Annotated in this window: 45 protein-coding genes, 1 other RNA gene and 2 riboswitches; of the genes, 7 read left to right on the top strand and 39 right to left on the bottom strand. The window is 29.5% G+C overall.

The window, feature by feature from the left end; translation table 11 throughout:
* Window positions 1-249 precede the first annotated feature (249 nt).
* Window positions 250-2,478 (bottom strand): RNA polymerase recycling motor HelD, encoded by a 2,229-nt coding sequence (gene helD, locus AYC61_RS13835; protein ID WP_066503574.1) that lies wholly within the window; start codon window positions 2,476-2,478, stop codon window positions 250-252.
* Between the two features lie 412 nt (window positions 2,479-2,890).
* Window positions 2,891-3,019, top strand: a riboswitch (FMN riboswitch).
* Window positions 3,020-3,137: 118 nt separating this feature from the next.
* Here helD and AYC61_RS13840 point away from each other — a divergent pair.
* From AYC61_RS13840 to AYC61_RS13850, 3 genes are all read left to right on the top strand, one after another.
* Window positions 3,138-3,707, top strand: coding sequence for an ECF transporter S component (locus tag AYC61_RS13840; protein WP_066503580.1), 570 nt, complete (start codon window positions 3,138-3,140; stop codon window positions 3,705-3,707).
* Between the two features lie 303 nt (window positions 3,708-4,010).
* Window positions 4,011-4,781, top strand: a complete 771-nt coding sequence (locus tag AYC61_RS13845) for an ABC transporter ATP-binding protein (protein ID WP_066503582.1) — start codon at window positions 4,011-4,013, stop codon at window positions 4,779-4,781.
* 12 nt (window positions 4,782-4,793) lie between these two features.
* The gene (locus tag AYC61_RS13850) at window positions 4,794-6,002 is read left to right on the top strand and encodes an ABC transporter permease (protein ID WP_066503586.1); all 1,209 of its coding nucleotides are present in this window, start codon (window positions 4,794-4,796) and stop codon (window positions 6,000-6,002) included.
* A 77-nt stretch (window positions 6,003-6,079) separates the two neighbouring features.
* On the opposite strand, the gene AYC61_RS13855 is transcribed toward AYC61_RS13850, so the two are convergent.
* The 3 genes from AYC61_RS13855 to rsgA form a co-directional block, all read right to left on the bottom strand.
* Entirely contained in the window at window positions 6,080-8,248 is a 2,169-nt protein-coding gene (locus tag AYC61_RS13855) for a sensor histidine kinase (RefSeq protein ID WP_066503588.1), read from the bottom strand.
* Window positions 8,226-8,924, bottom strand: a complete 699-nt coding sequence (locus tag AYC61_RS13860; protein ID WP_066503590.1) for a response regulator transcription factor — start codon at window positions 8,922-8,924, stop codon at window positions 8,226-8,228. The genes AYC61_RS13855 and AYC61_RS13860 overlap by 23 nt, the downstream gene beginning before the upstream one ends.
* 167 nt (window positions 8,925-9,091) lie before the next feature.
* A complete protein-coding gene (gene rsgA / locus AYC61_RS20755; RefSeq protein WP_082759971.1) occupies window positions 9,092-11,125 on the bottom strand; it encodes a ribosome small subunit-dependent GTPase A in 2,034 nt (677 codons plus the stop codon).
* A gap of 423 nt (window positions 11,126-11,548) precedes the next feature.
* Between rsgA and AYC61_RS13875 the strand changes: the two genes are divergently transcribed.
* On the top strand, window positions 11,549-12,136 hold the full coding sequence (locus tag AYC61_RS13875) for a flavin reductase family protein (RefSeq protein ID WP_066503593.1): 588 nt from the start codon (window positions 11,549-11,551) through the stop codon (window positions 12,134-12,136).
* A 407-nt stretch (window positions 12,137-12,543) separates the two neighbouring features.
* A complete protein-coding gene (locus AYC61_RS13880) occupies window positions 12,544-13,077 on the top strand; it encodes a phosphoglycerate mutase family protein (protein ID WP_066503595.1) in 534 nt (177 codons plus the stop codon).
* A 212-nt stretch (window positions 13,078-13,289) separates the two neighbouring features.
* Here the strand turns inward: AYC61_RS13880 and ssrA are convergent.
* From ssrA to AYC61_RS14035, 29 genes are all read right to left on the bottom strand, one after another.
* Window positions 13,290-13,647, bottom strand: a transfer-messenger RNA (tmRNA) gene (gene ssrA, locus AYC61_RS13885).
* A 17-nt stretch (window positions 13,648-13,664) separates the two neighbouring features.
* Window positions 13,665-14,126 carry an SsrA-binding protein SmpB gene (gene smpB / locus AYC61_RS13890; protein ID WP_066503596.1) on the bottom strand — a complete coding sequence of 154 codons (462 nt, stop codon included), beginning with the start codon at window positions 14,124-14,126 and terminating at the stop codon, window positions 13,665-13,667.
* A gap of 181 nt (window positions 14,127-14,307) precedes the next feature.
* Window positions 14,308-16,428: a ribonuclease R gene (gene rnr, locus AYC61_RS13895; RefSeq protein ID WP_066503597.1), complete on the bottom strand. Its 2,121-nt coding sequence runs from the start codon at window positions 16,426-16,428 to the stop codon at window positions 14,308-14,310.
* Window positions 16,429-16,880: 452 nt separating this feature from the next.
* Window positions 16,881-17,588: a FadR/GntR family transcriptional regulator gene (locus tag AYC61_RS13900; RefSeq protein ID WP_066503599.1), complete on the bottom strand. Its 708-nt coding sequence runs from the start codon at window positions 17,586-17,588 to the stop codon at window positions 16,881-16,883.
* Between the two features lie 107 nt (window positions 17,589-17,695).
* Window positions 17,696-18,103 (bottom strand): hypothetical protein, encoded by a 408-nt coding sequence (locus AYC61_RS13905; protein WP_242866802.1) that lies wholly within the window; start codon window positions 18,101-18,103, stop codon window positions 17,696-17,698.
* Between the two features lie 136 nt (window positions 18,104-18,239).
* Complete coding sequence (locus AYC61_RS13910; protein ID WP_066503601.1) at window positions 18,240-19,415, bottom strand: D-alanine--D-alanine ligase family protein; 1,176 nt, start codon at window positions 19,413-19,415, stop codon at window positions 18,240-18,242.
* Between the two features lie 14 nt (window positions 19,416-19,429).
* On the bottom strand, window positions 19,430-21,058 hold the full coding sequence (locus tag AYC61_RS13915; protein WP_066503604.1) for a UDP-N-acetylmuramoyl-tripeptide--D-alanyl-D-alanine ligase: 1,629 nt from the start codon (window positions 21,056-21,058) through the stop codon (window positions 19,430-19,432).
* On the bottom strand, window positions 21,048-21,827 hold the full coding sequence (locus AYC61_RS13920; RefSeq protein ID WP_066503606.1) for an alpha/beta fold hydrolase: 780 nt from the start codon (window positions 21,825-21,827) through the stop codon (window positions 21,048-21,050). The genes AYC61_RS13915 and AYC61_RS13920 overlap by 11 nt, the downstream gene beginning before the upstream one ends.
* A gap of 758 nt (window positions 21,828-22,585) precedes the next feature.
* Window positions 22,586-24,556: a sodium-translocating pyrophosphatase gene (locus AYC61_RS13925; protein WP_242866803.1), complete on the bottom strand. Its 1,971-nt coding sequence runs from the start codon at window positions 24,554-24,556 to the stop codon at window positions 22,586-22,588.
* 529 nt (window positions 24,557-25,085) lie between these two features.
* Window positions 25,086-25,316, bottom strand: a complete 231-nt coding sequence (gene secG, locus AYC61_RS13930) for a preprotein translocase subunit SecG (RefSeq protein ID WP_066503608.1) — start codon at window positions 25,314-25,316, stop codon at window positions 25,086-25,088.
* A 526-nt stretch (window positions 25,317-25,842) separates the two neighbouring features.
* Window positions 25,843-27,132, bottom strand: coding sequence for a phosphopyruvate hydratase (gene eno / locus AYC61_RS13935; protein ID WP_066503609.1), 1,290 nt, complete (start codon window positions 27,130-27,132; stop codon window positions 25,843-25,845).
* A 28-nt stretch (window positions 27,133-27,160) separates the two neighbouring features.
* The gene (gene gpmI, locus AYC61_RS13940; RefSeq protein ID WP_066503610.1) at window positions 27,161-28,693 is read right to left on the bottom strand and encodes a 2,3-bisphosphoglycerate-independent phosphoglycerate mutase; all 1,533 of its coding nucleotides are present in this window, start codon (window positions 28,691-28,693) and stop codon (window positions 27,161-27,163) included.
* A gap of 31 nt (window positions 28,694-28,724) precedes the next feature.
* Window positions 28,725-29,471 (bottom strand): triose-phosphate isomerase, encoded by a 747-nt coding sequence (gene tpiA, locus AYC61_RS13945; protein WP_066503611.1) that lies wholly within the window; start codon window positions 29,469-29,471, stop codon window positions 28,725-28,727.
* A gap of 12 nt (window positions 29,472-29,483) precedes the next feature.
* Window positions 29,484-30,683 carry a phosphoglycerate kinase gene (locus tag AYC61_RS13950; RefSeq protein WP_066503614.1) on the bottom strand — a complete coding sequence of 400 codons (1,200 nt, stop codon included), beginning with the start codon at window positions 30,681-30,683 and terminating at the stop codon, window positions 29,484-29,486.
* Window positions 30,684-30,839: 156 nt separating this feature from the next.
* Complete coding sequence (gap, locus tag AYC61_RS13955; RefSeq protein WP_420806814.1) at window positions 30,840-31,847, bottom strand: type I glyceraldehyde-3-phosphate dehydrogenase; 1,008 nt, start codon at window positions 31,845-31,847, stop codon at window positions 30,840-30,842.
* Window positions 31,848-31,907: 60 nt separating this feature from the next.
* Window positions 31,908-32,948, bottom strand: coding sequence for a sugar-binding transcriptional regulator (locus AYC61_RS13960; RefSeq protein ID WP_066503618.1), 1,041 nt, complete (start codon window positions 32,946-32,948; stop codon window positions 31,908-31,910).
* Window positions 32,949-33,496: 548 nt separating this feature from the next.
* Complete coding sequence (gene rpoN / locus AYC61_RS13965) at window positions 33,497-34,855, bottom strand: RNA polymerase factor sigma-54 (protein WP_066503620.1); 1,359 nt, start codon at window positions 34,853-34,855, stop codon at window positions 33,497-33,499.
* Between the two features lie 299 nt (window positions 34,856-35,154).
* Window positions 35,155-36,084: an ABC transporter permease gene (locus AYC61_RS13970; protein ID WP_066503622.1), complete on the bottom strand. Its 930-nt coding sequence runs from the start codon at window positions 36,082-36,084 to the stop codon at window positions 35,155-35,157.
* The gene (locus tag AYC61_RS13975) at window positions 36,085-37,188 is read right to left on the bottom strand and encodes an ABC transporter permease (RefSeq protein WP_066503624.1); all 1,104 of its coding nucleotides are present in this window, start codon (window positions 37,186-37,188) and stop codon (window positions 36,085-36,087) included.
* 15 nt (window positions 37,189-37,203) lie between these two features.
* Entirely contained in the window at window positions 37,204-38,721 is a 1,518-nt protein-coding gene (locus AYC61_RS13980) for an ABC transporter ATP-binding protein (protein ID WP_066503626.1), read from the bottom strand.
* Between the two features lie 231 nt (window positions 38,722-38,952).
* The gene (locus tag AYC61_RS13985; RefSeq protein ID WP_066503628.1) at window positions 38,953-39,972 is read right to left on the bottom strand and encodes a BMP family lipoprotein; all 1,020 of its coding nucleotides are present in this window, start codon (window positions 39,970-39,972) and stop codon (window positions 38,953-38,955) included.
* A gap of 316 nt (window positions 39,973-40,288) precedes the next feature.
* A complete protein-coding gene (gene grdD, locus AYC61_RS13990; protein WP_066503633.1) occupies window positions 40,289-41,458 on the bottom strand; it encodes a glycine/sarcosine/betaine reductase complex component C subunit alpha in 1,170 nt (389 codons plus the stop codon).
* Between the two features lie 11 nt (window positions 41,459-41,469).
* Window positions 41,470-43,008, bottom strand: coding sequence for a glycine/sarcosine/betaine reductase complex component C subunit beta (grdC, locus tag AYC61_RS13995; protein ID WP_066503636.1), 1,539 nt, complete (start codon window positions 43,006-43,008; stop codon window positions 41,470-41,472).
* 80 nt (window positions 43,009-43,088) lie between these two features.
* Window positions 43,089-44,399: a glycine reductase complex selenoprotein B gene (gene grdB, locus AYC61_RS14005; protein ID WP_082759973.1), complete on the bottom strand. Its 1,311-nt coding sequence runs from the start codon at window positions 44,397-44,399 to the stop codon at window positions 43,089-43,091.
* A 52-nt stretch (window positions 44,400-44,451) separates the two neighbouring features.
* On the bottom strand, window positions 44,452-44,922 hold the full coding sequence (gene grdA, locus AYC61_RS14010; RefSeq protein WP_082759974.1) for a glycine/sarcosine/betaine reductase complex selenoprotein A: 471 nt from the start codon (window positions 44,920-44,922) through the stop codon (window positions 44,452-44,454).
* A gap of 65 nt (window positions 44,923-44,987) precedes the next feature.
* Window positions 44,988-46,274 (bottom strand): glycine/sarcosine/betaine reductase component B subunit, encoded by a 1,287-nt coding sequence (locus AYC61_RS14020; protein ID WP_066503644.1) that lies wholly within the window; start codon window positions 46,272-46,274, stop codon window positions 44,988-44,990.
* Window positions 46,275-46,339: 65 nt separating this feature from the next.
* Window positions 46,340-46,657, bottom strand: coding sequence for a thioredoxin TrxA (trxA, locus tag AYC61_RS14025; protein ID WP_066503646.1), 318 nt, complete (start codon window positions 46,655-46,657; stop codon window positions 46,340-46,342).
* Window positions 46,658-46,679: 22 nt separating this feature from the next.
* A complete protein-coding gene (trxB, locus tag AYC61_RS14030) occupies window positions 46,680-47,621 on the bottom strand; it encodes a thioredoxin-disulfide reductase (RefSeq protein ID WP_066503654.1) in 942 nt (313 codons plus the stop codon).
* Between the two features lie 33 nt (window positions 47,622-47,654).
* On the bottom strand, window positions 47,655-48,032 hold the full coding sequence (locus AYC61_RS14035; RefSeq protein WP_066503874.1) for a GrdX family protein: 378 nt from the start codon (window positions 48,030-48,032) through the stop codon (window positions 47,655-47,657).
* A 213-nt stretch (window positions 48,033-48,245) separates the two neighbouring features.
* A riboswitch (glycine riboswitch) is annotated at window positions 48,246-48,344 on the bottom strand.
* A gap of 287 nt (window positions 48,345-48,631) precedes the next feature.
* On the opposite strand from AYC61_RS14035, the gene AYC61_RS14040 reads away from it, so the two are divergent.
* Complete coding sequence (locus tag AYC61_RS14040) at window positions 48,632-48,904, top strand: cysteine-rich small domain-containing protein (protein WP_066503660.1); 273 nt, start codon at window positions 48,632-48,634, stop codon at window positions 48,902-48,904.
* 189 nt (window positions 48,905-49,093) lie between these two features.
* On the opposite strand, the gene AYC61_RS14045 is transcribed toward AYC61_RS14040, so the two are convergent.
* The 6 genes from AYC61_RS14045 to AYC61_RS14070 form a co-directional block, all read right to left on the bottom strand.
* Window positions 49,094-50,719 (bottom strand): Na/Pi cotransporter family protein, encoded by a 1,626-nt coding sequence (locus AYC61_RS14045; protein ID WP_242866805.1) that lies wholly within the window; start codon window positions 50,717-50,719, stop codon window positions 49,094-49,096.
* Between the two features lie 364 nt (window positions 50,720-51,083).
* The gene (gene trmL / locus AYC61_RS14050) at window positions 51,084-51,554 is read right to left on the bottom strand and encodes a tRNA (uridine(34)/cytosine(34)/5-carboxymethylaminomethyluridine(34)-2'-O)-methyltransferase TrmL (protein ID WP_066503664.1); all 471 of its coding nucleotides are present in this window, start codon (window positions 51,552-51,554) and stop codon (window positions 51,084-51,086) included.
* A 23-nt stretch (window positions 51,555-51,577) separates the two neighbouring features.
* Complete coding sequence (locus AYC61_RS14055; RefSeq protein WP_066503665.1) at window positions 51,578-52,399, bottom strand: Cof-type HAD-IIB family hydrolase; 822 nt, start codon at window positions 52,397-52,399, stop codon at window positions 51,578-51,580.
* Between the two features lie 149 nt (window positions 52,400-52,548).
* Window positions 52,549-54,798 (bottom strand): transglutaminase-like domain-containing protein, encoded by a 2,250-nt coding sequence (locus AYC61_RS14060; protein WP_066503667.1) that lies wholly within the window; start codon window positions 54,796-54,798, stop codon window positions 52,549-52,551.
* Between the two features lie 4 nt (window positions 54,799-54,802).
* On the bottom strand, window positions 54,803-55,984 hold the full coding sequence (locus tag AYC61_RS14065) for a DUF58 domain-containing protein (RefSeq protein ID WP_066503668.1): 1,182 nt from the start codon (window positions 55,982-55,984) through the stop codon (window positions 54,803-54,805).
* Complete coding sequence (locus AYC61_RS14070; RefSeq protein WP_066503669.1) at window positions 55,981-56,922, bottom strand: AAA family ATPase; 942 nt, start codon at window positions 56,920-56,922, stop codon at window positions 55,981-55,983. Before AYC61_RS14070 ends, AYC61_RS14065 begins: the two co-directional genes overlap by 4 nt.
* A 275-nt stretch (window positions 56,923-57,197) precedes the next feature.
* On the opposite strand from AYC61_RS14070, the gene AYC61_RS14075 reads away from it, so the two are divergent.
* Complete coding sequence (locus AYC61_RS14075) at window positions 57,198-57,542, top strand: PadR family transcriptional regulator (protein ID WP_066503670.1); 345 nt, start codon at window positions 57,198-57,200, stop codon at window positions 57,540-57,542.
* Window positions 57,543-57,671 lie beyond the last annotated feature (129 nt).

Here is a 57,671-nt window from a genome sequence, read left to right on the forward strand (position 1 = left end):
TACATCAGGTCCATGATTTAAATAGCTATAATACCATCGTCTAACAGATTCTTTATTAACTCCATAAGCTTTAGCTATGCTAATAAAACTACCTTGATTATTCTTATAATCTTCACATGCTTTTACTTTTATTTCTTTACTTAATTTTGGTTTTCTTCCCATAATAAAAATACCTCCAAGTAAACAATCTAATTTTAATTAATTAAACTGTCTACTTTGGAAGTATCATATCAAAATGGCTAGCTTTTTTTATCTTATTAATTCTGAAATTTCATCTGTATAATAAACATACACATTATGCAATGCTCTTGTTATTGCTACATACAGTAATTTAATACATATGTTATCTTTAGGATAATTTTTATTAGAGCAGTTATATATTAGTACAGAATCAAATTCTAAACCTTTTGCTAAATGAACTGGCATTACTAAAATACCACCACTATATTCGGTATCTTTGTCTGTCAAAAGGCTGACTTTCACGCCTCTATTTATTAACTCATTATATACAAACTTGCTTTCTTTTGATGATTTACATATTATAGCTATTGATTTATTACCTTTTTTAGTTAATGCTTTTATTGTGTTTTCTATACTGTCTATCATGTTGTTTATATTTTTATAACCACTTATTTCAGGTTTATCTCCATGTCTTAATACTGGTTCTGATAGCACTATATCTCTAGTCGGGTATTTATCTAAAACACTATTGGCAAAATCCATTATTTCTATTGTTGAACGATAGCATTTTTTTAAACTTAAATAATTCAAATATTTTTCTTCAAAAACATCTTTCATTAGCTCGGACCAATTATTTATACCTCTATATGAATGTATACCTTGAGATATGTCACCAACTATGGTAAATGAGTTGGAAATATTGAGTTTTTTAATTACATACATCTGAAATGGACTGTAATCCTGAGCTTCATCTATTACTATATGTCTGTATTGTCTTATTGTAGAACTTATAAGTTCAAAATATAGATACATTAGAGGGGTCAAATCTTCTATTTCATATTTATCAGTAGTAAATAAGTTCTTGCAATATGAAGCTATTTCTTTATAGTCACTAGTATATTTTTTTAATAAGTCTTCATCTGTAATTAATGATTTGTATACTTTTTCAATATCAATTTTTTGCCATTTATCAAAATATTCTTTGATACATTTTTTTGACTTAATTTTTACATCTTCTATTTTACTATCTCTCTCGTTGTATATTTCAATAAGAGTTTTTTCCCTATCTTCTACTTCTGTAACATTTCTTTTAATCTCTTTAACTTTTTTACTATATATAAGGTCAATTTTACTTGATATGTTTTGTATTCTTTCTTTTAAACTAGCTTTCATATAGCTGTTTATACGATCTATTCTTGGAAGCAATGGTAAGTAGCTAAACTCTTTATAAAACATGCTTTTAATTTCTCTTGAGCTAAACACTATATATTCATCTATTTTCAAATCTTCATCTGGTACAAAGCTTGGTAAGATACTTTTGATATAATCATCTATTATTTGTTTCATTGTAAGTGATCCTCTAAATTTAGAAGCCAGCTCAATTGTCTCTCTATCTTCTTTTGTTAAATTTGTATAATCAAGCATTTTTAATAGTTTTTGTTCGTTTGGAATTATTGTATATTTCTTTCCCATCTGCGTTTCTATCAGCTTTTGATAAGTTGTTTGATTTATATCCGTAACGCCAAGGTCTGGTAACACATCTGATATATAATTTAGAAATAATGTATTTGGTACTATTACAAGTATGTTATTAGCTGTTAGTATATCTTGATATGTGTATAAAAGATAAGCTATTCTATGAAGGACTATTGTTGTTTTACCACTTCCTGCTGAGCCTTGTACTATTAATGTACTATCTTTTTCTGCCCTTATAATGTCATTTTGTTCTCCTTGAATTGTTGTAACAATATCTTTTAATCTGTTATCTTTTTTCTCCGATAATGCCGAAAAGAGATATTCATCCATAGGAGTAATTCCCTTGTCGAAAACATTTATAAGTTTACTATCATTTATTTCGTACTGCCGTTTTAGTGTTAGATCTCCTATAAATGCTCCTCCAGGTGCTTGGTACATAACTTCGCCAATTTCACCGCTATAATACAATCCTGATATTGGAGCTCTCCAGTCTAGTACCATCATTTTATCATTTTTTTCTACACTGGTCTTTCCAATATAAAAAACTTCTGGTTCTTCTTTCATTAATTCCTGAAAATCAATTCTACCAAAGTAGGGCTTTGTTATTGCCTTTTCTAACATATATAGCTTTTTTAACTTTGCCTGTAATAGTTCTAAGTTAATCACCATGTCATTGCTAAATACACCTTTTGCTTCTTTTTTTAGTTCGTCAACTTTTGTTTGAAGTTTTGTTGTTTCATTTCTTAAATGTTCAATAATATCTTTCATACATGAACAAGTATTTTGAAGATGTTTTTCTTCATTTTTAAAATCTTTGTGCATTTTATTTCCTCCTCTCAAATAAGGGAAATTATATTTATCCTTAGTTTAGGGGATATAATTTCCTATAGATTATAAAATACACTACACAGAATCAGTCAAGTATAGATATTGTACACTAAAACTATTCTTTTTAAAAGTCAATTTTATGGCTAAGTATTACTTTGAAAAAATAAATTTGAATTTTATCTTTAATAACCTGTTTTTTTCTCAAAAATGCTTGCCTAAATGCTGTTTGTATTGTATACTATATTTAGAAAATATAAAAAAGCTATGTTGAAGAAAAATGCTTTTTTATATTATTTTTTTACATTTTTTCAAATTTATGTAACTTTGCAGTTCGTTAAAATACTATCAAGTTTTACTTGTTTTTATGTGAAATACATGCTACAATAAACTTGTAAATAAAAGATAATATAATCTTCAGGGCAGGGTGTAATTCCCTACCGGCGGTAATGCGGATATACTCCGTTAGCCCGCGAGCCTATGCTGATCTGGTGAGATTCCAGAGCCGACAGTAAAGTCTGGATGAAAGAAGATAAAATTTTTGATTTTTAAACCCCTGAAGTTATTTAGGGGTTTTTATTATTATCATAGACATGATAAATAGAGCTTTTAAATCTCAGATAGAAGATTATATTAAATATCAGGAGGTTTTTAATATGAAAAATAATGTAAACAGAATGGTTAAATTAGCTATGTTAGCAGCTATAGGGTTTCTATTAATGTTTTTTATTAGATTTCCTATAATACCCGCAGCACCGTTTTTAGAGTATGAACCGGGTGATGTACCTGCTCTAATGGGAGCTTTTATATATGGACCGGGTGCTGGACTAATAATAACTATTATTATATCTGCTATTCAAGCTCTAACTGTAAGTGCTGGCAGTGGAATAATCGGTGCTACTATGCACGTTATAGCTACTGGAACTATGGTTATTGTAGCAGGGACTATATATAAAAAATTACATTCTTTCAAGGGCGGCGTACTTGCTTTAGTTGTTGGTTCTTTATGCATGACTCTTATGATGATTCCTTTAAACTTTTTCTTTACTACTAAGTTTTTGAATGTTCCTGTATCTGCTGTTAAAGCAATGCTTTTACCAGCTATTATACCTTTTAATTTGATCAAAGCATCTATTAACTCAGTATTAACAGCAGTTCTTTATAAAAGCGTTAGTAGAATTTTCAAAACTGAAATTGTGCAAAATCAGTGTCAAACAACAAAGTAATACATTCAATTTTTACACTAACAAAAATCTATGTTTTATATAAGTCTCTAAAGAAGCTGTCTAAAAAACAGCTTCTTTTTAATATATAGTTTTATGTAAAGTAAAATTGACTAACGCCTTAATGGTGAAAAAAGATGCGTATAATCTTATTGAACTGCGATTAAAACTACACTTTTATAGTTGAAATAAATAAAGATAAATATTTGTAATTACACTTAATATTGATTGTAATGATAAACCTACTATGGTATATTGTTAAACATAAAGCTAAATCTATTAATAAAGTGAGGAGATAATTAAATTATGATTGATGTTAAAAGCTTTACTAAAATATATAAGTTAAATAAAAAACAAATGTCTAAACTAAAGACAAAGGAAAGCATAAAAAAAGCTGTAGACAACATTTCTTTTTACGCTGAAGAAGGTAAGATTTTTGGTTTACTGGGTCCTAATGGTGCAGGTAAAACAACCACACTGAGAAGTATAGCAACTTTGCTCAAACCAACTGATGGACATATTCTAATTGATGGATATGATGTTGTTAAAGATTCAATAGAAGTTAGAAAAAGAATTGGTTTTCTTACTAATGAACTTAAACTTGACCCGCATTTTACCCCTGCATATACTATGGAATTTTTCGGGAGTTTGCATAGCCTAGATAAAGAAACTATTGCAAACAGAACTAAAGAGCTATTTGATTATTTTGAAATTAGTTCTTTTGCTGATAAGAAAATACAAGATTTATCAACAGGAATGAAGCAAAAACTATCTATTGCAGTTAGTTTAATTCATGATCCTCAAGTAGTTATATTTGATGAACCAACTATTGGACTTGATATAATAACAGCTAGAGCTGTACTAGACTATTTACGAGTACTTAAAGAAAAGGGTAAAACTATAATAGTGTCAACGCATATTATGACACTTGCAAGTAAATTATGTGATAAAGTTGGAATTATTATTAATGGTAAAATAGTAGCTAATGGCACTATTGATGAAATATTACAAGATACAAATTCAAAGGATTTGGAAGATGCATTTTTTAAATTATATAAACAAAATATTAATAAATAAGGTGGTGCATTAATGTTACTTGCAATATTAAAAAAAGAATTAAAAAGAGTTTTTTCTGATAAAAGATTGATTTTTTCATTGTTCATTCTACCAGCATTAAGTATATTTATTATTTATTCAATAATGGGAAAATTATCTTCTAGTATGGTAGATGATATAGAACAGCATACTCCTATTGTGTATGTGCAAAACAGTTCTGAAAGCTTCAAAGATTTTTATAATAATGTAACTTTGGAAAATGAGATAAATTTAGACTTCGTTCAAAAAAATGATACTGATAGTATTAAAAATTCTATACTTAATGGTGATGTAGATTTATTAATTGTATTTAATGATGAGTTTGACACAGATGTAGTAAATTATAAGACTAGAGATACTCTTCCTGAGATTAAAACGTATTATAATCCATCAGAGGAATACTCAAGAAGTGCAAGAGACTTGTTTATCAATGATGTGTTAAATCAATATGAAAAAAGTATACTAACTAAAAGATACACAAATATAAATTATGTCAAAGCATTCGCTGTAGATTCAACTAACAAGGATAGTAAAGTTGTTAATAAAAACAAGGAAAAAGGAAAATTATTAAGCAGGATACTACCTATGTTAATTGGTCTAATATTGTTTTCTTCTACTATAGGAGTAGGTACAGACTCAATAGCAGGTGAAAAAGAAAGAGGAACAATGGCTAATCTTTTATTAACACCAGTCAAAAGAAAAACTATAGCTTATGGTAAAATGGCCGGACTTGCTATTATAGCTGTTATAAGTGCGTTTTGTTCTTTTGTTGGCATTGCTTTATCCGTACCATTTTCATCTAGTTTTATGCCTGTAGGAGGAGGTTTACCTCAGTTTACTATCATGCAATATATTCAACTTTTATTAATCATGATTACTATGGTAGGAATTAATGTTGGCATGATATGTCTAATATCTGTAAAATCTAAATCTGTAAAAGAAGCGACTACATATATAACACCAGTATATATGCTTGTTATGCTAGCTTCCTTCTCATCTATGTTTGGCAATGGTACACTACAGACATATAAGTATGCTATTCCAATCTACGGAGGTATAGCTTCTATTAAAGCGATATTAAACTTTGAGCTAAGTATGCAGGGTTTTATATTTACTATATTATCTTCTGTCATAACAACTCTAATCCTTACTAAAGCTATTACTAGTTCTTTCAATAATGAAAAAATTATGTTTGATGCTTAACATTTAAAAAGGCAGACCCGAAATATTTTCAGGGTCTGCTTTTTTGTTGGTTCAAAGTGAAATATGTTAATTTCAATTTAGGCTAAGTTCTTTGGAAAAGTAACTATAAGTTTGAAAAGATCTCCATCTATAATTATTTCTAAATTTCCCTTTTGAATTTCTACAAAACTTTTGGTTATTGCAAGCCCTAGTCCTGAACCTTCTGTATTTCTAGATTTATCTCCTCTTGTAAAACGGTCTATTATTTCCTCTGAATTAAAATTCATTTCATATGCCGAAATATTTCTAAATATAAAACTTATTTGTTTATCATTTTCTTCAACGTCTATATATACTCTTGAATTATTCATAGAATATTTAAAAATATTACTCATAATATTTTCAAATATTCTAAATGTCTTTCTGCCGTCTAATTCACAAATTGCTTTATCTATGGGTAAATTTATTTTAAAATCAAGAGAACTTTCATTCATTTTTTCTTCTAATTCCCCTAAAGTCTGTCTAAATAATGCTATTACATCTACATTTTCTAAGCACAACTCGATATTACCACTGTTTGCCTTGCTCGCTTCGAATAAATCTTCTATAAGAACTTTTAATCTTTTAGACTTTTTGTCAAGTATCTCAATATATTTCTTTTGAGTCTTATCATCAATTTCATCATTTTTTAACAAATCGACATAAGTTATAATTGATGTAAGAGGTGTTTTAAGATCATGAGATACATTTGAAATCAGCTCTGTTTTCATCTGCTGACTTTTTGTTGCTTCATCTATAGCTACTATAAAGCCTTTATTAATATTATTAAAGTTTTCAAATACAGGTTTAAAAATACCCATGTCTTCATTATATTCAAGATCAAATTTACCACTAGCTAATTGATTGCTTGCTTCGTTTAGTTTTTTTATTTTCATTAAAAACCTTAATAGAAACATGAATAAAAGTATTGAATACAATACAGCTATCGTTATTCCATACATATAGTTGAAAGGTATAGCAATAGCACATAATACTACAAAATTTATAGCAAGAATTATTATAAGTTTTATATGCATATTTTTCTCTAAATTAAAGAAATTTTTGACTGTTTTTAATATCTTAATTACTAAAATAGCACTTATTTTTCCTATTATGCTGTTTTTAATAAAACCATTTAAAATTCCTTTATGATATATGCTTTTTAAATATACAATATTTATATATACGAATAAATATACCATAAACGTAACTAGTATTCCTATTATATGAAAGTTAAAATCTACGTTACAAACCATATCTACAACATTAAAATTATAAAAATCAGAATATGATAAACAATCAACAGCTATAGCAATACCACCAAATATAAATGCTTTAAACTCTAATGGTAGAACATTATATAGCCTACACATTTTTTTCTTGCTTTGCGAAGAATAACTCATCATTAAAGCAATAATGCTTAGAATTATAACGCCTACTACACCTATTATTAAAATTAGTATTATATATTTTTCAAAATTATAATTTTTAAAATCATATATAAATTTATCTTCATATCCAGTTAAATCCTTAGGAATTATATATTCTATACTAAAATTTGCATACTTATCATCTTCATTGTTTAAATTCAAATCGTTTAAAAATCTATTTTTATCAAATTTTTCATTAGTTATAGTTTCTATTGAAAACAAACCTTGATCATCACTTTTTAGAAATAAATAAAACTGGCTATCTTTTATTTTATTTTGTTTTATCTCTTTAGTCATAGTTTCATTATTACTAATACATAATTGATTGTTATTGTTAGTGGCATAATAAATTATACTTTTTGCATCCTCATATCTATTATAATAATCTTTATCATCAGAATTTAATGAATATAATATACTTTTCGTATATCTTAACAAATTATAGCTGAAATCTTCACTTTCTAAATATTCTTCAGTAACATCATGATTTTTAAACACTTCATTCCTAATCGGTACATAACTATATACAGAAATCATTGAAAATATTAGTAAAAATAGAAATGTAACTATTGAATAATTCATAACCTTACTATGCTTTTTTTCTGTTTTGGGAATTACCTTTTGTGTCCCTTCTTCTTCATTTATTAAATTTTCTTTGTAATCAAGTATTTCCGTGTTTTCTTTTTCATCCATTTCTACATTACTATTATTCTGAATAACTTGTTGCTCATCTTTTTCTTTTTGAGCATCACTACTATTTTCGTTTTCCTCTATATCATTTTTTGAATTTGTATCCAATGCCCCACACCACCTTTAAATATTTTGGCACTTTAGGATTGATTTCTATTTTATTTCTAATTCTACCTATATGCACTGTAACTGTATCAGGATTATACGCTGGCTCTTGCCATACTTTTTCATAAATCTCTTCTATAGAAAACACTCTATTAGGATTATTCATAAGAAGATAAAGAATCTTGTATTCAATTGGAGTAACCTTCACTTTTTCTCCATCTACTATTACTTCTTTGCTATTATCATCAAGCTCAATACCACCAATTTTAATAGTAGTGTTATTCTTTTGAGTTATTTCATTGTTTGAATAGTTGGTATATCTTCTTATATTTGAATTTACTCTTGCCAGTAATTCTAGTGGATTAAACGGTTTTGTAACATAATCATCCGCACCAATGTTTAATCCTAGTATTTTATCCATATCTTCTGATTTTGCAGATAAAATAATAATAGGAACTGTACTTTTTTTTCTTATCTCTATTGTAGCACTAGTGCCATCTAATTTAGGCATCATAACGTCCATTAGTACTAAATGTATCTCTTCCCTATCAAATATTTTTAATGCTTCTTCTCCATTATAAGCCTTAAATACATTATAATTCTGGTTTTTTAAATAAACCTCTATAGCATCAGTTATTTCTTTTTCATCATCAACAACAAGTATATTATACATATGCATATTTTCACTCCTAAACCTTTTGAGATATCTCTATTATTATAATAGCATACACTTTCTAAAAATTAACCACTATAATTCTAACAAATTTCTAAAGATTTATATAAAATTAGAGAAAGTAAAATCTGCTATGCGTCTAATAGCAGATTTTTATAACTTACCCAATTTAATTATTTCCTACGATTTTTTCTACGAACATATTCTTTTTTCTTTTCTTGTAATCTTTTCAATTCTCTTAATTGTGTTAAATACCTATCATATCGTTTTACATCTAAAGTACCATTATCTATAGCTTCTTTGATTGCACAACCCGGTTCTGATTTGTGTGTACAGTTAGAAAACTTGCATTGTTTTTCTAATTCTATTATATCATTGAACACATTGTTTATATCATCATCCTCAGCCCACAATTGCAATTCCTTAATTCCAGGAGTATCAACAATCATACACCCTGATGGATGAAAGAATAGTTTTCTAGATGTAGTAGTATGAACTCCTTTGCTAGAATAAGTGCTTGTTTCACTAGTTTTTTGTATATCTGATTTAAACAATGCATTTAATAGAGTTGATTTTCCAACACCTGAAGATCCTACAAATACTAATGTTTTACCTTTTTTAATGTATTTATATACTTCTTCCAAACCAGTTTTTTCTTTAGCACTTAAAGCAATAACAGCTACTTTATTTGAAATACTCTTAATTTGTTCAATATATTTTTGGGTATTACTGCATAAATCACTTTTATTCAATAGTATTACAGCTGACAATTTATTATGTTCTATAATGGTAAGATAACGTTCAATTCTTGCAATATTAAGATTTGAATCTAATCCACAAACAATCATAACAGTATCTATATTTGACACTAACACTTGTTCTTCAGTTAATCCACCATCAATCATCCCATTTTTAATTTTCCTACCACCTGATATAGGCATCTTACGTGAAAAATAATTTTTTCTAGTAAGAATATCATTTATAATTACTTGTTTAGAGTTACTTCTTTTTTTAACTAAAACCCAATCACCAACAACAGGATAATCTTTAATTTGCTTTGTAGTATATCTAAATTTGCCACTAATTTTTGCATTATAGTCTATATTATCTATTCTTACAGTATACATTCCAGAATATTGTGCTATTACTTTTGCAGGATAAAGAGATTGATCTTTTTTAATAAACTGCTTTTGAAAAAATTCCTCCCATCCCAAATCATTTAAGTAATCTCTATACAAAAAATTTTTATCACTATTCTTAATATACGAAAGTGCATCTTTTAAGTTTTCTACAAAGTTTTCAGGATAAGCATGTTCTAAATTTTTTATAAGTTTATATTTATAAGAGATGTTTTCTTCATCTAGTAATTTAATAAATTTTTGTGTGCATTCAAAACAATCTCCATCTTTATCTCCACAAACAACATATACTTTTATATCTTTTTGTTTCAATTTATTTATCTTACTCTTCCATTCGTCAATTTTAGAAAGCCATGGTGCAACAAGTATAAGTCCCTTTACAAGTATTTTGTCATTTAGAACTGCATCCAAAACTACTCCTGCACCAGCTGAAAATCCTCCAACGATTATATTATTTATACCTACATTATGTTCTTTTAATAAATCCTCATAATGTTTCATCAACTCATTAGAACCTTTTTGCACATCATACCAAACATAACCATCTGAAACCTGTATTTGAGAAGACTGTGGTAGTGCTAATATATTATTATTAGTAGTAACAACCACCCTCCAATATTCCTCTGTTATTTCAATATTCTCTTGATTGCCATGTAGTGCTACAATTAGTGTTTTATCATCAGTATCTTTAACACTATTATCTATTATTTTAATTTCTGACTTTGCTAATTTCTTGGCTTGTTGTTCTCTGTCTTTACATATATTTATCATATTTTGAAAATCATCATATTTATGAAGTGATTTTATATCATCATCTTCAATTAAATAGTCATAAGAATACCAATAACCCTTATCTAATATAGCTTCTTTCATGATTTGTAATGCTTCTTTTTCGAGACCTGCTGCTCCAGCCAAAGCATATCTATAGTTATAAATTTGAGCTTCATTACTGTAACCTATTACTAAGCCTTTATTTTCTGTGATATATTTGTAAGCTTCTAAACTACCCTTTTCTTCATATAATTTCAATGTATTATTTAATAAATTTGTATACTTTATTTTATTCATATTTACCCTCCAACTAATAATTTTGGACATAAAAATAGCCCTGAAACAATATAAGTGTTTTTTCTGCCCCAAGGATTGTATAGTAAATATGAATTTTCATAATAATTGATACATAATCATGTATCTTAAAAATCAATATCCTTATTCTTGGAGCAATGTTTTAAATAATTATATTTTGCAAATAATAAACTTGTATTTTTCATAACATCATCACTCCCCTTCATTGATTTTTATAGTTGTAACATTTTTATTATAACAATATTTGCTTAATCTTTCAACTATATTTTAACATAAATAAGAATCTAAGCTAAAATTAAGATTACGTACTTTAGAATTCCATATTATTTCATACGCATCATCTTGTATGATTAAATTTTATATGTTAATATTTCATTAGACATTATAAGAAAGGTTTTGATACTAATGACGAAAATTAGTTGGAAAGCTGGTAATATGATTTATCCTTTACCTGCTGTAATGGTTTCCTGTGGTAACTGTAAAGATAATTATAATATAATAACTATTGCTTGGACTGGTACTATATGTACTAATCCTCCAATGACCTATATATCTGTAAAGCCTAGTAGACACTCATATGATATTATTAAAGAAACTGGTGAATTTGTTATAAACCTAACTTGTGAATCTTTGGTTAAAGCTACAGATTATTGTGGTGTTAAATCTGGTAGAGATTTTGATAAATTTAAGGAAATGAATTTAACTATAGAAAAAGCAACTAAAGTAGATGCTCCTATGATTAAAGAGAGTCCTGTTAATATTGAATGTAAAGTTAAAGATATTATTCCGCTTGGTTCTCACGATATGTTCACAGCTGAAGTTGTAGCTGTCAACATAGATGATGAATACCTTGATGAAAATAATTCCTTCCACCTTAATAAAGCGAAACCTATTTGTTATTCACATGGTGGATATTTTGGACTTGGCAAAAAACTTGGTCATTTTGGCTTTTCAGTTGCTAAAAAGAAAAAATCTAAGAGAAAGCGTAAATAACTTTTGTATTTTATTTTCTATTAAAAAAATAAATGCTTAAAAATAAAATTCATTTTTAAGCATCTTTCATATTCTATTCACATACAGTCCGTGTATTCTTTTTTCTAGCTTAAAAACACATATTAATATGCTCTTCTATTATCTATCATTGAACTCTTATGAATAATAGTCTTTAATTATTACTATTATTCAAGGTTATATAAATAATAATCTTTAAAAACTTTCATATATTATTTATATAGCATGTAACATAAATATACTACAAACAAGAATAAATAAACAATTTTTGTATAAAATATATGAGTAAAAAATATTCTTGATTTTTTTTGTATATAATATATAATTCACTATATAACGCAAAAGGAAAAACAAATATATTTTACCGTTATTATGAAAGGGTGAAATTAATGAAAATAGGTTTGATAAGACATTTTAAAGTTGATTGCACTTATCCAAAATTAATGAATTCAGATGAATATAATAAATGGGTTAATAATTATGATATAGCTGATGTTATAGAAAATAATGTTAATTTAGGGAAAATAACATGGGAAAAGTGCTTTGCAAGTGATTTATATCGTGCTATTAAAACCGCCGAAAGTGTTTTTAAAGGAGAAATAATAAAAACCGATATTTTAAGGGAAGTTCCTATGTCAGCTTTTACAAGTAAAAATCTCAGGTTACCTTGTCTAATATGGTCCTTTGTATCCAGGATAGCTTGGTTATATTCTCATGAGTCTCAAAAAGAAACAAAAAAAGAAACTATTGATAGAATAAATAATTTTGTTCAAAAAATCATTAAACTCAATGAATCTAATATTTTAGTAGTAAGTCACGGTTTTTTTATGTATTTTCTGCAAAAAGAACTAATCAAAAATGGTTTTACTGGTAAAAGGTTCACTAAAGTTAGAAATGGTACTCTTTTTATTTTTGAAAAATAAAAATATAATACCATTAATTTTTATTATTGATACTTACACACTAACGGTTAAAACCGTTAGTGGAAGTATCGTAACAAATATATTTTATGCCACTTTATAAGTTCCATTGTATCATAATAAAATTATTTCTTATATTATCTAATACACAAAAAATAAAAAAACTATTTTTGCAAATTACTACAAAGATAGTTTTTCATTATTTTCAATAAATTTGGTGGAAGCGGTGGGAGTCGAACCCACGTCCGAAAGCACTTTATATAAAGCTTCTCCTAGAACAGTCGCTGTTTTAAATTTAGTCTCATAGAACGTCCACCGACAAACTTTCTAGTCAACGATCTCCAATTTATCTACTATCAGGTCGGAGAGCCCCTGTAGTAGTTCCCCACATACTATGACATCTAACATCTAATGGGTGGGACCATTAGAGTAGATGAGCTGCGCTTATTAGGCAGCTAATGCGAAATTATCGTCTGCGTTTATATTTAGTGTTCATTTGTTTTACGTGGATCCAAACAAACCACGTCTAGCTACTCTATACTCTATACCCCCGTCGAAACCAATTTCGCCCCCGAGATATTTTATTAAGTTTAATATTTTGGACTCATATGCTTTTGCATCCGTCTTTCTGCATCTCTTTTTGCTATGCTATCTCTTTTATCATAAAGTTTCTTACCTTTAGCAACAGATAGCTCCATCTTGACTTTTCCATTTTTGAGGTAAAGAGTTAAAGGAATCAGTGAATATCCTTTCTGTGTAGTATATCCAGTTAATTTATTAATCTCTTTTTTATGAAGCAATAGCTTCCTCTTTCTCAATGGATCTGTATTATATATATTGCCTTGCTCATAAGGGCTTACGTGCATATTGATAACAAATATTTCACCATCTTCGATTTGAGCATAGCTATCCTTTATATTTACTTTACCTTGTCTCATAGATTTAACTTCAGTTCCCTTTAGAACTAAACCTACTTCTATGGTTTCTTCAATGAAATAGTTGTGTCTTGCTTTTTTATTTCTAGCAAGTGTTTTATCATTGTTTTTCTTCATAATACTACACCTCAAAATATTGTCTAGATTTTATTATACATCTATCAATGAATTTTGTCAACCTCAATGAATTCACTTATATTCCTTCAAATGTTTTATATTGGTTTTTTAACTTTAATATTTATGTTCTTTAACTATTTTTCGCTTATACTATTTAAAGAAATTTCAACCTATGATAATACTATTCTTCACTTACTAATTCAAAATCAATCTCTCTCTTAGTCAAATTAGTATTAACAACCTTTACTCTAACTACATCTCCAATTTTGTGTATTCTTCTTGTTCTTTCCCCTACTAGACAATAATTCAATTCATCATAAATGTAATAATCATCCATAAGTGTACTTATCCTTACTAGTCCTTCAATTGTATTATCTAGCTCTACAAACATTCCAAATGAAGTAACACTAGAAACTATACCTTCAAATTCTTGGCCTAATTTATCACTCATGTATTCTACCATTTTATAATCTTCTGTTTCTCTTTCTGCTTCTTCAGCTATTCGTTCCCTCTTTGATGCTTGCTCAGCTATCTTTGGTAATATCTTTTTAAGATGTTTTATCTTCTTATTGTCCAATTTATTCGATATAAACAATTTTATTATCCTGTGTATTTGTAAATCAGGATATCTTCTTATTGGTGATGTAAAATGACTATAATATTTTGCTGCTAATCCAAAATGAGTACCATGAACTTCACTATATTTTGCCTTTTTTAGAGATCTAAGCATTAATGTATTAATGACTGTTTCTTCTTTCTTGCCCTCAACTTTTTTTAACAAAAGTTGCAATTCTTTTGGATGTATCTCATTTGTTCCTCTTATAATATAACCAAAACTTCTAATGAATTTATTGAATTCTGTGATTTTTTCTTCGTCTGGATCTTCATGAACTCTATATACAAATGGCATTTGTGCCCAATACATATATTCAGAAATTGTTTCATTACATACCAGCATAAATTCTTCTATGATTTTATTAGCTATTCTTCTTTCAGCCTTTTTGACTTCTATTGGCTTTCCTTCATCATCTAATATCACTTTTGCTTCATCAAAATCAAAATCTATAGCACCTCTATTTTCTCTTTGTTTCCTTAGAATTTTGCATAGTTCTTCCATATTTTTTAGAACATCGTAAATATGAGCATATTTTTGTTTCAATTCTTTATCTTCGTGCTCTAATAAATTTGATACATCTGTATAGGTTAATCTTTCTTTGCTGTTAATAACTGTTTCAACAATCTCATGATTAACAACTTTACCCTTTTTATTAATTTCCATTATACAACTCAATGTTAGGCGAGTTACATTAGGATGTAAGCTACATATACCATTTGACAGCTTCTTAGGTAACATTGGTATAACTCTGTCAACTAAATATACACTTGTTCCTCTTTTTATTGCTTCTTTGTCTAGTGCTGAGCTTTCTTTAACATAATGTGTAACATCAGCAATATGAACACCAAGTTTATAGTTACCGTTTGGAAGTATCTCTAAAGATACAGCATCATCTAAATCTTTTGCATCCGCTCCATCTATAGTAAATATTATCTTATCTCTCAAATCTACTCTTTTATCAATTTCGCTATCTAAAACTTCCTCTTCGATTCTATCTGCTGCATCTAGTACTTTGTGAGGGAACTCTTCTGGTAAGTCAAATTTTCTAATAATAGATAAGATATCTACACCTTTGTCTTCTATAAAACCTAAGATTTCTATAACTTCACCTTCTGGACTTCTTCTTTTACTTGGCCATTCATTTATTTTTGCTACTACTTTTTGACCCGTTTTGGCATTACTTGTTAAACCCTTTGGTATAAATATATCTTGTCTAATTCTCTCATCATCTGGAACTACAAAACCAAAGCTCTTACTTTTTTCAAAAGTACCAACAATAATTTCGTTAGTCCTTTCTATAATTCTTATTATTTCTCCTTCTGCTTTTCTGCTTTTATTAGATCTACTTAATAATCTTACTATAACTTTATCACCATGAAGTGCACCATTCATATTGTTAGAAGTTATAAAAATATCCTTGATTTCTTTATCATCTGGTATTAAAAATCCAAAACCCTTAGCATGCCCTTGTAATGTACCAACTATAAGATTCATCTTAGATGGAATACCATATGTATCCTCCCTAGTCCTAATAACATACCCTTCCTTTTCCATCTCTTTTAATAGCTTAGAAAAATCCTTCATGTCATTTTTATGTATGTCAAATATCTTAGCAAGTTCTTTACTCTTTAAAGGTTTATATGCTTGTTCTTTCATAAATTCAACAAGCTTTTCTTTAGTATTCATATCATCACTCCATGATTTATTTTTTATAAAATCCACGTAATCTATAATATTATATCATTTAATTTATATGTATAGTCTACTTAATTATTATTTTTACCCATATTTATAATCAGTATTCTCTGTTTTATTTATTAACAATTTAGTTTAAGTAAAATTTCACAAATTGATAAACTTATATTCTTAAATCATTGATTAAACTACTATTACATTATAACATATATATAATTCAATATTTATCTGAAGCTATGTGATTGCTTTTAATCATAATAAAAGAAGGCTATTCACCTTCTAATTTTGTTTGAAAACTCTAAGTAATATAGTTTAAATAAAATATTTTATCCGAAACTCTTTATTCTAACATTTATTTCTTTCTAAAACAGTTAAAATATTTGATGGTTCTATAGTATGACCATGAATTTTTATATTAACCACAGATTTATATTTAGTTATGTTTAATCTTCATTCTTTATATTTATCATTGATCTATTTATTGTATTTAAATGCTCCCTCATTGCTTCTGCTGCTTTTATTGCATTTTTTTCTATTAATGCATCACATATTGTTTGATGTTGATCTATAAGCAAATTTCTAGTTTCTGAACGCTCCATAATAATCTCTCTTGCATTTTCTATAAATAGTTCCATGAGTGAAGATATTGCATTTAGTAAATTCATTGCAAGTGAATTGTCTGCAATTTGAGCTATTTTATAATGCAATTCCTTATCTATCCTTGCACTATCCTTTTCATCTGTTGCATTTTCTAATCTTTTCATTAAATCTTTTAATTCTTCTATATCATTATTAGTTATTTTAGTTGCAGCACTAGCAGCTGTTTCAACTTCAATCATCTTTCTTAATTCTAAAATTTCTTCTTTTTTTCCTTTATTTAATAAAAACATTACTGAAAGAGGTTCAAAAAAACTATTTCCTATGTTATCACGAATAAAATTACCCTCACCTTGTTTACTTTCTAACAATCCTATTATTTCTAAGGCTCTTAAAGCTTCTCTTATTGATGCTCTGCTAACACCTAATTGCTCAGACAAGTCTCTCTCAGCAGGAAGCTTATCTCCTTTTTTAAGTTGTCCTGAAATAATCATATTTTGTATTTGTTCAATTACATGTTGATAAACTTTTTTTTGTTTTATTGGCTTAAACAATCTTTACCTCTCCTTAACAGTTAAAAAATCTATATTTTTCATTATATCAATGTTACATCATTTTGTAAAATTATTAATTGCATAAAGAAACTCCTTCAAAGAAGGAGTTAAATAAACTTAGCATTATTGTTTATTTTTTTTAATTTAGCAATATCAGCCCAATTATTTGCTGTTGCTTCTTCTACTCTGTATAAATCTTTTTTAATTGCAGTTACATCACATTTTACTTCTGCAATATCATGCATCATAATATCCCTTTCTGCCTTAGCTATCTCAGCAGAATGTTCTAAAGCTCTGAGTATTTGTGAATGTTCATCTAGCTTTTGTGAATGTTCATCAAGTTTTTGTGAGTGTTCATTAAGAATAATAGTATGTTGGTTTAGTATCTCAGTATGTTCATTTAATATCTCAGTATGCTCATTTAATATCACTGTATGTTCATCAAGTTGTGTTCTAATTGGTTTTAACTCTTCTCTCATTATTTCTCTAATAGCGGATAATAATTCCTTTTCCATATATTCACCACCTTGATAATATTATAGCATAATATCTTGAATAAAAATATTAAATTTTTCTTTTCATAACTGACAACAATATATAAAAATCGACCTCTAATATTCTTAAAAACAACATTAAAGGTCGAGCTTTATATTAAAGTTTACTTGCTTTACTTATCTGTTCTCTTCTTTTAAATAAATCAATATCATATGAATACATATTGTTTGACTTCTCTTCATGTACTTTAAGTGCTATATCTATCATCTCACTTATCATACTCTTAAAGCTTATTCCTGTTGCTTCCCATAAGTAAAATGCCCATGAACCTGGTGCTGTGTTTATTTCGTTTACATATACTTTATCATTTTCATCTAATAAGAAATCTATTCTAGCATTTCCTCTTGCATCTATGACACTAAAAGCTTCTTTTGCCATTCTTTCAATTTCTTTTGTAGTCTTTTCTTTTAAATCTGCTGGTATCTTTCTCTTATCACTTCCACCTTTTGATCCACTTCCACCTTTTGAACTATTTATGTATTTATCTTCATAAGTCAATAAATCCTTCCAGCCTAAAGGTTCTTCACACAATGAAACCTTTAATTTATCATCATAACCCATGACAGCACAATTTATCTCTCTAGGGTTTTTTACTGCTTTTTCAATCAAAATCTTTCTATCGTATCTTATTGCAACTTCTATGGCGTTAACTAATTCACCTTCATTATTTGCTTTATTTATACCAACACTTGATCCTAAATTTGCTGGCTTAACAAAAACAGGATATTCTACTTCTTTTTGAACCTTCTCAATAACACTATCCTTATTTTTTAACCATGTGCTTCTATAAAACCAAGTATAATCTACTACCTGCAAATCATGTGATTTGTAAACATCCTTCATCAGTATTTTATCCATGCCTACTGCTGCCGAAGTCACATTGCATCCAGTATAAGGTATATTCATTAACTCGAATAATCCTTGAATGGTTCCATCCTCACCATTTGTACCATGAACTGATGGGAAAATAACATCTATTTCTTCAAAGACTTTTTTTGCAAATAAGCCTTTTTTTTCAGGGTGAGAATACATTTTGCGATCACCATGAACAGGTGTGAAAATAATTTCCTTTGCATCACTAAATGACTTATTCTTAAATGTATCATATTTTTTTAAGCAATCTCCTGTAAACCACTTGCCTTCTTTGTTAATGTATATCGCGACTGGCTCATACTTGCTCTTATCTATATTTTCAATAACTTGAAGTCCTGTTATAACAGAAACTTCATGTTCAACACTTCTACCACCAAAAATAACACCAACTTTAATCATACTAAACCTCCATATTAATTTTCATTAAATGTATCTGGTAAATCATTTTCAAACAATACTACATCTTTTGGTCTAACTATACTTTGAAGTCTTACTGTTGCTTCATTTAGTGAATTCACAACAAATACTTTTGACATATCAAAGCTTTTTTCTTTTAAGCCTTCATATATAGGCTGGGTTTTCTTTCTTCCTACCAAAATTATATAATCACAAACCTCTGCCATATTATGACCAAATTCTTTGTTTGCTTCATCTTCTTCTAGTCCAAGCTCTACCATACCAGGCGTTACAACTATTTTATTTCCCTCTTTAAAATTACTTATTACATCTAAGGCTGCTTTACATCCAACTGGATTGGAATTGAAAGCATCATCGATTACTATAACCCCTGTACCTGGGTCTATAAGCTGTAGTCTGTGAGGAACAGGCTCTACTGTTTCTATACCTCTCCTTATTTCTTCAAAAGTAAGACCCAATGCTCTTGCTACTGCAGCTCCTGCTAAAAGGTTAGATATATTATGCTTTCCTAATAATTTTGATTTGCAAACAATAGAGTTGCCTTCTTTATCTTTCAAAGTAAATATAGAACCTTTATCAAATACTTTAATGTCTTGTGCAAATAAATCAAGATTTTCTACATCATCTAAGCCATATAATATTTTTTCTTTAAATGTCTTATCTGCTAATTTTTTTATATAATTATTATCATAGTTAAATATAGCTATTCCATCTGTAGGTAATTCCTCTATTAGCTCATATTTAGTTTTTGATATGTTTTCCAAATTCTTAAAAGTTTCAAGATGCGTAGGTCCTATTGAGGTTAGAACTCCTATTTTAGGATTTGCAAGCTTAGCTACTTCCTCAATCTCACCTATTTTTCTAGCTCCCATTTCAACAACAAATGCTTCATGTTCATTACTTAGTGTATTGTTTACAACTTTACTTATCCCCATAGGTGTATTAAAACTATTTGGAGTCATCAAAACATTATATTTTTGCTTTAATATCTGGTTTGTTATAAATTTAGTTGTTGTTTTTCCAAAGCTGCCTGTTATACCTACAATCTTTAAATTTTCAAATTTCCTGACCTTATTGTATGCCATATCATAATAATATTTGTTAATCCTATTTTCTATAGGTTTCATACATACACTAGCTAATGCCATGTTGTATGGCACATAAAAATATAGTACTGACATCCATAATAATATTAACAGTAAATTCACTGTTTTAATTTTAAATAACAATACAAAAATACCAAATAAAATAACTAATAAAACATAACTGCATAAACAAAGTCTTTTTGCTCTTTTAGTATAAACTAAAGGCTTCTTTACTTCTTTCTTTTTAAAATCAATGCTGTATATTATTGTAATAGCCCATACTGCCATACCTATATACAGAACAATATTTATAGTTTTAAATGAATATATGACTATGAATATTGCAGTAATAATTATATTGATAATTTGTTTTAATGTAAAAACTTTATTTCTACCTTGATTCTTTATCCAGCTAATATAATTATTTGTATTATATTCTTCAAGCTGTAGCATATGCAAGAAATATATATTTCTAAAATATACTGACATTATCCAAATTACTAAACAAAGACCTAATCCTAATAAAATATTATTTCCCATTTGTTTCACACTCCCCTAAAAACTTATCAATTACAACTTTAAAGCTATACAATTGATCTATGTATGAAAAATGTCCTGCGTTATCAAATACAACTAATCCACTATCTTTTATTTCTTCTTCCATAATCTTGCCCATATATAATGGAGTTTGATCGTCGTCTCTACCCCATATGAGTAGTGTCGATGCTTCTACGTTTTTTAAATATGGTCTTAGATTTTCATTAACCAATTTGACCATGATTTTTCTCATTATACCTTGCGAACTCCTATAATCGTCAGAACCAAATTTTTTATAGAATTTTTCCATAGTTTCTTTCTTATCTTTCCAGAAAAATAAACTTTTATATATGAATTTTAATGTTTTAAAAGAATAAACTTTTATATAGTATTTTGCTTTTCTTTTAGGAATAAGTCCAGCACTATCAATTAATATCATTTTATCTATAAGTTTTGTATATTGGCTAGCAAGTAAAATAGATATTCTTCCGCCATGTGAATGTCCTATTAAGGTTACTCTTTTTATATTCATTTTGTCAATAAATTTTTTTATTATATCTTTATATTCTTTAGAACCCCAAACTTCTTTAGGTTCATCACTCTCTCCAAACCCTGGTAAGTCTAAAGCATAGACTTGAAACCTATCTTTTAAATGATTAAAAATAGGAATCATCGTCTGTATATTTGCACCCCATCCATGAAGAATAATAATAGGATTACCTTCACCTTCACATATGTAATTAATACTCAAGTCATCAATATTGACCTTCATTAAATCATCCTCACTAATTAGATATTCATTTACTTTTTTAAGTATATTTTAATTTATGTTCATTTTGTCAATATATATTATTATATTTTTGTAATTGCCCTACAGCCAACTAATTAGATTTATATCCACTCAGTCATTATATTTTTACTTTAATATATGCCTCCTTTGATTATATCAGAAGTTCGAATTAAATTCTACTAGTAGTTACTTATATAATTATTAACCAAACTAACTAATTACATAACTAAATGGCTTTTTCTAATGTACACGCTTTCATAGAAAATCTATTATTGTTTTTATGGACATATTATTCATAATATGTTAACAATCAAGTGCTGTTTTTTTCATAATATACTTGCGTACAATAGTCTCTGTCAATATGAAAATAAGAATGAAAGAAGATATGGTTTGAATGAAACATGGATATTTGGTGTATTACCCACATTAATAGGCTTTATAATTATCTGGTTTTTAATAATTGGAATAGTAGTTTTTATTATAATCCCTGATTATTCATATAACTTTGTATAATATGCTGTATAATTATGAATTAGAAGATTTCAGTGAATTTGAAGGCATACCGAGTTGGTATGTTAGGTGGCTTAAATGTTTAATGATAAAATCTTAAAAAAACACAAGATTAACTCTATTTATAATTATTAATGTTACTGATAGTATAGAACCGAATAAACTAATTAAGGGACTAACTCAAATATTATTTTAAGTCAGTCCCTTTGTATTATCTTAAATAGTCTATATTATATAAACAATGGTGCAAATACCACTGCAACTATAGTCATAAGCTTAATTAATATGTTTATTGAAGGTCCAGATGTATCCTTGAAAGGATCTCCTACTGTATCTCCAACAACTGCTGCTTTATGAGCATCACTACCTTTTCCGCCATGATTTCCTTCTTCGATGAATTTCTTAGCGTTATCCCATGCTCCACCAGCATTAGCCATGAATATAGCCATAAGAACACCAGTTACTAAAGCACCTGCTAATAATCCACCTAAAGCTGCTTTTCCTAATAATAAACCAGTAGCTATTGGTGCAATAACTGCTAGTAATCCAGGTATAACCATTTCTCTTAATGCTGCTGCTGTACTAATATCAACACATTTTTTATATTCTGGTTTACCTTTTCCTTCCATAATTCCAGGTATTTCTTTAAACTGTCTTCTTACTTCTGCTATCATTGAGAATGCTGCTTTACCAACAGCCTTCATAGTGATTGCTGAGAATAAGAATGGAAGCATACCACCTATTAGAAGTCCAGCTATAACAGTTGGATCTGTAAGGTTGATATTTGTTAATTCAACTGCCTTTGTATATGAAGCAAATAATGCTAAAGCTGTTAAAGCTGCAGATCCTATTGCAAATCCTTTACCAATTGCAGCTGTTGTATTTCCAACTGCATCAAGCTTATCAGTTATCTTTCTAACTCCACTTGGTAATTCACACATTTCTGCAATACCGCCAGCATTGTCAGCTATTGGACCATAAGCATCAACTGCAACTGTCATACCAGCTGTTGAAAGCATTCCTACTGCTGCTAATGCAATACCATATAATCCAGCTACATTATAAGCAACCAATATTCCTGCTGCAATAATGATAATTGGAAATGCTGTAGATCTCATACCTACAGATAATCCAGCTATTATTGTAGTAGAAGGACCCATTTCAGAATCAGTTGCAATTTCTTTAACAGGTTTATATTCTGTTGAAGTGTAGTACTCTGTAATTTTTGCAACAATTATTCCTACTAGTAATCCTGCCACTATTGCATAAAATGGATTAATTTCACCTAAAATGTTTTTACTTAAGAAAAATGCTACTATTATAGTAAGTATAGAACTTACTGCTGTTCCCATATTAAGAGATTTTTGAGGGTTAGAGTTTTCGTTTGCTCTAACAAAAAATGTTCCTATTATAGATGCTATAATTCCTGTACCTGCTAATAGCAATGGGAATAATGCCCCATCTTTACCGTATACTAGAATTCCTAAAGTAATTGCTGATATTATTGAACCAACATAAGATTCAAATAAGTCTGCTCCCATACCTGCAACGTCACCAACATTGTCACCAACGTTATCAGCTATAACAGCTGGGTTTCTTGGATCATCTTCAGGTATACCTGCTTCAACTTTACCAACTAAGTCAGCTCCAACGTCAGCTGCTTTAGTGTAAATACCTCCACCAACACGTCCAAATAACGCTATTGATGATGCACCAAGACCAAATCCTGTGATTATACTAGCGCTATCAAAAAGTATGTATAAAGTACCAACACCAATTAAACCAAGTCCTACTACACACATACCCATAACTGCTCCACCAGAAAATGCTACTGATAATGCCTTGTTCATTCCTGATTCTTTTGCTGCATTAGCTGTTCTAACATTAGCTTTTGTAGCAACTCTCATACCAAAAAATCCTGCTAGTGCTGAAAAAATCGCTCCAACTAAAAACGATATTGCTGTTGGCCAACTTTTTAAAGCTACTCCTAAGATAACAAATAATGCAGCAACAAATATTACAAGAGTTTTATACTCTCTTGAAAGAAATGCCATAGCTCCTTCTTGGATGTATGTTGATATTTCCTTCATTCTATCTGTTCCAACATTTACTTTATTTATGCTAGATGCTTTAAAAGCGGCAAATAATAATGCTATTACACCTACTATCGGTGCAATATAAATAAGTGATTCATTATTCAATACTATTCCTCCTTTTGTAACAAAAATATAATAATGGGGAATTGTTTAACCCCAAAACTATTCTAATACTTTCAATTAATATAATTAAAAAAGTCTTCATTCTAAAAACATAAAGGAAGACTTTTTCAAATCTATATATAAAAATTAGAACAAATCTTCGATTATAAATATTTTCAATATAAATTTTGTTCTAATCTATATACGAAAAATTATAACTTATCCACAGTAAGTCAATAATATCCTATAGATTAGTAAAAAAAGTCTTTCTATAAAGGTTGACTTTTTTGAAATTACTGAAACTATTTATATCTAAAATTTTAAAAGTTTATAATTCCCTACACATCATAAAAAAATCTTTGTTAAACTTAAGGTTGATTTTTTTAGAACATGTCTATAATTTCCTATAGATTAGAACAAAATCTTTATCTTCATTTAAGTTCAAGGTAGATTTTGTTGAAATCTATATACGGAAATTAAAGCTTATCTACAGTTTTAAAAGATTATAATTTCCTATAGATTTTTAAAAAAGCTATTTTATAGCAGTCAATGCTAATGCAGATATAACGAATAAAATTGCACTTATAGTTGTAACTTTACCTAATAATGTCTCATAGCTTCTTCCTTTATTTTTCCCCCAAATACTTTCTGCACCACCAGAAATACTGCCTGATAAACCAGCACTTTTACCTGATTGCAAAAGTACGCTTGCAATTAAAACTAAACTTGATAAAATTATCAAAACGAAAAAAACACTTTTCATATCTACACCTCCTATACTGCAATTAACATACCTATTTTAACATAGACATAATACAAAATCAATTATAATTACAATAAATTTATCCCTGATTATTTATATAACTCCCCATAATATAGTGTATAGTTCTGAATTAGAAGATTTCAGTGAATTTGAAGGCATACCGAGTTGGTATGTCGAAAATTTAATGAACTTCTTATAATCAGAAGAATGCAATATAGTATTTAATTTTCTATGAATAATCTGGGTTTATATAATAAACTATTAAATACATTATACATCATATATATATAGATTACCATATTTTCATTTTTTATGCATCTATATTTTTATTATAGTAAAACTCTTCCTAATTACTCCCTAGTAGTAAACCATTTATAAATTTCGTTTTACCATTCAATGTACTCCTACTTACTTCGTTCCTAGAAGTAAGAAAACAAAGGGTAGATAATTATCTACCCTTAAACTGTTTAATTAAATCAACATATTTCTAGGTTTTAAGTAATGATTGATATCTGTTCTAAGCTAATTATTTAATATTATAAAAAGCATCTATTCCTTTATATTGAGCTGTATCGCCTAACATATCTTCTAATCTTAGTAATTGATTGTATTTAGCAACTCTATCTGTTCTTGATGGTGCACCTGTCTTAATTTGACCAGCATTAGTTGCAACAACTAAATCAGCTATTGTTGTATCTGAAGTTTCTCCTGATCTATGAGAAATAACTGCTGTGAATCCAGCTCTTTTAGCCATTTCAATAGCATCTAAAGTTTCTGTAATTGTTCCTATTTGGTTAAGTTTAATTAATATTGAGTTTGCACTACCTAGTTTGATTCCTTTTGCTAATCTTTTTGTATTAGTAACAAATAAATCGTCTCCAACTATTTGAATAGTATTACCAAGCTTTTCAGTCATTAGCTTCCATCCATCCCAATCTTCTTCACTTAATCCATCTTCAATTGAAATTATTGGATACTTAGCTACTAAATCAGCATAAAAATCAACCATTTCTTCAGCAGTAAGTTTTCTTCCTTCTGCTTCTAAGTTGTAAGTTTTAGCTTCCTCATCATAAATTTCTGTAGCTGCTACGTCTAAAGCAAGTTTTACCTGCTCTCCTGGTTTATATCCAGCTTTTTCGATAGCTTCAACTATTGTAGCTAATGCTTCTTCGTTAGATGTTAGGTTTGGAGCAAATCCACCTTCATCACCTACAGCAGTATTTAAACCTTTTGATTTTAAAACTGATTTTAAGCTGTGGAATATTTCAGCTCCCATTCTTAATGCAGTAGCCCAGCAATCAGCTCCTACTGGCATAATCATAAATTCTTGGATATCAACATTGTTATCAGCATGTTTTCCACCATTTAATATATTCATCATTGGTACTGGTAGAGTTTTACCATTTACTCCTCCAAGGTATTGATATAAGTCAAGACCTACGAAATCAGCTGCTGCTTTTGCAACTGCCATTGATACTCCTAATATAGCATTTGCACCAAATTTACCTTTATTATCAGTTCCATCAAGTTCTATCATTAATTTATCTATAGAAACTTGATCTCTTACATCTAATCCAATAACTTCTGGCGCTATAATATCATTTACATTATCTACTGCTTTTGTAACACCTTTGCCTAAATATCTATTTTTATCTCCATCTCTTAATTCTACAGCTTCAAATGCTCCTGTTGAAGCTCCTGAAGGAACTGCTGCTCTACCAAAAGCACCACTTTCAGTAATTACCTCGACTTCTACAGTTGGATTTCCTCTTGAATCAAGTATCTCTCTTGCATATACATCAGTTATAATGCTCATTACTTTTCCTCCTCATATTAAATCTGTTTTATTTTACTATTATACTCTTACCTGTCATTTCTTCTGGAAGCTTTTCGCCCATCATATTTAATAGTGTTGGCGCTATATCAGCTAAGATTCCATCTTCTTTTAACTTAACATCACCTTCACCAACTATTATACATGGGACAGGATTAGTTGAATGTGCTGTAACTTTGCCTCCATTTTTATCTATCATTTCTTCAGCGTTACCATGGTCAGCAGTTATTAATGCTTTTCCATTCTTAGAAACTATAGTGTCTATAATCTCACCTAATAATGTATCGACTGTTTCTATAGCTTTAGTAACAGCTTCCACACTTCCTGTATGACCAACCATATCTGTATTAGCAAAATTCAAGACTATTAAATCATACTTATCTTCGTTAATTTGCTCTATTACTCTGTTTTTAACTTCTAGGGCACTCATTTCAGGTTTTAAATCATAAGTCGCCACTTTTGGTGATGGTATTAATAATCTATCTTCACCTTCATTAGGTTGTTCTACTCCACCGTTAAAAAAGAAGGTTACATGTGCATATTTCTCAGTTTCTGCTATTCTAAGTTGTTTATACCCAAGCTTACTAACATATTCACCTAAAGTATTAACATATTTTTGTGGTTTATATGCAATTTCAACATTTTTTATCGTTTTGTCATACTGAGTCATACAAACAAAGAAAACATCGACTTTCTTATTTCTAACAAAACCATCAAAATCATCATCTACAAAAGCTCTTGTAATCTGTCTTGCTCTGTCAGGTCTAAAGTTATAAAAGATTACCGAATCACCATCTTCAACTAAAGCAATCGGTTTATTGTTATTATAGATAGTTGTAGGAATAACGAATTCATCGGTCACGTCTTCATCATATGATTTGTTTATTACCTCTAAAGAAGAACTTGCTATATTTCTATTTCCAATTACCATCGCTTCATAACCTTTTTTAACTCTATCCCATCTTTTATCTCTATCCATTGTGTAATATCTGCCAGAAATACTTGCTATAGTACCTACTCCTATTTCTTTCATCTTATCTTCTAATTCTATTAAATACTGTTTAGCACTTGATGGTGATACATCTCTTCCGTCTAATATACAATGCACATAAACATCTTTCATGTTTTGTTTTTTAGCTAAGCTTAACAATGCATATAAATGTTTGCTGTGACTATGTACTCCACCTGGTGATAATAAGCCCATTAGATGAAGCTTGCCATTATTTTTTTTAGCATTTTCTATTGCATTTAGAAACTCTTGCTTTTTAAAAAATTCACCATTTTGGGTAGCTTTAGTTATTCTAGTCAACTCTTGATATACTACCCTTCCTGCTCCTATATTTAAATGACCTACTTCAGAATTACCCATTTGACCTTCAGGTAATCCAACCGAAAGACCACTGGCTTTAAGTTTAGTATTAGGATATTGTTTTATCAATTTATTATAATTTGGAGTTTTAGCTTTTTTTATTGCATTACCCGGATAATCAGCTCCTAAGCCCCATCCATCAAGAATTATCAATGCTGCTAAATTTTTGGGCATTATAACTCCTCCTTTTCTGTGACAATTAATATTAAAAATTAATTAATTGTATAAAATCTTCTGCTTTTAAACTTGCTCCACCTACTAAAGCACCATCAATATCTGATTTATTCATTATTTCAGTTACATTTTTAGGTTTTACACTTCCTCCATATTGTATGCTAACATTTTCTGATACTTCTTCAGTATACAATTCTTTTACAGCTTCTCTAATAAAAGCCGCCATTTCATTTGCATCGTCACTTGAAGCAGTTTTTCCTGTTCCTATTGCCCATATTGGTTCATATGCTATAACTATTTTTTGTACATCTTCAGCACTAATGTCTTCTAAATCTTTTACTATTTGATTCTTTACTACTTCTTTTTCTTTGCCAGACTCTCTTTGCTCTAAAGTTTCACCTACACATAATATAGGATTAATTTTATGACTAATTGCAGATTTTATTTTTTTATTTACTGTTTCATCAGTTTCATTAAAGTATTGTCTTCTTTCAGAGTGTCCAATTATAACATAGTCTACTCCTATTTCATTTAACATTATTGGAGAAATTTCTCCTGTAAATGCTCCACTTTCTTCCCAATGCATGTTTTGCGCACCTATCTTTAACTTAGTATCTTTAGTTGCTTTTTTAACTTCATTTAAACATGTTGCTGGTACACAAACTACTACTTCAACATCTGTCTTGTTACTTTCTTCTTTGATAGAATTAACAAGTTCAACAGCTTCACTTATATTTTTATTCATTTTCCAATTTCCTGCAATAATTGGTATTCTCACAACTTAACCCCCTTATTTTTCATTAATGGCTGCTATTGCTGGAAGTTCTTTACCTTCAAAGAACTCTAATGATGCACCGCCACCAGTAGATATATGAGTCATTTTGTCTGCTAAACCACTATTTTCAACTGCCGCTGCACTATCTCCGCCACCAATAATTGTAACTGCATCAGCATCAGCATCAGCTAAAGCATGTGCAACTGCATTAGTTCCACCTGCAAAGTTTTCCATTTCAAAAACACCCATAGGTCCGTTCCATATAACTGTTTTTGCTTCTTTAACAATATTACTGTATAGTTTTCTAGATTCAGGTCCTATATCTAACCCCATCATATCATCAGGAATACTATCTGATTTAACAATTTTTATTTCAGTATCATTCTTAAATTCTTTAGCGGCTACTGTATCAACTGGGATTAATAATTTAACACCTTTTTCCTGTGCTTTATTTAGAAGCTCTTTTGCAAATTCTACTTTTTCTTCTTCTAGTAGTGATGTTCCTACCGAACAACCTTTAGCTACTAAAAATGTATATGTCATTCCTCCACCGATAAGTATTGTATCAGCTTTGTTTAATAAGTTTTCTATTACTGATATTTTGTCAGAAACCTTAGCTCCTCCAAGTATTGCAACAAATGGTCTTTCTGGGTTTGACATAGCTTTTCCCATAATATCTATTTCTTTCTTTACAAGAAAACCTAAAGCTGATGGAAGTATATTACTTACACCAACGTTTGAAGCATGTGCTCTGTGAGCTGTACCGAAAGCATCATTTACAAATACATCTGCAAGAGAAGCAAGTTCTTTTGCAAAATCTTCGCCATTCTTTGTTTCTTCTTTTCTGAATCTAGTATTCTGAAGTAATACTACGTCGCCTTCTTTCATAGACTCAACTGCTTTTTTAGCATTTTCTCCAACTACTTCGTCATCAGCTGCAAAAATAACTTCCTTGTTTAAAAGCTCAGAAAGTCTTTTTGCAACAGGATCTAAACTGTATTTTTCATTTGGCTGTCCTTTTGGTCTGCCTAAATGAGACATTAATATAAGTTTTCCACCATGCTCAAGTACATACTTAATAGTAGGCATTGCTCCTAATATTCTTGCATCATTTGTTATTTCTCTATCATCATTCATAGGAACATTGAAGTCGCATCTAACAAGTACTTTTTTACCTTTTAAATCAATATCTTCAACTGACTTTTTATTTAACATATTTACACTCCTTTTTCTGTTATTTGTATTACATATATACATAAACCTAAATTTTCCGTCTAACTAAATTGTATATAAATAATTTTATTCTAATAACAGGTGTCGGTTATGTGATAATTCACATAACCGATCAGATAAACTATTAATTGTTAATTATTAGAAGCCTTTTTTTCCTATATAGCATACTAGGTCAACTACTCTGCAAGAATATGCCCACTCATTGTCATACCAAGAAACAATTTTAGCCATATTGTCTATAACCATTGTAGATAAACCATCAACTATTGATGAACGTCCATCTTTTCTATAGTCTATTGATACTAGTGGCTCATCAGAATATCCTAAAATTCCTTTCATTTCACCTTCTGCTGCTTCTATAAAAGCATTATTTATATCTTCAGCTGTAGCTGGTTTTTCAAGTTCAAATACAACATCAACAACAGATACTGTAGGAGTTGGAACTCTCATAGCCATACCATTTAATTTACCTTTTAATTCAGGGATAACTAACGCAACTGCTTTAGCTGCTCCTGTAGAAGTTGGTATTATAGACTCAGCTGCTGCTCTGGCTCTTCTAAAATCTTTTTTATGGCTTGCATCTAATATATTTTGGTCATTTGTATAAGAGTGAACAGTAGTCATAAGACCTTTTTTAACACCAAATTTTTCAACTACTACTTTTGCAAATGGAGCTAAACAGTTTGTAGTACAAGAAGCATTTGAAATAATATGATGGTTTTTAGGGTCATAATTTTTTTCATTTACACCCATAACAATTGTTATATCTTCTTCTTTTCCAGGAGCACTGATAACAACTTTTTTTGCACCAGCTTCGATATGTTTATTGGCATCTTCTCTTTTTGTAAATCTACCAGTTGATTCAACTACTACATCTATTCCCATTTCTCCCCAAGGTAGATTTGCAGGATCACGATCTGCTACTACTTTTATTTTCTTTCCATTTATTACTAAATTATCTCCTTCGATTTCAACTTTTCCTTCAAATTTACCAAAACAAGAATCATACTTAAATAAATGTGCAGCACTTTCTATACTTCCAGGGTTATTTATTGCTACTACATTAAAATCCTCATTGTTATTTTCTATTGCTGCTCTTAAAACATTTCTACCTATTCTTCCAAAACCATTGATTGCAACTTTCATTTTTATAACTCCTCCTCTTAATAAGATCTAATTTTATATATTTATAGCCTTTTGGCTTGTTTAACTATTTTTGCATTCTAAAATTTCTCTTGCAGTGCCCTCATCAGTTACTATAGTCATATTTTCTCTCAAAGATGATATTGCAATGATAGCTTCTGCTTTCTTAGTACCACATGCAACTCCTATAACTGTTGGTATTTTCTTAAAGTCAGCTAATTTCAAACCAAATGTACTTGATTCCATTTTAATTTCACCATTTATATCAAAATAATAACCAAAAGCTTCAGCAACGGCTCCATTTTCATTTAATAAATCTAAAGTACTTTGGTTTAACTTTCTTCTCCTAGCCATGTCATCTGCTCTACCGATACCAAAAACTAAGATGTCCATTTTTTTAGTCATATTATTTAACTCTTTTATCTCATCTATCTGTAATAAGGTCTCAAGTGCTTCTTTGCCTACATTGTCCGGTACATGTAGCAGTTTATAAGTACCTTTAATTTTTTCAGCTAATTTAGCAGCAATATTATTTGATTGTGTCTCTAAATTTTTTCCTATCCCTCCTCTAGCAGGAAGTACCAGTATATCACTTTCTTTCTTATATTCTTTCATTTCCTCTGCTAATTCAGCCATTGTTGTTCCACCTGTAACACCTATAATATTTTTCTTTTCATTACTATTATCTATGATTTCACTTAAATAATTAGCACCTGTTCTACATACATCTTTAAAAATTAGACTTTCTGTATCCAAATTTCCAGGAGTAATTATCACACTACTTACTCCTAACTTAGCTTTTACTGTTTCTTGCAATCCTGATATATCTTTCAAACTATGTATAAAGTCTTTTAACTCGTCTATAATAATTTTTCCCTCATCAGTTACATTCATACCCATTGATTTTATTTCTAATAAACCCTGTTTCTTTAGAAAATTCACTTCAGCTCTGACTATTCTCTCACCAATTCCTAAATTGTTTGCCAGTCCTCTTCTTCCAATAGGTTGATTATAATATATATTTCTGAGTATTCTATATCTTTTTTCTAATAAATCAATCATTTCAGGTATAATCTTTTTTTGAAGCTTTAATATATTATCCATAAATACGCTCCCTATTGGATTGAATTTGTCCCTGTACAGATATAATTGTCCCACAGGTAACTAATATTATTGTTATAACAACAGGAGCAATTACGTAGTAATTGCAACACGCCGTTTCAACAAGGCGGGAAATATGTACACCACCTGTTAAATCTAATCGGTACTCGCCACCTATAGAGATGGGGGACATCTTGCGCCTTGTTATATTATTCGTAAAAGTCATGAAAATGATGTAATATAGAGTTGGACTATTTTTGTCCTATGGGATAAATTGAGTCCCGTGTGTCTCAAAAAAATATTTTCACTTTTCACTTAGTATTATAAGTTATTCCAAAACAAATAGCAATAGTTTATATATATTTTTTTATTTAATCTAATTTTATTTTTGTTATTTTAAAAAAAATGTTCTTAATATAGATACAAAATACTCTCTATAGCATTCTATAATTTGATTCTTTCAAAATATTTATATCCCGACAGTATACTGTCGGGAATGTCTAAATAAATATTTTAATCAAATTAATAAGTTTAGTATCAATATTATAATACTAAAACCTTCTTCTTCCAGATGATGAAGGAATATTTAACTCATCTCTATATTTTGCTACTGTTCTTCTTGATATTTTTATCCCTTTTTCTTTAAGTTTATTAGCTATTACTTGGTCACTCAATGGTTTTTTTGTATTTTCACCAGATATCATTTCTTTTATCATTGATTTGATACTCGTAGCAGCTATTCCACCCTCTGTATTATTAACTCCACTAGAAAAGAAATACTTGAGTTCAAACAATCCTTTAGGAGTTTGGATATACTTACCATTTGTAGCTCTACTAACAGTCGATTCATGTACTCCTATATCACCAGCAACTTCTTTTAAAGTCAGAGGTTTAAGAGCCTTATCTCCTTTTATAAAAAAGTCACCCTGATATTTTAATATTGATTTAACTACATTGTAAATAGTTTGTCTTCTCTGTTCTATACTCTTAATCAACCACATCGCAGAATTAAACTTATTGTTTAGATATTTTGTGGTATTCTCATCACCAGAAGATAATAGTTTCTTATAATAATTACTAATAATAAGTCTCGGTGCTGTATTATCATTGACAACAATAACAAATTCTCCATTTACCTGTTCAAGTGTTACATCAGGCTTAACAAATTTAATATCATCATGCTTATTACTAAACCCTCTCCCTGGTTTAGGCTCTAATGATTTAATTATGTCAAATATTTCTTGCACTCTCTTTGAAGTTATTGATAATTCTTTAGATATCTTTGTTATTCTATTGTATGCTACATCTTCTAAATAATTCTCTACAACTTCATATACATTTGGATCATCTATAAATTTATAATCTAGTTGCAACATGAGACAATCTTTTAAATTCAAACTTCCTATGCCTACAGGATCAAATGTTTGAATTAATTCTAAAACGTCCTCAACCTCTTGAATACTAACACTTAACTGTTGTGAAATCGTTTCTAAAGTAACGCTTAAATACCCATTATCATCAATACATTCAATTATGAATTCACCAATTTCTCTTTGTTTAGATTTAAGTTCAGATATTTCTAATTGAATCATAATGTGTTCTTTTAAAGATTCTTCTACCTTATAAAATTTTTCAAAAGAGTAATCGTTATCATCTTTATCATCCCTTGGCGCTTCATAATTTGAAAAGCTCTGTTTTTTCGCATAATCTTTCCAATCAATAGAATTATATTGATCATCTGAATTAGTTTTTATATTGAAATCTAGCATAGGATTTGATTCAATTTGATTTTTTACATGATCTACAATCTCTAAACTAGAATATTGGAGTATTTTGATAGCTTGTCTTAACTCTGGTGTCATTATTAATTTTTGAGTTTGCTGTAATGTTAAGTCAAAGCCTAATCTCATACTATTCACCTCTACTCCCTAATACTTATATATTCCCAGATTATTTTAATAATATCTATTATCTTACCTTATTTAATAGCATAACTCAAACTTATTCTTCGAATCAGTATTTAACTATTAATTAAATCAATTTCAATGTCCTATAGATTCTAAATAATCAGGGATATAATAATATATGAAACCCTATACATGTATTATACCAAAAAGTCAGACTAGTAACAAATCAAATCCTTATTATTCGACATATTTTTTACAAAGTCGCGTAGCAATATCCGTCTAACGCTCGTTCTGTTAATATTTTACTTATCTCCTTTTTCATAGCTTTCACCACTAGCTGCTGGACCAACTGCTTTACCAACAAAACCAGCTAATGCTAATATTGTTGCTATATATGGAATAGCATTCAATAATTCACTTGGTAAAAAACCTAATCCAATTGCTGAAGATTGGATTTTTAAAGCTTCTGTAAATCCAAAGAATAAACATGCTAGCATTGCACCTATCGGATGCCATTTACCAAAGATTACAGCTGCTAATGCTATAAAGCCTTTACCCGCTGTCATACCTTCTTTAAACAATCTAACAGTTCCGAGTGATAATGTAGCTCCTGCTAAGCCTGCTAATGCTCCACTTATCATAACACATTTGTATCTTATTTTATATACGTTTATACCAACAGTATCTGCAGCTCTTGGATGTTCCCCTACAGAACGTACTCTTAATCCGAATGGTGTCTTATATAGTACATAATAGGAGATTATAACTGCTATAAATGCAAGGTACACAAATACAGTAAGCTGTGATGTTAAATCTCCCAATATTGGAATATTTTCAATGAAAGGTATGGGATGTGCTTTTATCGCATGTTTTACTGGGTTTGTTTGACCAGATCTATGCCAAATAAGCTCTAATAAATATGCTGTAAAGCTTGCAGCTAACAAATTAATAGCAGTACCAACAACAACTTGATTAGCTTTTAAATGTATTGCAAAATAAGCTAAAATTAAAGAAGTTAGTATTCCCGATATCATTGCAGCTATTACACCTATAAAAGGTATATCAGTAAACTCGGTAGCTAGTATTGAAAAAAATGCTCCATTTATCATTATTCCTTCTAAAGCAATATTAACAACTCCAGATCTTTCTGAAAACACACCACCCAGTGATGCAAATATCAATGGTGTTGCAAGTCTCAAAGTTGCAGCTATTATAGCAATTACTAATAACATCTAAGCCACCTCCTCTTTTTTGCTGTTTTTTCTATTTATTAGATATTTAACTATTTGGTCTCCGGCAATAAATAATATTATTACACCTTGTATTATTCCAACTACTTCTTTTGGTATGCCTTCAATTTGCATATGTCTTTCTCCATTGGCCAATATACCAAATAATATTCCACTTGCTATAACACCTATTGGATGCTCTTTACCCACAAGTGCAACTGCAATGCCTGTAAATCCATATCCCGGAGATGATGCTACCTGGTCAACTTTATATACTAAGCCTGCAACTTGAGCATAACCAGCTAAACCTGCAAATGCACCGGAAATAGCCATTGATAATATCATATTTTTAGAAACACTTATTCCACCATACTCTGCAGCCAACGGACTATGACCTACTGCACGAATCTCATATCCTAATGTAGTCTTGTAAAGAATAAAATACGCTATTATTGCACATACAATTGCTATTATAATGCTCGTATTTACACTTGAGTAATCAAAAGCAGGTATTATTGTCTTAAGCTTTGTTAACCTAGCTGCTTCAGGTATTAATATCGTATGTGCTTTTGCTTCAGTTCCATTTATTACGGCAGGATTTAGAACTAATCTTACAAGATAGTTGCTTAAATTTAATCCTACATAATTTAGCATTATTGTCACTATAACCTCATGAACCCCTAGTTTTGCTTTTAATATACCTGCAATGGAAGCCCAAAAAGCTCCTCCTAGCATTCCAGCAATTAATGTAAGAGGTATTAGTAGATACGAATCAAGTCCTCTAAATACATATGCTGCAGCAACTGTTGTTATTGCACCTACTAAGTATTGACCTTCCGCTCCTATATTAAACATATCTGTTTTAAATGCAAATGCAACTGCTAAACCTGTAAATATTAATGGTGTTGATTTTAATAATGTTTCTCCTATTTTTGGTAAACTTCCTAAGCTTCCGTTCAATAAAGCACCGTAAGCTACAAAAGGACTATTACCAGTAGCAATTATAAAAACAGCTCCTATTAAAAAACCTAATAAAATTGCTATAAATGGTATCTTAAATGAATCTAAAAATTTCTTAAACATATTATCCTTTTTATTAGTTGCCATTTTATCACCTCGCTTTTATTTACTTTTTCCTCCGGCCATCATTATACCTAATTCTTTCTCTGTAGCATCTTTGGCATCTAGTATACCTATAATCTTTCCATCATAAATTACACCTATTCTATCTGCAAGTGTCAAAACTTCGTCAAGCTCTAAGGAAACTAATAATACAGCCTTGCCATTATTTCTTTGATTAATTATTCTTTTATGAACAAACTCTATTGCACCAACATCTAACCCTCTAGTTGGTTGTGAAGCAATTAACAATGCAGGATTTCTATTAAATTCTCTTGCTATTATTACCTTTTGTTGATTTCCTCCGGATAGTGATTTAGCTTTTACGTCTTCATTTGGTGTTCTTACATCAAATTCTCCTATAAGATCAACAGCATGTTTGTGTATTACATCATTATTCAAAATTCCGTTTTTACTAAATGGTTTTTTATAATGATTACCTAATATCATATTCTCAGCTAAAGAATATTCAAGGACAAGTCCTCTTTTATGTCTGTCTTCTGGAACATGTCCGACACCAGCTTCGATTATTCTTCGCGTTTTTATATTTGTAATATCGTTGTTTTCTAAGGTTATTTTTCCTTTTTTAGCTTTTCTGAGTCCTGTCAATGCTTCTACAAGTTCTGTTTGTCCATTGCCATCAACTCCTGCTATAGCAAAAACTTCTCCAGCTTTAACTTCGAAGTCAATTTCTTTAACCTTTTCTACACCTCTATTATCTTCTACTTTCAAATTATCTACTCTTAATACAGTAGCTCCTGCTTTTTTTTCTTCTTTATTCACAGCCAAGTTAACTTTTCTTCCTACCATTAATTCAGCTAATTTGTCGCTTGTTGTTTTTTCAGTTTCAACGGTATCTATAATTTTTCCTCTTCTTACTATTGTTACTCTATTACTCATACTCATAACTTCTTTAAGCTTGTGTGTTATAAGTATTACTGATTTACCTTGATCTGTCAATTTATTTAATATTTTACCTAAGTCATCTATTTCTTGAGGAGTTAACACAGCGGTAGGTTCATCCAGTATTAATATTTCCGCCCCTCTATACAGTGCTTTGAGTATCTCTACTCTTTGCTGCATACCTACTGATATATCCTGAACTTTTGCGTAAGGATCTACTGCTAACCCATATTTATTAGAAATGCTTTTTACTTGTTCTATAGCTTTATTCATGTCTAATTTTAATCCGTTATACAATGAAGGTTCAGATCCCAATATTATATTTTCTGCAATAGTAAAAGGTGGAACAAGCATAAAATGTTGATGTACCATACCTATTCCATTTTGAATGGCTGTTGTTGGATTTTTCATAACAACTTTTTTCTCGTTAATAAATATTTCACCACTAGTTGGTTCATATAAACCATATAGTATATTCATTAAGGTAGTTTTACCAGCACCGTTTTCTCCAAGTAGCACATGAATTTCACCTTTGTTTAAACTAAAGTTTATATTATCATTAGCTTTAACTCCTGGAAATTCCTTAGTTATATTTTTCATTTCAACAACTTTTTGCAAGGAAATCCCTCCTTATATAATAACTTTCTAAGCTTACAATATAAATTTATACATAAAGAAATTATAATAACTAAAAGCAATTACTTAGTAATTGCAACAAATCATTTCAACAAGTCGAAAGATTGCACAATCGCTTGTTATAATTTATTTATGTTATTTATAATTTCTTTATGGCAAATAATAAGGTCAGTTACCTGCTGACCTTATTATTTGATAAATCTATAAGTTTTATTATTTCAACAAATTAGGAATTTCAAATGTGTTAAATTCTTCTTCATTTTGTGGTATAGCTTTTATAGTTCCATCAACGATAGCTTTTTTATAAGTATCAGCAGCATCTTTAAGTTCTTGAGATAAGTTTCCTACATTATCACTGTAGTCTACACCTTTATTTTTTAGGTTAAAGTAATAACTTTTTCCTTGGAATTTTCCGTCTACAACTGCTTCAGTAACTGTTTTTGTAGCAACATCAACTTTTTTAATCATTGAACATAAAACGTTCTTTTCAGCTAGATGTGATTGGTCTTGGTCAACACCTATTGCCCAGAAACCTTTTTCTTCAGCTGCTTGTATCATACCAATTCCAGTTCCGCCTGCTGCATGGAATATTACGTCAGCTCCTCTTTGATTTTGAGCTAAACCTAATTCTTTACCTAATGACATATTGTCAAATGCTCCAGCATAGTCAACGAATACTTCTGCTTCAGGATTTACAGCTTTTACGCCTGCTCTAAAACCAATTTCAAATTTTTTAATTAATGTAGATTCTATTCCACCTATGAAACCTATTTTATTAGTTTCAGTTTTTAAACCTGCTATAACTCCTACTAAGAATGATCCTTCATGCTCAGCAAAATTTAGTGATGCAACATTAGTTGTTCCTTCTGGAATACCACTGTCTACAATTGCAAATTTTTGATCAGGGAATTGATCAGCTGCTGTTTTCATAGCTGTTTCAAATAAGAATCCAACTCCTATTATTAAATCAGATTTTTTCTCAGCAAAGCTTGTTAAGTTTGGACCATAATCATCTGCTGTTGAAGATTCTAGAACACTTACTTTAACACCAAATTCATCTTCAGCTTCCTGTAATCCTTGATAAGCTGAATCATTAAATGATTGGTCTCCTAATCCACCTGTATCGGTAATCATACCAACACTTAATTCTGATCCTTTTTTACTTGTACATCCTACTGCCATTGTGAATGCTAATACTATGACTAGCCCTAAAATTAAAACTTTTTTTAACATAAATACCCTCCTAAACTTACATCCAGTTTTGTTAAACATTACATCATTATTATATATTTTAATTAACTAAGGTGCAAGCTATACTTGATATCTATTTAACAGATAAAAAATAATATCTTATCAAAATGTAGTATTTAACATAATTTAAAGAACTATATTTTTTTTTAATAACTAGATTATTAATAAATTGTTATATCTTTTTTAAAAAATGAACAATAATATTTTTGCATTTATTACATTTTTTATGCATGTAAATAGGGTGTCTGCAAACACCCTAAAACTATAAAGATAAATTCGTAAATATTCCCTAAATAATTTATTTTGTAATATAACCTTCTTGTTTTAATATTTCTATAGCTTGTGTAAGCTTTGTTTCGTTTACCATAACTATAGGTCCTGTACAACCCATTCCACTCTCAGCATAGATCCTGTTTTTCCATAAAACAGTAACTGCATCCTCTAGTTCCATTATATCTATACCTGCTATTTGACTTGTTACTATTTCTTTTGGTGGAGCAGAAATTTCCTCTTGTACAGCAGTAGCAGCTTTTTTATCTTTTGTTAACTGACTGAGTATTTCTCTTAGTCCTGCTTTTTGAGCTTTGTTAAATTCATTTTCGGATACACCTGTAATATTTCCGTTAGCTACTAAAGCTGCATATGATAATGCATTAGCAATAACAGGTGCCCCTGATGCTCTTGAAATGATTAATATGTTTCTATCATAACCTTCTCCAACTCCAGGTCCATAGCCATATCCTAATGATTCATAGCTACCTCCTGTTGTGTATGAAGAAAAGACTTTCATTAGCAAATTTCCTGTTAACGAGTCAGTTATCATTACATCAGGTGTTCCAGAAAGTAAATCATTACCTCTCATTACTATTCCACCGTCAGCTCTTATTGACTGTGCAAAATCAATATCATATCCATTGTCTTTCAATTCACATAAAGCTCTTTCAACTTGTCTTGCACCATCAACATTTAATATACCTACTTTAGGGTTACATATTCCTGAAGCCTTAGCTGCTATTATACCATGTATTCCATTCTTAACCATGGCTTCTACTCTATGAGGTGATGATGTACCTGTTGTTGTAGCAATAAACATTTCTTTTCCTGTTGCAGGTGTTAAAACTCTACCAACTGTTGATACACCAATAGGAAAATTATAATGGAGTGTTACACAACCCTTGATTTCTCCCGAATCTAAAAGTTTTTCCATTATTTCATACTGTTCTTTTTCTGTATTTGCTTCATGAATTTTGAGCTTTGTGTCTACTTTTGGTCCTATAAGAACAACTTCTATCATTGTATCTCTACTTTGAGCCATCTCAGCGCCTTTTACTATATTATCAACACCATGTTCACTGCCAAGCATAGTAACTGCAACTCTAGTTTTTTCTCCAAATTTACCTGTTTCAATTGCATCTGCTATATCATTAAAAACTTTGCCTATCATTTTTTTTATATTTTTATCTTCCATTTGTATCACCTCTACTCTAAAGATAAGTGTGATGCAAATTCTCTCATTGCCTCAGCTACCATCTTTTTAATAGTTTCTTCAGATGCTCCTTTTTCTTCACCGGTTTTTCCATTATTTCTTTCTACAACTATTGATACTCCATCAAATAAATTTGTCATTCTTCCGAGGAATAAACTTCCTTTACCTACTATCATGGCTCTGTTTACATTACCAGTTGTCATTGCTTCTCTAGCAAAACCCAAATAAGGTATTCCTGATGGTATATGTCCTTGTGTAGGAGCCCATCCCTGCATGCCATGTTCTTTTACAAAATTCATTAATTCTTTTCTTTCTATATCTTTTCTCTTAACTCCTAAAGCACCTATCATTTTATAGTTCGCTGTAGGAACATCTCCTGCTCCAGCAGGTTTTGTTATGTCTGGATTTTGCATTTCAACTGAATATTTATCAATATCTGTTATTTTCATATTGCCTTTATCAAGTGGTGCTGTAATCAATGAAGTAATAACTGCTTGTGGTGATGAACCTGTTCCAACAGTATGTCTTCCAACTAAGTCTGTTCTTAATACCGGGTTAACACCATCATTCTTACTTATAAGTACTGCAAAACCACCAAGAGTATCTTCTAAAATAGGTATTTCCTTCTTAACGTGATCTTTACCATTCATACCAAGCTTTGCAGTTGCTCCACCTGCTACTATTACAACATTTTCATATACACCAGCTTGTACTAATGCTGAGGCTTCTATTAATGCATGTGTAGGTCCTGCACAGAAACCTCTTGTATCTGAACCTGTTGCGTTGATGCATCCTGCTGCTTCAGCTATTGATTTGGCAAAATTTCCGCCTCCTCTTTGGTTCATATCTCCACAAGCTTCTTCTGAACATTCTATTACATATTCAATATCTGATGGATTAATTGAATTTTTATGTAACAAATTAAGCATTGCTAATATTCCTGAAGCTTTTACTACTAAATTTTCAAACATAACATGTGCTGTTAAATTTACATCTATATCATGTGCTCTCTTTACACAACCAACTAATTTATTATTATTGTATATAGCTTCTGCATGATTTTCATTTATATGTTTTTGTATTTCTTCAATGCTTGTATCACTTTGTATTTTAGTTAATAATTCATTATTTATTGCTTCATGATTTTCTAATTTTTTAACTACTTCTTTTGAAAATTCACTTTCTAATTCTACTAAATCAAATGCATCTGCTATTTTTATTAGTCCGATAAATTCATCTTGTGGCATTATTTCACCAAATTTGCCATATCGATTGAATGATTCTGATTTATGATCATACCAAGGCATTTTATATTGTGCTAACTCTTCAGGAGTCATATTACCAATATAAGTTTGATTAGGAAGATAATTAACAACTTCCTCAAAACTTCTTAGATATTCTGGAATCTTCTTTAAATATTCTGAATCAGGATTTACTATTCTTTCAGTAGTTTGTGTAGTTCCATTATGAATTACCATATCTGGTGTATGAACTAAAATATAGCCAGCACCTTTTACTACTGGGAAAGTCATATCAAACACCTCCACATTTATTTATTCAAAAGGGACTATCTCAAATTTCTATATTGAGTTAGTCCCTAGTAAACTCTTAATTAATCTTCAAATACAGTCTGACCGTCTACTTCTGTTTCTAATGCTTTTAAGGCTTTATCTATAATATTTCTTCTAAGTTGTTTTTCGTCCTCTTTTTCAATATTAGGATTTCCTAATGGATGAGGTATAGCTATTGCAGGAACTATTCTATTAGCTCCAACAGTTAATGATATTGGAACAACTGTACATATGTGAACAACCGGTATACCGGCTCTTTCAATTTCTTTTACCATTGTTGCACCGCAACGTGTACAAGTACCTCACGTAGATGTTAGTATAACTGCTTCAACTCCATCTGCAACTAATTCTTTAGAAAATTCAGCTGCATATTTCACAGCATTAGCAACAGCAGTTCCATTTCCAGTAGTAGTATAGAAATATTTGTGAAGCTCCCCTATTCTACCTTCTTTTTCTATATCTCTCATTACATCTACAGGTAGTACTCTGTCAGCATCTTCATTTGCGTACACTGGGTCGTAACCACCATGTGCAGTTTCATGAGTTTCACTTGTTAAATCAACAAAAGAAGATATGTCATATTTACCATATTTAGAAGCACTTGAAGATTCAATGCGATCCGGATTCCCTTTTGGCACAATACCACCTGATGTAACTAATGCTACCTTTACTTTAGATAAATCCTTAACCGCTGGGTTTGGATCAACTCTATCAAAATCAGGCATTGGATATTCAGTCACATATTTATCACCTTTAAGTTTCTTGATTAACATATCTACAGCTCTTTTAGAGCCTCTATCCTCAGCAAAATAATTTTTTCTAATACCTCTTGGGATATACCCTTCTTCTTCTGGAGAACCAATTTCCTCTTTGTTAGCTAATTTTAAAGCTAATGGAACCATAGATTTCACAGCTTTTCTCATACCTGCTGCGTTATTCTTAGTTGATACAATGTACAAATTCTTTTTATACATATCAGCACCAGGGTTTTCAATGTACATTCCTGTAAGTACAGGTATGTTTAATTCTTCCTTAACAGCATCAGCTATAGTACCACATGCAACACCATATCTTCCAGCATTAAATGCAGGACCTGCTACAAATAAATCAGGTTTATATTTCTTAACCATCTCTATTACTTCAGCTTTTGCATCTTCTACATTTTCATTAAAATATGAGTCTCCACAGATTATAGTTGCTACTATTTCTGCGTCTTCCCCAAATTTTTTATTAAATTCCATACCAGGGCCTACTACTTCTTCTCTTACTTCTGGTTTAATATTGGCTTTCTCTTCTCCACCAATCCCGGCAAAGAATTGATTTATATAATGAACTACTTTTATTTTACTCATTTTTTACCCCCTCTCTCGGTTTTTTTTAGGGTGTATTAACGTTAGTTAATAATTAAAATTTACAAAATTCATCTCTTATATCTGTCATTTCTTCAATGATTTCATCTACATCTAGAACCATTTCCATCATACCTATTTGTTCATCATAAACATCAGCTTCAACTTCGTTTTTAAATTCAGGTTCTACTGCATGAAATACTCTTAGTCCCAACTGGACTCCCGCTAATGGACCTGCAAATGTAGGGTCTCCTGCTGTAACTGTTTCAGCTGCTAATCCAGCAGCTTCAGCTTCAGCTGCTCCTAATAACACAATAATATTTTCAGCACCGTGTTTTTCAGTAAGCTCTTTTACCCTTCTTTGATTTTCTAAGTCCATAGCCCCTGCAGCAGTTCAGACAAAGCATTCTGTAGATGAAAATACTACTTCAGCTTCTGTTGCTTTTAAGCATTCTTCTATCGCAGGACCAGGTATACCATCTCTATCGCCTATGATGATTACTTTTTTACCATCATACAATCCCATGCTCAACATCCTTTCTCTAAGTATTTTTAACCCTAAATATTCATATAGCGTTAAATAATCTGGTTTTAGTATCCTTTTGCACTAAGTTTGTTAAATCCAAGTTCATTTGTTGCACCTGTTATAGCTTGAAGTTCTAAAACTATTGTTCCATCTTCTCTTAAGCTTCCTGCTGTTCCACCAGCTATAGTGTCAGCATATTTATCATCACCAATAACTTTATCCATTGGTGGTAAAGTAACTACTTCATTAGCGTTTCCACCTGTTACAACTGCATCTGCTTTAGCATCTGCATCAGCTAATGACTGTGAAGCTCCATCTTGACCTGCATATTCATCAGTAACTATGACAGTTTTTATTCCTTTATCTTCTATTTTTTTGCAATTCATAATTAAATCTGTATCTGGATTTCCAAAACCTTCTTGTGATATAACTACACCATCTACTCCTATATATTCAGTTAATTGAGCAGTCCAGTTTGATGATCGCTCTTTATCAGCTAAATAAACGTTTTCATTGGTGATAATCATACCTACAAAATTGATTTCTTTTCCATGTGCTTCAAATAAATCATGCACTATTGGGTTGTTTAAGTGATGATAAGTTGTATTTTTATCACATGCTGATACACAGTTACCACTTAGAATAGCTCCATCCATAGTTTCTGTTGGAGATATTAATGTAGATAGTGTTTGTTTAGCATCCACTCCATATACATAAGTATCATGAAGCAATCCTTGACTTTGTAACATTTGAACATATGCTACCTTTGGTAAATCAGGGTATTTTTCAATACTCTTTAATAATGGAAGTGTTTCATATACTTTCACTTCATCAGGTGTTACATCTTTACCTGCTTCACCAAAGTACTTAGCAGCTTTTAATCCTACCATTCTTACAGATTTCTCATGTTCATGCTGTTTTACTCCTTCTTTTGGCTCACAAACTATTACTATGTTGTTAAGCTTTGAAAATGGAGTATAGTCTGCTCCTGGTCCAGTCATATCAATAATTCCTTCTTGGAATCCGACTATCTTACCAGTTGTAACTACAGCCGCACCTTTTAAAACATTTGTTTTACCAGAACCAACAGTATCAACCTTTGATAAAAATCCAGGGAAAATTCCTCCTGATCCTTCAACTTTTACTCTAGGCTCAATAACATCTTTAACAGGCGTTATTCTTATACTTTCACCTGGTCTTGCTAATTGAACATCTACAGATTCAAGGTTTTGATCATCGCTAACAAGAGCGATTAGTTCCTCTTTATTTACATATAATGTTCCATTTTCAACTTTAGTGTTATCACCAAATTGAACATCCTTTATAAATATATTTCCTAACTCTAGGCGCACTATAGTTCACCTCCTCATTAATAATAAAGTGATTTATCTAAACAACATTTTAGTTGTTTAAATCCTTATAAATATTTTTTAATCATATTTTCAATATTTGTAGCAGTTGCTTCGTCCTTAGTTACCTCATCAACTTTTTCTCCATCTTTGTATATTGCTATTGTAGGAAGACCAAGAACTCTTTGTTTTATTGCAAGTCTTCTTGCTTTAGTTGTATCTAATTTACAGAATTTTATGCTTTCACCATATTTCTCTGATAATTCAACAACACTTGGCATTAGTGCTTTACAAGGCTCACATCCTTGACTCCAAAAATCAACTAAAATATATCCCTTTTCATTTAATACCTCTTGTTCAAAATTAGTTTTATCTAATGCTAACATTTTAATTCCCCCTTGTTATATTTTAAAATTTATCTTCAATATATTTTTCAGCTTGTGTAGCTGCTATTGCTCCATCAGCACTTGCAGTTACAACTTGTCTTAGTGATTTAACTCTACAATCTCCTGCTGCAAAAACACCTTCTATGTTAGTCTTCATATTAGCATCAGTTATAATATACCCTCTTTCATTCATATCTACTACACCTTTGAATAATTCAGTTTGTGGCATGTAACCAATGAATACGAAAATACCAAATGTTCCATCTTCTTCATCTGCATCTAATTGAGTTAATTCACCTGTTTCTCTATTTTTAACTACTATAGATTCAGCTATACCTTCACCTTTTATTTCAACTATTTCACTATTCCATAAGAAATCAATTTTTTCATTTTTAAAAGCTTTTTCTTGTATAGACTTTGCTGCTCTAAGTGCATCTCTTCTATGAACTATAGTAACTTTTCTTGCGAATTTAGTTAAAAACATAGCTTCTTCAACTGCGGCATCTCCACCGCCAACTACAAACACTTCAAAATCTTCAAAGAATGCACCGTCGCATGTTGCACAGTAAGAAACACCTTTACCAGTCAATTCTTTTTCTCCTGGGCATCCTATTTGCCTTGGTTTTGCTCCTGTGGCAATAATAACTGATTTTGCTCTATATTCTTCTTTTTCACCTTTTATAACCTTAATATCTCCATCTAACTCTATGCTTAATATTGTGTCCTTAATTCTTTTAGCTCCAAATCCTTCAGCTTGCTTTACCATTCTAGCTATCAATGATGGTCCTGTTGCATCTTCAATTGATCCAGGATAATTTTCTACCTCTTCAGTAGTTACTATCTGTCCACCTGCTTTTTCTTTTTCAATTATTATTGTATTCATTCTAGCGCGACCAGCGTATAATCCTGCAGATAAACCAGCTGGACCTGAACCTATTATAGCAACATCATAAATATTTTCCATGTAATTCACTCCTTTATTATTTCTATTTAACGCTTATTTATTCTTTAAAGCATTTTCAATTAATGTTTTATCAATCAATTGAAAATCCTCTAGTATACTCTCTTTCCAATGTGGTCTTTTGGCATTGTTATAAAATTTGTTAGTTGTTTCAATGCTTTTCTCTATAATCATTAATGAATCCATATCTAACTTACCTATTGATTGCTTAGATACAGCGAGTGACTTATAAGGTGTTTCATTTGGTTTAACGCTTCCTGATAATGGATGTGTTAATAATTTATGTCCTTTATGTATCATATCTCTTACTTGTTTCAATATTTCTAAATAGTCAATTTCCTTAAATATTATGTCATATTCCGAAAATTTTTCCTTCACTAAAGGATTATTTGTAATTATAATCAATTTATACACTTCCTTTTGTATAATGTGAAATATTGATATAAAACACCTACTCAGTTCCTTTCTAGGAGTAAAATATTCACTTATAATCATAGATTTTAGCTCTTTGCTCACAAAAAGAGCATAAAACATTAAACAATGCCTTATGCTCTGTTTTAAACCTGAGAGATTCTTCTTTTTTTCAAAAGAGTTGCTCCTACGGTGCTTTTACGCTCTTCAGAGTTCTGTCGAAATACGGTCCCTTTGCCTGAGAGCTTCACATTTGAACGGCAAGCTCAACGCTTACTCCTTCGGCGACACTTTGTTCTCTCCCGTATTCTTCATCCAGTTTTTTATATGCTATTTTTATCAGTTATCTTTTACAATTTTATTATAATACACACTAATTCTTTATACAACAAATTTTTTTAAATATTTCTTTATTTTAAATTTTACTATATACTACCTGATTATTTTGATAGAATATATTTATACATATATTACTCATTTGACTAATATATTATTCATTTAACTAATTAAGATATCAAAAATATAGCATAAATAATACAGCTGTATAATTCAAGATATTCAATAAATTAGAAATGGTGTATAATTTTAATGGAGGCGATCTTATGAAAGAACTAAAAACCACTAATTATAAATTTTTCCAAAATAGGAAGTGTGAATTCTTCCCTTGTCATAAAGTCAATGACGATTCAAGTTTTAATTGTCTTTTCTGTTTTTGCCCTCTTTTTATGCTAAAAGATAAATGCGGAGGCAATTTTAAATACAAAGATGGTATAAAGGATTGTAGTAATTGTCTAATTCCTCATAGTAAAGGTGGATATGACTATATAATGACTAAAATGAAGGATGTAATAGAAAAAGCTAAAATAGATGAATAAGTCCTTGTTTGAATATGGATAATAGCGGCTTAAGCCAAGTTATTATTGGTTTTTCATATATATTTTCTATTGCTATTCTTTGTCGGGTACATGACTTATTATTTCAGATGAGTGTATTAAAAAAGGTTGGCTAAAAAATTATTTTTAAGCCAACCTCTATTTTTATATTAACGCTTTATATTATATCAACTATTTAATAGCATCACGTATAGCTAATGCAATATTTGATGCATGATCTGCTATTCTTTCTAAATTACTTATTACATCTAAAAATACAATTCCTGAACTACCTGAACATAGTTGTTTATTCAATCTGTCTATGTGATTAGCTCTTAACTGTTTTTCCATTTTATCAATATCTTCTTCTAAAACGAATACAGCACTTACATATTCTTCACTTGGGTTTTTATATGCTTTTAAAGATTGTTCAAATGATTCTTGCACTTTGCCAAACATTATATCTAGCTCTTTTAATGCATAATCAGACATTTTTAAATTGTTATCAATTCTATATTGTGCAAATTCAGCTAAATTATCAGCGTGATCTCCAATTCTTTCCAAATCATTAATTGTGTTAAGCAAAGCCGTAACTACCAAATGTTGATTATCAGTTAGTGGTGCATTTAAAAGTTCAACCAAATAGTTTGTAATAGCTTTTTCCATCCAATTAATTTTCTTTTCGTCTTCAAATACTTTATGTGCAAGTTTTTCGTCCGCTTTAAGAAAAGCTTCTTTAGATAAAGCTAATGTTTTCTTAACTAACTTACCCATTCTTAATACTTCTTTTGATGCCATGCCTACAGCAATGGATGGTGTTTCCATAATCCTTGAATCAAGGTATTTAAGGCCCTGAACTTCATCTTCATCATCTGTACCTGGTATAAGCCTAGTGGCTGCTTTAACTATTAATTCCGCAAATGGGAAAAGTATTATCGTATTAGCTATATTAAATATAGTATGAGCATTTGCTATTTGTCTCTTAATATTTGTCGGGTTCATAGATTCTATGAAACTCTTAATCGGGAATATATATATTGCTATCATAAATATTGTAGTACCTAATATGTTAAATAATAAATGCATAACTGCTGCTCTTTTGGCAGTTTTATTAGCGCCAAAGCTTGATAATAGAGCGGTAACACATGTACCTATATTTTGACCAAATAATATGGGAAATGCTATATCCAGTGTGACTAATTCAGATGCATACGCAACAGCAAGTAATAGACCCATAGATGCACTACTACTTTGAACAATTACAGTAATTCCAAAGCCAACTAAAATGCCTAAAAATGGATTATTTAAACTTTTGATTAAATTTTCAAAGACTGGAGAATCTGCTAGTGGCTTCAAAGCTCCAGACATCAAAGACATACCTAAGAAAAGAACACCAAATCCTATTAAAACTTCTGCAATTTCCTTATTTTTCTTCTTTGATGATAATAACCAAATACCAACACCTATAGCTATCACAAGAGGTGCGATATCAGTAAGCTTAAATGCAATAAGCTGTGCTGTTACAGTTGTACCTATATTAGCACCCATTATTATACCTATTGCTTGAGATAATGACATCAATCCTGCATTAACAAAACCTACTACCATAACTGTAGTAGCACTACTACTTTGTATTAGCATTGTAACCAATGCTCCTACTAATACTCCCATAAACTTATTATTAGTGAGTATTTCGATTAGCTTTTTAAGCTTATCTCCTGCTACTTTTTGCAGTCCCATTCCCATTAAATTCATGCCATACAAAAATAATCCCAGTCCACCAAGAACTGTAAAAGTCGTATTCATTATATTAGTCATATAAGTCCTCCTAAGTATTTTTTCGCACAAAATATATGATATAACAAAATCTAATAACTTATGTTAAATCTATGTTAAATTTATTAATTTTTTTTACAGGTATATTTTGTAAATACATATTTGGATATCAATTGTGCTTATTAAACTCAATTATTCATAGAAAATTATATCAATAATCAGAGCTGAAATAAATATAAAATAAAGACTTTGTATATAATTATTTACATGATTAGCTAATTTTTATACACCACATCAACTAGGTAAGCCTTCGAATTTACCTAATGCTTACAATTCAGAAAATCAGGATTAATAAATTAAAAATTTATTATAACTATGTATTTTATAAACAAAACTTAATATATCATTATCTTAAATCTAAATAATTAACTTGTCTTAATGCTTCATATACTATAATTCCAACTGAATTTGCTAAATTTAATGATCTTGCAGATTCACAATTTCTCATAGGTATTCTTATGCACTGTTCTTTATTACCATTCAATATATCTACTGGTATACCCTTTGTTTCTTTTCCAAATACTAGAAAACATTCATCAGAATATTTGACATCTGAATGTGTTTGATTAGCTTTAGTTGTAGCATAAAAAAATTTATTTTTATCATGTTTATTTAATAACTCTTCAAATGAATCATAATATCTTACATCTAATAAATCCCAGTAATCTAATCCTGCTCTTTTTAAATGTTTACTATCTAATGAAAATCCTAATGGTCTTATCAGATGCAATACAGATCCCGTTGCCGCGCATGTTCTGGCAATATTTCCAGTATTTTGTGGAATTTCAGGTTCAATCAATACAATATTTAAAGCCACATATATCACTCCTTACCATATTTTTATCCAATTAAATCTTTTAATACTTTCGCTACTCCATCATTATCATTTGTATCTGTAACTATATTTGCAAGCCTTTTTACTTCTTCTTCTCCATTACCCATAGCTACACCTGTACCAGCAAACTCAATCATGGAAATATCATTGTGATTATCTCCTATTGCTATTACTTCATTCCTATTTATATTAAATATTTTACATAATTCCTTCAAAGCGTTACCTTTTGATACTCCCGCATTCATAATATCAAAGCTACCTCTCCATGAGCTAACTACTTCTATGCCTTTTAAACTCATAATTTGCTGTTTTATTCGATTAAGTTTTTCATCATCTTCCTCTACTACAACATATTTATATATTTTAGGCTTATGCTCTTTTACATAGTTCTTGACATCATCCAATACAACTACTTTTACTTTAAAAATATCCTCAGCATTTGTTTTCCATTCACCATATTTATTTGACATACTTTCTAAATTTTTTAGATAAAAGTTCTTATTATCATAAAATCTATAAAATGCATTATTTTCTTCTAATATATCTATAATTTTATTCGCATTATACATGTCTATATCATTATCATAAATAACTCGGTTTTTATGATATTCGCATACATAAGCTCCATTACATGCAATAATTGGTGTTATTAAACCTAATAAATGTGCATAATATTTTGCTGATGTAAAGATTCTCCCTGTTGATATTACTACTTGAATTCCTTTTTCCGTAGCTACTTTAAGCATATTTTTGTTTTTATCTGAAACTACGTTATCACTATTTAGCAAAGTTCCATCCATATCTACAGCTATGAGTTTATAATTCATTCCATATCACCTCTGTTTTCTCTTGTATTGTTTTTCATACTGCCTATTTACATATCATCCACAGTATGAATAACTAAGATTATCTATATAGTATATACAATGATATGAATTATTACAAACTTTTTTATTTAATCTTCTTTTGACTCCATTTATAATAATATTCTTTTCTCTATTGTTAACTTATAATATTGAAATTTATATCTTCCTATCTTTTCTTTTATATACTCTTGGTATTTATTGTAATAATTTTTTACATATTCAGCTTCTTCTTTACGTACATTGTCCTGACTATAAACAGCTTTATTGTAAATGTTGGCCAATATTTTAAAATCAAGGTTGATAAAATTTAATTTATTTCTATTCTTTTTTGAATATTCTAAAAAAGTTTCAGAAGGACGTCTTTCTATTCCATCTTTCTTCATAAATTCTAGTATCATATCAATATAAAAGATTGCTTTTCTATTATCATTATTGTCAATAACATAAATTTTTTTCCTAATTATTATTATATTCCTATAAATTATAATTGCAAGAATACTTAATAAAATTATTATTAAAATCCCTATGATTAACATAATTGTTTTAATATTATTATATGTTTTATGATCTTGTTCATTATAAGTTACCTTCTCATTGTTGTTTAAAGTAGCAATATCTAAGCATAAATCCTCTTCATTAATATATCTTCTCTTATTATTATGAAGCTTTGTGCCATCATATTCTCTAATTTCACTTTTAGATTGCTTAGTTTCGACAGACACTATTGAAAAAGCTGGCGTAGGCTCAAAGGTTATCCAACCTCTATCTTCAACATATGCTTCTACCCATGCATGTGCATTACTATTATATACATTATAGACACCTTTTACTTTATCATTTGACATTCTAAAACCTTCTACATATCTACTTGGTATATTACAGCATCTTGCCATAACTGTCATAGCCGTTGCAAAATAAGTGCAATAACCTTTTTTTAAGTCAAACAAAAAGTAATCTACAAAATCTCTATTATATGGATTATATTCAGCATCTAATGAATATTCAAAATTGTTTCTTAAATATTTTTCTATTTCTTTTAATTTTTCATAATCACTACTACTATCCTTAACTATTTTATCAGTTAAATCCTTAACTCTCTGTGGCAAAATTTCAGGTAATTGTACATATAGTTTTCTTTCTTCTTCTTTAATTTTTTTGAAATTTTGGCTATATTCCTTTGATGAAGGTTTTACATAATATGCTTTGTATCTTTCTTTATCCAAAATCATTCTACCACTCATCATTTCAAAATCAGTATTAGCATAATAATTATCTTTAATTTTTATTTTTGTACATAATAGTGGACTAAATAATGTTGATGATGCCATATCTACATGCTCAATTTCTAAGATGTTAATATCTCCTTTTACAGTATTATCTTTGATGAGATTTAAGTTACATCCCCCGACCTGATTTTGAAAAAGCTTTTTAGTGCTTTTCCAATAAAAACCTGTATATATATTAGATACTCTTCCTCTAAGATATTCTTTGTTTTCACCTCTAACTTTTAAAACTAATTTGCTAGAAGGCAAAACTGGTCCTCCCAATCTAATTCTATCATTTTGAAAGCCAGTCGACGATAAATCAAAGCCTATTTCAGAGCCATAATTAATCGATTTTTTTTGTTCATTTCTCCAATAAGTTAATTGAGGAAATTTGTCCTGTATATTTTTATCAAGCCATTTCCATGTTATAGGAGAAACATCTTTAGGAATAAGAAAAACAAAAAATGCAATAAGAAAAGATGTAATTAATGTGTATATTACCCATTTGCTTTCACTAAAGCAAATTAAATCTTTACCATCTGTTTTCCACTGTTTATAATATTTTTCGTATGAATTATTCCCCATCATTATCAAGACTAAGAAACAAAAGATTGTATAATAGGTTAATGCATTATCCATGTAGTTAAACCAACTAATAATAAATATACCAGTCCCAATTAGTATTTTTATAATAATTATATTGTTTTTAATAAAAATTAAATATGATATACATGTAATTAACATACAGATTAAAGATAATAAAATATAGCTATAACTTTGATGGATAATGGTGTAGCCCTCTATATATCTTATAGACCAAGTAAAAAAATCATACAACACATATTTGAAATGCAAGTATTCCTTATTAAAATAAACTGCAAAAACTACAAATGCTACTAGTAGTAAAAAAGTTGTTATAGCAACATATTTCTTTTTATGTTTAAGTTTATATATAAAAAGAGTTATTATTATTGGTAAACTCAATATTATTAAAACATTAATTTTAGTTAGCTGCCATTGCAACATATTCATAATATAAAATAAAAACAAATAACTCATAGCAATATTTATCAATGCAAATATTTTATTTTTCATTTTTTCACCTCAAAACTCCAGATATATTGTCGTTAATATCTACTAAATTGTACTTAATATTAAGCCTTGATAGTACATCTAACTGATGGACATTATTTTTATCTTTCACAAAATTTCCTACCAACACTAATGCTACACAATAACCTTTTGCTTTTAAAGCTATTATTGCATCTTTTAAGCTTTCATCTATATTATTGGTTACTATAATTAATACATTTCCATCATAATCTAAATCCTGTTCATTAGTTATAATCTCAGATATACTTATATCTTTAGTTGGTCTTATAAGTGATAAAACTTCTAGAAAAGCCATTATAGAGTTTATATTCCTGCCCGATACTCTCACTCTTTTATCTGTATATGTTGTGAGCTTGGTCTCGTATCCCTGTACTAGCATATGATGACTTAAGCTTGCTGTACATTCAACTATTTTTTCTTCAATAGCGTTATCATAGTCTGTCATGTACTTGCTAATTTGAAAATCTAAGTAAACATGAATTTTAACTTGTGCTGATGAATCAAAGCATTTCACATATAACTCATCATTTTTAGCACTTGCTTTCCAATTAATCATCTTAAGGCTATCACCTATTCTATACTCTCTTAGTTGTTTGAAATTAGCATAATCATCATAGTATTTTTTAACTGCCATTACTTTTCCAAAGGATTCATTAGTTTGTATATTATATTCTTTTAATGGATAAAGTTTAGGTAAAACCTTTAAATATGCTGAATCTGTCAACGTTATTTTATGTCTAGTTAATCCAAATACATCACCTATTATTACTTTTATTTCACTTAAATCGTATTGACCTCTATGTTCACAAACTATCTCTCTTTCTACTGAAACTGTTTCAAAAGGATTTGATTGATATATTTCTTTTTTACTAGCTGTTTTAGATAGTCTTTTAGGTAAGCTGTCTATTATTTCCATGAACGGAATTGGAAATACTGATGCATTGTATATCTTATACTCTATTTTTATGTTATCTTCTTTATTAACACAAGTTTTATCCAGCCAAAAACTCACTACTAGATTTTTTTTTATATTTCGCATTGATAATAAAACATATATATATATAGCTAAAGTCAGAAAAAACATTGTATACGAAAATTTCCCACCAACTAATAATGCTATAAGAAAACTCATTATTAATACTATATAATAAAGGCTTTTTTTAATCATTTTTGATTCACCACTGGTATTTTGACAGTATTAATTATAGACTTAATACAAGCTTCTTTTGTAATCCCTCTAATCTTAGCTTCATGAGTAAGTATTATTCTATGATTAAATATTGGATTAGCAAGTTGTTTTACATCATCAGGCAGCACATAATTTCTATTATTGATATATGCCCTTGCTTGAGCAGCTCTAAGAAGTGCTAAGCTTCCTCTTGGACTTACTCCTAATCTGATGTTAGCATCATTTCTTGTCTTTGTTACTATATCTACTATATAATCATATAATTCACTGTTAACATGCACTTTTTTAACATCTTCTTGCATAGCTTTTATATCTTCTTTATCTATTACACTTGATAATTCTAATAAAGGATCATTATATTTGAATCTTTCAAGTATGGTTCTTTCACTATATTTATCTGGATACCCAATAGATATTTTCATGATAAATCTATCTAATTGAGCCTCTGGAAGAGGAAATGTTCCTTCATATTCTATAGGGTTTTGCGTTGCTAATATCATAAAAGGCTCTGGTAACTCATAAATTTTACCTTCAACAGTTATTTTTCTTTCTTGCATACATTCAAGAAGACTTGCTTGAGTCTTTGGCGACGTTCTATTAATTTCATCTGCTAATATTACCGAACCAAAAATTGGTCCCTTTACAAATCTAAAATTATCTAGTTTTTTATCATAAATAGACACGCCTATTATATCTGAGGGTAGTAAATCTGGTGTGAATTGTATCCTTTTAAAACCAGTATTTAATGATTTTGCAAGTGCTTTTACTAATGTAGTTTTCCCAACACCTGGTACATCTTCTATTAAAATATGTCCTTCGCATAAAAGACATATAATAATATTTGAGATTGTTTCTTTTTTACCTGCTATCACTTTACTAACATTTTTTATTAAAGCATTAACATTATCATTTTTCATTTAATCCCTCCATTTAGTATTAAAACCTTGTTTTATAAGCATCCCAGATTATTAATAGAAAATCATAAAAAGTATTATAATTTTCTATTAATTATATAGTGTATTCTCTTCATTCTATGACATTTCCTGTATTTAAATCTTTATATTAACAAAGTTTAATATATGTTTTGAATATTTTTAATATTTTTAATATTTATATGCTTTTTATAATAACATAGTAATAAAAACACGCTTTTTCTTATAAAATACTTATGTTTTTTAAGGGAGGTGATGTAATGCACGGTCTAACAAAAAAATTAAAAAAATCTATTGTAGATATCTACATATTATTTTTATTAAATAAAAATGATTTAGTTAGTAGCAATCTTTTTGAAGCAATAAAAAAAAGAACTCAGTCTTTTCTTTATTTAAATCAAGGTATAATCTATTCACAACTATATCAACTAGAGTCATTAGAACTTGTAAAAAGTATCTGGAAGTCAGATATTTCTCAAAATAAAATACCACAAAAATATTATTCAATCACCTTAAAAGGAACACAGTTTTTAGATAATCAAATTAAAGAATTAAGTATCATTTTTACTTCTATTAATGAATTAATAAATAATAAAAATAAGTAAAAGCATTAAAAAATGATTTTAACTAAGGTAAGACTTGGTTTTATACGCAAAAAAATGATAGGCTTTAAAAGAGCCTGTCATTTTTTGCGTATAAACAGCTTATTAGGTTTTGATAACTTATAACCCAGA

This window comes from Abyssisolibacter fermentans (genome assembly GCF_001559865.1).
Taxonomy (GTDB): domain Bacteria; phylum Bacillota; class Clostridia; order Tissierellales; family MCWD3; genus Abyssisolibacter; species Abyssisolibacter fermentans.

What these genes read in the sequence shown, in the direction of transcription:
- helD (WP_066503574.1), bottom strand. Translation starts at nt 2,478, where the DNA reads ATGCACAAAGATTTTAAAAATGAAGAAAAACATCTTCAAAATACTTGT.
- AYC61_RS13840 (WP_066503580.1), top strand. Translation starts at nt 3,138, where the DNA reads ATGAAAAATAATGTAAACAGAATGGTTAAATTAGCTATGTTAGCAGCT.
- AYC61_RS13845 (WP_066503582.1), top strand. Translation starts at nt 4,011, where the DNA reads ATGATTGATGTTAAAAGCTTTACTAAAATATATAAGTTAAATAAAAAA.
- AYC61_RS13850 (WP_066503586.1), top strand. Translation starts at nt 4,794, where the DNA reads ATGTTACTTGCAATATTAAAAAAAGAATTAAAAAGAGTTTTTTCTGAT.
- AYC61_RS13860 (WP_066503590.1), bottom strand. Translation starts at nt 8,924, where the DNA reads ATGCATATGTATAATATACTTGTTGTTGATGATGAAAAAGAAATAACT.
- rsgA (WP_082759971.1), bottom strand. Translation starts at nt 11,125, where the DNA reads ATGAATAAAATAAAGTATACAAATTTATTAAATAATACATTGAAATTA.
- AYC61_RS13875 (WP_066503593.1), top strand. Translation starts at nt 11,549, where the DNA reads ATGACGAAAATTAGTTGGAAAGCTGGTAATATGATTTATCCTTTACCT.
- AYC61_RS13880 (WP_066503595.1), top strand. Translation starts at nt 12,544, where the DNA reads ATGAAAATAGGTTTGATAAGACATTTTAAAGTTGATTGCACTTATCCA.
- smpB (WP_066503596.1), bottom strand. Translation starts at nt 14,126, where the DNA reads ATGAAGAAAAACAATGATAAAACACTTGCTAGAAATAAAAAAGCAAGA.
- rnr (WP_066503597.1), bottom strand. Translation starts at nt 16,428, where the DNA reads ATGAATACTAAAGAAAAGCTTGTTGAATTTATGAAAGAACAAGCATAT.
- AYC61_RS13905 (WP_242866802.1), bottom strand. Translation starts at nt 18,103, where the DNA reads ATGGAAAAGGAATTATTATCCGCTATTAGAGAAATAATGAGAGAAGAG.
- AYC61_RS13910 (WP_066503601.1), bottom strand. Translation starts at nt 19,415, where the DNA reads ATGATTAAAGTTGGTGTTATTTTTGGTGGTAGAAGTGTTGAACATGAA.
- AYC61_RS13915 (WP_066503604.1), bottom strand. Translation starts at nt 21,058, where the DNA reads ATGGGAAATAATATTTTATTAGGATTAGGTCTTTGTTTAGTAATTTGG.
- AYC61_RS13920 (WP_066503606.1), bottom strand. Translation starts at nt 21,827, where the DNA reads ATGAAGGTCAATATTGATGACTTGAGTATTAATTACATATGTGAAGGT.
- secG (WP_066503608.1), bottom strand. Translation starts at nt 25,316, where the DNA reads ATGAAAAGTGTTTTTTTCGTTTTGATAATTTTATCAAGTTTAGTTTTA.
- eno (WP_066503609.1), bottom strand. Translation starts at nt 27,132, where the DNA reads ATGAGCATTATAACTGATGTATATGCAAGAGAGATACTTGATTCAAGA.
- gpmI (WP_066503610.1), bottom strand. Translation starts at nt 28,693, where the DNA reads ATGCCCAAAAATTTAGCAGCATTGATAATTCTTGATGGATGGGGCTTA.
- AYC61_RS13950 (WP_066503614.1), bottom strand. Translation starts at nt 30,683, where the DNA reads ATGTTAAATAAAAAGTCAGTTGAAGATATTGATTTAAAAGGTAAAAAA.
- gap (WP_420806814.1), bottom strand. Translation starts at nt 31,847, where the DNA reads ATGAAAGTTGCAATCAATGGTTTTGGAAGAATAGGTAGAAATGTTTTA.
- AYC61_RS13960 (WP_066503618.1), bottom strand. Translation starts at nt 32,948, where the DNA reads ATGGATAATATATTAAAGCTTCAAAAAAAGATTATACCTGAAATGATT.
- rpoN (WP_066503620.1), bottom strand. Translation starts at nt 34,855, where the DNA reads ATGAGATTAGGCTTTGACTTAACATTACAGCAAACTCAAAAATTAATA.
- AYC61_RS13970 (WP_066503622.1), bottom strand. Translation starts at nt 36,084, where the DNA reads ATGTTATTAGTAATTGCTATAATAGCTGCAACTTTGAGACTTGCAACA.
- AYC61_RS13975 (WP_066503624.1), bottom strand. Translation starts at nt 37,188, where the DNA reads ATGGCAACTAATAAAAAGGATAATATGTTTAAGAAATTTTTAGATTCA.
- AYC61_RS13985 (WP_066503628.1), bottom strand. Translation starts at nt 39,972, where the DNA reads ATGTTAAAAAAAGTTTTAATTTTAGGGCTAGTCATAGTATTAGCATTC.
- grdD (WP_066503633.1), bottom strand. Translation starts at nt 41,458, where the DNA reads ATGGAAGATAAAAATATAAAAAAAATGATAGGCAAAGTTTTTAATGAT.
- grdC (WP_066503636.1), bottom strand. Translation starts at nt 43,008, where the DNA reads ATGACTTTCCCAGTAGTAAAAGGTGCTGGCTATATTTTAGTTCATACA.
- trxA (WP_066503646.1), bottom strand. Translation starts at nt 46,657, where the DNA reads ATGTTAGCATTAGATAAAACTAATTTTGAACAAGAGGTATTAAATGAA.
- trxB (WP_066503654.1), bottom strand. Translation starts at nt 47,621, where the DNA reads ATGGAAAATATTTATGATGTTGCTATAATAGGTTCAGGTCCAGCTGGT.
- AYC61_RS14040 (WP_066503660.1), top strand. Translation starts at nt 48,632, where the DNA reads ATGAAAGAACTAAAAACCACTAATTATAAATTTTTCCAAAATAGGAAG.
- AYC61_RS14045 (WP_242866805.1), bottom strand. Translation starts at nt 50,719, where the DNA reads ATGACTAATATAATGAATACGACTTTTACAGTTCTTGGTGGACTGGGA.
- AYC61_RS14055 (WP_066503665.1), bottom strand. Translation starts at nt 52,399, where the DNA reads ATGAATTATAAACTCATAGCTGTAGATATGGATGGAACTTTGCTAAAT.
- AYC61_RS14060 (WP_066503667.1), bottom strand. Translation starts at nt 54,798, where the DNA reads ATGAAAAATAAAATATTTGCATTGATAAATATTGCTATGAGTTATTTG.
- AYC61_RS14065 (WP_066503668.1), bottom strand. Translation starts at nt 55,984, where the DNA reads ATGATTAAAAAAAGCCTTTATTATATAGTATTAATAATGAGTTTTCTT.
- AYC61_RS14070 (WP_066503669.1), bottom strand. Translation starts at nt 56,922, where the DNA reads ATGAAAAATGATAATGTTAATGCTTTAATAAAAAATGTTAGTAAAGTG.
- AYC61_RS14075 (WP_066503670.1), top strand. Translation starts at nt 57,198, where the DNA reads ATGCACGGTCTAACAAAAAAATTAAAAAAATCTATTGTAGATATCTAC.